The following is a 41,290-nucleotide window of genomic DNA, read 5'->3' as shown; positions in this document are numbered from 1 at the left end:
GCCTCGGAAATCTTGGCTACCGAGGTGGCGTAGGAACAGCGTACATACCCCTCGCCGCACTCGCCGAAGGCGTTGCCCGGCACCAGTGCCACATGCTCCTTCATGAGCAGCTTCTCCGCAAATTCCTCGGAGGTCAGCCCCGTGGAGGTGATGTCAGGGAAGATGTAGAAGGCGCCCTTTGGCTCGAAGCATTTCAGGCCCGCATTGGTAAGCCCGTCATAAATCAGGCGGCGCCGCTTGTCATACTCGGAAACCATCTTTTTCATGTACTTTTCGCCGTGGCGCAGTGCCTCCACAGCGGCAATCTGGGCGGTAATAGGCGCGCACAGCATGGTGTACTGATGGATTTTTGTCATGGCGGCGATGATGTCAGGATTGGACAGGGCATAGCCGATGCGCCAGCCGGTCATGGCATAGGCCTTGGAAAAGCCGTTCAACAGAATGGTGCGGTCCTTCATCTCCGGCAGGCCGGCAAAGCAGATATGCCGCTCGCCGCCGTAGGTCAGGTCGCCGTATATTTCGTCGGAGATCACAATCAGGTCGTGCTTTACGGCAAAGCGGGAAATGGCAATCAGCTGCTCACGGGAGAGAATTGCCCCGGTAGGGTTATTCGGGTAGCCGATGAGCAGGGCCTTGGTCTTGTCGGTGACATGAGCCTCCAGATCCTCCGGCGTGATGCTGAAATTGTTCTCTATTTTTGCCGGCACAGGTACAGGCACGCCGCCGGCAAGGGCGGCACAGGCCTTGTAGGACACATAGCATGGTTCCGGGATGAGAATTTCATCCCCCGGTGCCAGAATGGTGCGCATGGCAATATCCAGTGCCTCGCTGACGCCTACCGTCACCAGTACGTCGGTCTTTGGCTCATAGTCAATATTGAAATTGCGCTTCTGCAGGGCGCAGATTTCCTCGCGCAGCTCCAGAAGTCCCCTGTTGGCGGTGTAGGAGGTGTAGCCCTGCTCAAGGCCGTATACGCAGCTTTCGCGGATGGACCAGGGCGTAATGAAGTCAGGCTCCCCCACACCCAGGGAAATGACATCCTCCATTTCGGCGGCGATGTCAAAAAAACGGCGGATGCCGGATGGCGGAATGGCGTGTACAACAGGAGAAATCCTCTTGTTCCAGTCAATATTTTCTGTCATGGGGTCATCACCAGCCTTCGATCTTGTTCTTTGTCCTCAATAATAATGCCGTCCTTCTTGTACGGCTTCAGCATGAAATGGCTTCTGGTCTGGGTTACGCCCTCAATGGTGGAGAGGCGGGTTGCCACGAAATTTGCCACTTCCTGCAGGGATTTGCCTTCGATGATAACCAGCAGGTCAAAGCTGCCGGACATGAGGTATACGGTGCGGACCTCGTCAAAGCGATAAATGCGCTCCGCGATGGCGTCAAAGCCGGTTTCCCTCTGAGGCGTCAGGTTGACCTCGATGATGGAGGTCACGGTGTTGTCACCGGTCTTTTCCCAGTTAATCAGAGTATTGTAGCTGAGAATTACCTTATCGCGCTCCAGCTGTGCCATCTGCTGCTCTACCTCGTATTCGCTGCGATGCAGCATGGCCGCCAGCTCCCCTGCCGGACGTCGGGCATCGTGTTCCAAAAGCTCTAATAATTCGCGCATATTTATCGCTCCCCTTTTTACATAGTAATAAATTTTATATCACATACAGAGAAATTTTGCAATGAAAAACCAAAAGTATAATTCATTTGACTGAAAATTAATAAAATTTTACGTAGGCAGGAGGAAAGACTGAAAAAGTATTGGGGATAATTTTCCTGTAATATGACATTGCATAAAGTTGGATTTTTGTATAAAATAATCTTGGTGTATTCTTTTGTAATGAAAGTTTTAGGCGGACTGTTTTTTTAAAAGGAGTCGATAGACTTGATTATAGGAAATATCAACGAGGAGGCTTCCGGCTTCAGCAAATATCCGGAGGCTGTCAGGGAAGCGCTGTTTTATCTGTGCAAACAGGATTTTAAGAACATGGAGGATGGCAGGTATCCGATTCATGGGGAGGACAGCTATGCTATTTTGCAGCGCTACAATACCCGTGTGCCGGAAAGCGGCAAGCCGGAGGCCCACCGCCAGTATGTGGATATCCAGTATATAGTGGAAGGCCGTGAGGAGCTGGGCTGGTGCCCTATGAGCCCGGAGCTGAAGGTCTGCGAGCCGTATAATGACGAAAAGGATATTGTTTTCTTTGACAAGCTGATTCCTATTAGCGGCATTACCCTTGAGGCAGGAAGCTTTGCTGTGCTGTATCCGACGGATGTGCATCGTCCCTGCGGTTCAGTAGGGGACGAGTCCGTACCTGTGACAAAAGTGGTAGTGAAGATTGCGGTGGATTATATCGAGTAGCCGCTTTTTCAATTCTTTTGGGTAGCTTGGATAACCATGTTTTTTAATATAAGTGATGGAGGCAAATCAATGAGTGTAAGAAGAATTTTTGTAGAAAAGCGACAGGGCTTTTTCGACATTCCGGCCCAGCAGCTGTGTGACGATCTGGTGGAGAGCTTCCGCCTGACCGGATTGAAGGCAGTCCGCCTGTTCAACCGCTACGATATAGAGGGGCTGAGTGACGAGGAATATGCTCAGGTAAAATCCGTGGTTTTTTCTGAGCCGCCTGTGGACGTTATCTACGAGGAGAAGTTGCCTGACTTCCCGAATTCTACTGTGTTTGCTGCAGAGTATCTGCCGGGACAGTATGATCAGACTGCAGATTCGGCTGCCCAGTGCGTTCAGCTGGTAACCCAGAAGGAGCGCCCTGTGATTGCTACGGCCCGCGTGGTTGTGCTGGTAGGCGATGTGGATGCTGATGCTGTCCGTAAGATAAAGGATTATTATATTAATGCTGTTGAGAGCCGCGAGGCCTCCATGGAAAAGCCTGACACGCTGGATATGAAGTTCGAGGTGCCTGCAGATGTGGAGGTTCTGGAGGGCTTCAACGAGATGGATGAGGCTGCCCTGCAGCAGTTCATGGACAGCCGCGGCTTTGCCATGAGCTTTGAGGATTTGAAGTTCTGCCAGCAGTATTTCCGCGATACCGAGAAGCGCCAGCCTACCATCACCGAAATCCGTGTAATTGATACCTACTGGTCCGACCACTGCCGCCATACCACCTTTACTACGGCTATTGATCTGGTGGATATTGAGAAGGGATATTACAGCAAGCCGATTGAGGCTGCCTACAGGCAGTATCTGGCTGACCGCAAGGAGCTTTATACGGGGCAGAACAGGGATGTTACCCTGATGGATCTGGCTGTTATCGGCATGAAGGCCCTCAGAAAGCAGGGCAAGCTGGAGGATTTGGACAAGTCTGACGAGATTAATGCCTGCAGTATCGTTGTCAATGCCGATATTGACGGCAAGAACGAGGACTGGCTGGTTATGTTCAAGAACGAAACCCATAACCATCCTACCGAGATTGAGCCATTCGGTGGTGCTGCCACCTGTCTGGGCGGTGCAATCCGCGATCCGCTGTCCGGCCGTTCCTATGTGTATCAGGCCATGCGCGTGACCGGTGCGGCCGACCCTAGGCGTCCTGTCAGCGAAACCCTGAAAGGCAAGCTGCCGCAGAAGAAGATTACCCTGGGGGCGGCCGCCGGCTACAGCTCCTACGGCAACCAGATCGGCCTTGCTACCGGACAGGTTTCCGAGGTATACCATGAGGGCTTTTTGGCAAAGCGCATGGAAATCGGCGCCGTGATTGCCGCTGCGCCAAAGGTGAATGTTGTCCGTGAGGTTCCGTCCCCTGATGATGTTATCGTGCTGGTGGGCGGACGTACCGGCCGCGACGGCTGCGGCGGTGCTACCGGTTCCTCCAAGGAGCATACCCTTGAATCCCTGACTGCCTGCGGCGCCGAGGTGCAGAAGGGCAATCCGCCTACGGAGAGAAAGATTCAGCGCCTGTTCAGGAATCCTGAAATCAGCCGCATGATAAAGAGGTGCAACGACTTTGGTGCAGGCGGCGTGTCCGTTGCCATCGGCGAGCTGACCGACGGCCTCGTAATTGATCTGGATGCCGTAAAGAAGAAGTACGAAGGCCTTGATGGCACCGAGCTGGCTATTTCCGAGTCCCAGGAGCGCATGGCTGTGGTTATCACCCGTGACAACGTGGAGAAGTTCGTGGCCGCCGCCGACGAGGAGAACCTTGAGGCCACCGTGGTGGCCGTTGTTACCGACAACCGCCGTCTGGTGATGAACTGGCGCGAGAACACCATTGTCGACCTGAGCCGTGATTTCCTCGATACCAACGGTGTAAAACAGCATATCAGCCTTGTGGTTGAGGCGCCGGAGAAGGACAGGTGCTATCTGGACCAGATTCCTGGCAAGGTGGCCGCGCTGGCTCCTGATTTGGAGAAGGCATGGCTGGAAAATCTGAAGGATCTGAATGTGTGCAGCCAGAAGGGGCTGGCAGAGCGCTTTGACTCTTCCATCGGCGGCAACAGCGTGCTCATGCCGTTTGGCGGCAAGAACCAGCTTACCCCGACCGAGGGCATGGTGGCCAAGCTGCCTGTGCTGGGCGCGGAAACCACTACCGCTACGGCCATGACCTATGGCTACAACCCTTATCTCATGGAGTGGAGCCCGTTCCACGGCGCCATGTACGCGGTTATCGAGTCCGTGGCAAAGATGGTGGCCCTGGGCGGCCGTGCCGACAAGGTGCGCCTGACCTTCCAGGAGTATTTTGAGAGCCTGGGCACTGACAGCAAAAAGTGGGGCAAGCCGTTTGCCGCCCTGCTGGGCGCGCTGTGGGCGCAGCATCAGCTGGAAATCCCTGCCATCGGCGGCAAGGATTCCATGTCCGGCACCTTTATGGATCTGACCGTGCCGCCTACCCTTGCTTCCTTTGCCGTGGATGTCATGAAGGCTGACAATGCTGTTTCCCCTGAGTTCAAGTTCACAGGCAGCAAGGTTTATTATGTGCCTATGGCCAAGGATGAGCTGGCTATGCCGAACTTCCCTAAGCTGAGGGCTGTATATGAAAAGGTAAGCAATTTTATTGCGGCCAGAAAGGTATTTGCCGCTTCCAGCGTCCGCATCGGCGGTATGGCTGCCGCTATTACCAAGATGTGCCTGGGCAACGGCATCGGCTTCAGGTTTGCAGGCAAGCCTGATATGCAGGAGCTGTTCAAGGCAGATTATGGTGCGCTGATTCTTGAGGTCGCTGCCGATTCTGATATAGAGAAGGCACTGGCAGGCACCGGCTGCTATGAGCTGGGCAGGACCACCCAGAACGGCAGTATTGTCATCGGCGATGCAGTGGTTTCCTTCAACGATGCGAAGAAGGCCTACACCTCCCCGCTGGAGAAGATATTCCCGACCAGCGTCAAGACTTCCGACAAGGGTACCAGCGAGTATCTCTACACCGGCGGCAACAGGGTGAAGCCGCAGATTGGCATCGCCAGGCCGAAGATTTTCATTCCTGTATTCCCGGGTACCAACTGCGAGTACGATACGGCAAGGGCATTCAGCCGTGCCGGCGGCGATCCGCAGACGCTGGTTATCCGCAACCTGACGCCGCAGGCTGTTGAGGAATCCGTTGAGGCCATCGTCAGGGGCATCGAGGACTCCCAGATTATCATGCTGCCGGGCGGTTTCAGCGGCGGTGACGAGCCGGACGGCTCCGGCAAGTTCATTGCGGCCATCTTCAGAAATCCTCGCATCAAGGAAGCTGTCCACAAGCTGCTGCAGCAGCGTGACGGCCTGATGCTGGGCATCTGCAACGGCTTCCAGGCGCTGATTAAGCTGGGACTGGTTCCTTACGGCGAAATCCGCGATCTGGATGCGGCATCGCCTACCCTGACCCACAATCAGATTGGCCGCCATGCCTCCTGCATGGTGCGCACAAAGGTGGTGTCCAACCTTTCTCCGTGGTTCAACAACGTGAAGCCGGGCGAAATCTTCACCATTCCTATTTCTCACGGTGAGGGCCGCTTCTTTGCGGACAAGGAGGTAGTGGCAAAGCTGCGCATTAACGGGCAGATTGCCACCCAGTATGTAAACGAGGCCGGTGCGCCTACCCTTGAGATGCCGTTCAATCCGAATGGCTCCGTCAACGCCATCGAGGGCATTACCAGCCCTGACGGCCGTGTGCTGGGCAAGATGGGTCACTCCGAGCGTATCGGTGATTCCGTTGCCATGAACGTGCCTGGCAATCAGGATCAGAAGATTTTTGAGGCGGGCATTGCCTACTACAAGCTCTGATATAAATATGAAGTGCGGCTTCCTGCGGGGAGCCGCTTTTCGTATGTGTAAATTTGTTGGAAAAAAATAAAAAAATTTTTCAAGTTAGCAGGAAAAAACCACTCCTGTGGCGAATAATAACTCGAAAAGAAGTTGCGGGTATCCGGGGGGATTTCCGCTTCTTAGTGGCGTTAGTATTTTGCAGAGGGGGATTTTTGAATGGCAAAAAAATATGTAATGGCACTGGACGCAGGTACTACTTCCAACAGGGCAATTATTTTTGACGAAAACTCCAAGATTATTGGTGTAGCACAGAAGGAGTTTACGCAGCATTTTCCGAAGCCGGGCTGGGTTGAGCACGATGCGGAGGAAATCTGGAGCACCATGTGCGAGGTAATGAAGGGCGCTTTGGAGCAGAGCGGTTTGGAGGCAAGTGACATTGCAGCCATCGGTATTACCAATCAGCGTGAAACTGCTGTGGTATGGGACAAGAATACCGGCCGTCCTGTATATCATGCCATCGTGTGGCAGTCGCGCCAGACCTCCGGCATTGTAGATGACCTGAAGGCGAAGGGACTGCTGGAGGAGTTCAAGGCCAAAACCGGCCTGACCCTCGACGCATATTTCTCCGGCACGAAGATTACCTGGATTCTGGAGAATGTGGAAGGAACCCGTGCCCGTGCCGAGGCCGGTGATCTGATTTTCGGTACGATTGATACCTGGCTTATCTGGAAGCTGACAGGCGGCAAGGCCCATGTAACGGATTATTCCAACGCTTCCCGTACCCTGATGTACAACATCAAGGAGCTGAAGTGGGACGATGCCCTTATCGGTTATCTGAATGTTCCGAAGTCCATGCTGCCGGAGGTTCGTCCGTCCTCCAGCGTCTATGGCTACAGCATTCCTTCTATTCTCGGCTCGTCCATTCCTGTTGCCGGTGCTGCCGGTGACCAGCAGGCTGCCCTGTTCGGCCAGAACTGCTTCAATCCGGGCGAGGCAAAGAACACCTATGGTACCGGCTGCTTCATGCTGATGAATACCGGTACTGATATCTATGATTCAAAGAACGGCCTTGTTACCACCATTGCCTGGGGTCTGGATGGCAAGGTTGAATATGCGCTGGAAGGCTCCATCTTCGTGGCAGGCTCTGCTATCCAGTGGCTCCGCGATGGCGCCCGCATGGTTGATTCTGCGCCGGATTCCGAATGGGTTGCCAAGAAGGTGCGCGATACCGGCGGTGTATATCTGGTTCCTGCCTTTGTGGGCCTGGGCGCTCCGTATTGGGATTCCAATGCCCGCGGCATGATTATCGGTATTACCCGCGGTACTACCAAGGCGCATATTGTGCGTGCCACCCTTGAATCCCTGGCATATCAGACCAAGGATGTTCTGGGGGCAATGGAGGCTGATTCCGGCATCAGGCTGGCTGCCCTGAAGGTAGATGGCGGTGCTGTTGCCAACAACCTGATGATGCAGTTCCAGGCTGATATTCTGGGGGTTCCTGTTGATCGTCCTCAGATTATTGAAACGACGGCTCTCGGTGCCGCCTATCTGGCAGGCCTTGCTGTGGGTGTATGGAACAGCAAGGAAGAGCTGAAGACGGCATGGAAGCTGGATGTGCGCTTCGAGCCTGTAATGGCAGAGCAGGAGGCCGCAAAGCTCTACAAGGGCTGGAGAAAGGCTGTAAAGCATGCTATGCATTGGCTGGATGATGAGGACTGATTTGCAGCCCGGATTGTGATTTATAGTGCAAGCATCCTCGCCTGCACAGCAGATTCGCAGGTGGGGATGCGTTTCCAACGGGTTGGCTATGGAATGTTAGGAGGGTATTATTGTGAAGAAAATTATCAATGCAGTGGAAAATGTGGAAGAGGAAATGATTCTTGGTCTGGTGAAGTCAGCACCTGACAAGCTGCGCAAGCTGGATTGCGGCAACGTGGTTGTGCGCGCCAATAAGAAAGAAGGCAAGGTTGCGCTGGTAAGCGGCGGCGGCAGCGGCCATGAGCCTGCTCACGGCGGCTATGTAGGCGAAGGCATGCTGGATGGCGCAGTTGCCGGTGCGGTATTTACCTCTCCTACCCCGGATCAGATTTATGAGGCCATCAAGGCGATTGCAACAGACAAGGGTGTACTTTGTATCGTAAAGAATTACACCGGTGATATCATGAACTTTGAGATGGCTATCGACATGGCAAAGGACGAGGATATCAAGGCTGATTATGTAGTCGTAAACGACGATGTGGCAGTAAAGGATTCCCTTTATACTACCGGACGCCGCGGCGTAGCAGGCACCGTTCTGGTGCACAAGATTGCAGGCGCCCTGGCAGAGACCGGTGCCAGCCTGGAGGAAGTAAAGGCAGTAGCGGAGAAGGTTATTGCCAACGTGCGCACCATGGGCATGGCTATAACTGCATGCACCATGCCGGCAGCCGGCAAGCCTGGCTTTGAGCTGGCAGATGATGAGATGGAAATCGGCATCGGCATTCATGGCGAGCCGGGCACCAGCCGCGAGACGCTGAAATCTGCCAATGATATCGCAGATGAGCTTTTGAACAGAATTGTTGAGGACATTGACTATACAGGCAAGGAAGTTGCTGTTATAATTAATGGCATGGGCGGAACTCCATTGATGGAGCTGTACATTGTAAATAATTATGTGGCTGATTTCCTGGCAGAAAAGGGTATCAAGGTTTATGACACAATGGTGGGCAACTACATGACCTCCATTGAGATGGCAGGCTTCTCCATTACGCTCCTGCGTCTTGATGATGAGCTGAAGAAGCTGTATGATGCCAAGGCCGATACTCCTGCCTTGAAGAAATAATTTCGAGGGGAGCTGTTTTCTACGATTACGAATGAAAAGATTATTGAGATTTTGAAGGCTGTTGCGGCCCGCATTGAGGAGCAGAAGGACTACCTGACAGAGCTGGACAACGAGATTGCCGACGGCGACCACGGTGTAAATATGGCGAAGGGCTTTAATGCCGTTGTACCAAAGCTGGAGACTATGGCAGGCAAGGATATCGGTTCCCTGCTCAAGACTACCGGCATGACGCTGGTTTCCACTGTCGGCGGCTCAGCAGGGCCTCTTTATGGCACTGCTTTCATGAAGGCAGGCGCCGCCCTGAAAGACAAGATGGAAATAGACAGCAAGGATCTGGTTGTGGCTCTGGAGGCTGCGATTGGCGGCATCAAGATGCGCGGCAAGGCAACTACCGGTGAAAAGACCATGCTGGACGCCATCTGCCCTGCATATGATGCCATGAAGGCGGCTGTTGAGGCCGGTGAGGATATGAAGTCCGCTGTTGGCAAGGCTGTTGAGGCCGCCCGTGCCGGTGTGGAGTATACCAAGACAATCAAGGCAACGAAGGGCCGGGCAAGCTATATCGGGGACAGAAGCATCGGGCATCAGGATCCTGGCGCTACGTCTTCCATGTATATGCTTGAGGTATTGCTGGAGCATATCTAAGCGAGATTTTTGATGGGATGTGAAGTGGGGAAGTTCGCTTCCCTGCTTCATTTGTTGTGTGATGGTGTGAAAGGGTAGATAAAGATAGTTTGCGCTACAGTATAAAAGGAGATGGGACAGATGGTAGGTATCGTAGTTGTATCTCATAGCCAGTGCCTGGCAGAAGGGGCTGTAGAGCTGGCCAAAATGATGGCCAGGGATGCACGGATTGCCGCAGCTGGCGGATTAGAAGACGGTACACCTGGTACCAGCTTTGAAAAGATAATGACGGCTATTGAAAGTGTTTATTCGGAGGATGGCGTTGCAGTGCTTATGGATATGGGGAGTGCTGTGATGACCACGGAGATGGTAATAGAGGCTCTGGGGTATGATAATGTATTCATGCTGGACGGCCCTGTAGTAGAAGGGGCTATTGTGGCGGCACTGGAGGCTTCGCTCGGGACGCCGGCGAAGGCGCTGCAGGCGAAAGTTGATGAGGTCAGAACCGCACGCAAGCTGGACCTGTGAGCTGTTTATGTATTTTCATGGAAGGCAAAGTAAAAATCACATTTTTGAGGAAGTGTGATTTTTATTTTGCCTTTTTTTATCTATATGATATAATCAAAAAGATATGAAAGGGTGATTTTTTGCGAGGATATTTATATCTGCTCATGGCCTCCTTTCTGTGGGGAACGACATTTGTGGCCCAGCTTACGGGCATGGATGAGATTGGTCCCTTTACCTATGGCATGGGCAGGTTCATTATAGGTTTTTTTGTAGTGCTCGCTATCTGGGCGGCTTTCGGGCAGCGGCGGCAGCGTGCCAGGGCTGAGGGGTGCTATCTCTCCGGCTGGAGGTTCGGCATAGGCGCCGGCATGATCATGTTTCTGGCGTCGGCTTTTCAGCAGTTTGCCCTGCTGTTTACCACGGCAGGCAAAACGGCTTTTATCACCTGCCTGTACATTATATTTGTGCCGTTGTTTGCCAGGCTGATAGGCAAGAGGATACGGCCGGAAAACTGGGCCGGGGCCTTTGTGGCGGCCATCGGTCTGTACTGCCTGTCGGTTCAGGGGGAATTTGACCTGAACTACGGTGATGTGCTGGCGTTTATCGGCTCAATTTTCTGGGCATTTCATATTTTATTTATTGACAGATACGCGGAAAGAGCGGACAATATTGAGTTGTCGGCTGCCCAGCTGGCGGTTTGCGCAGTGCTGAACAGCCTGGCATGCTTCTTGCTGGAGCCGTTTACATGGCAGCAGCTGGCAGATGCCGCGATACCTATTCTTTATGCGGCAGTCCTGTCGTCGGGCGTGGCGTTCACGCTGCAGATTATGGGGCAGAGGACGGCAGAGCCGGCACCGGCGGCCGTGATTATGAGCCTTGAGTCGGTGTTTGGCGCATTGGCCGGGTGGCTGATTCTTGGGGAGAAAATGTACAGCGTAGAGCTGGCAGGCTGTGTGCTGATGCTTGCGGGGATGCTGATTACCCAGGCAGGCGTAATCCTGCACAGGCGCTAGGCCGCGGTGCTGACATGCACGGGCGGTCCGGCGGGGAGTGCAGGCTTGATTTGGAATAATGGATATAGAGGATATAGAGGAGGCACAAAAATGGCAGAGGTGCAGAACGGAATCAAGGGAGCAGTAATTACTATAAAGATTGTAGGCATAGGCGGTGGCGGCAATAATGTCCTGCGCCGTCTGGCCCAGGATGGCTTTGACAGGAACCAGCTGCTGGCGATTAATACTGATGTGCGTCAGCTGAAGCTTCTGGAGGCGGAGGGGATTCCCTGCCTGCTGGTGGGGGCTGCTACCACCAGGGGACGCGGTACCGGCGGCAATGTAGAAAAGGCGCAGAATGCCGCTATTGCCGACAAGGAAGAGATTGCCAAGGCCGTTGCCGGTTCTGATCTGGTATTCCTGACTGCCGGCATGGGCAAGGGCGTGGGGACGGGAGCCGCTCCTGTGGTGGCCAAGATTGCCCACGACATGGGGATTCTGACCGTAGGCATGGTGACACTGCCGTTTACCCATGAGGGTTCCCGCAAGATGGATACTGCCAAGGCCGGTGTGGAGCTTTTGCGCCAGAATATGGATGCCCTTGTGGTAGTCAACAACGATAATATCGAAAAGCTGCCTGAATTCCGCCGGATTACGGTGGGAGAAACTTTTTCCATGGTGGATGAGGTACTGCGCCAGTCCATCGGCAGCATCGTGGAAATGATAGAAACCACCGGCGTAGTCAATGTGGATTTCGCAGATGTCAAGACCATCTTCACCCAGGGCAGCACCAGCGAGGCCATCATGGGCACCAGTGTGGGCAGAACCGCGCTGGAAGCCGTACAGAATGCCATCAACAGCCCGCTGATTGAGATTTCCGTCCGTGGTGCCAGAGGCATCATTGTCAATATTACCGGCAATTCTTCCCTGGCGCTGGATGCAGTGCGGGAGGCCAATATCTTCCTGTGCGAGAATACCCACCCTGACGTCAACAATATTTTTGGCCTGGTGGTGGATGAGAGCATGGGCAGTCAGGTGCGGGCGACCATTATTGCGACCGACTTTGATCCGAAGGTGCTGCTGGAGATGAAAAATCAGATTAAGCCGATTGCCTTCACGGGGCAGGAGCCGCCGAAGCCGAGCCTTTATGGTGACAAGCCGCCTGTGACCCGCGGCACCCTCTTTGGCAACACGGCTGAGCGCAAGACCGGTCTGGGAGCAAGGCCGCAGGCCGCATCAAAGCAGGAGGCTGATGATGTGGATGTGCCTGAGTTCATGCGCAGGAAAAACCCTGCCCCGCTGATGTTTGGCAGGCGTGACAAGGATTAAGGACAGCGGCAGGGGTGAGTTTTTATGCTGGATCAGTTTTCGCGCACCAGAATCCTGCTGGGCAACGAGGCCATGGAAAAGCTGGCCGCCAGCAGGGTGGCCGTGTTCGGCGTGGGAGGCGTTGGTTCCTACGCGGCAGAGGCACTGGTACGGTGCGGCATAGGCAATTTTGTGCTGGTGGACAGCGACGAGGTAAGCATCACCAATGTGAACCGCCAGATTCATGCTACCATGCAGACGGTAGGGCAGTGCAAGACAAGGGTTATGGCGGAGCGCATGCGGCTGATTAATCCCGAGGTCAGGATTGAGGAAATTAATGAGTTTTATCTGCCGGAGAATCATGATTTGTTTTTTGAGGGCAGAATTGATTATATTGTGGATGCCATTGACACCGTAAAGAGCAAGATTGATCTGATTCTTGAGGCTGACAGGCGTCAGATTCCCATCATCAGCAGCATGGGGGCAGGCAACAAGCTGAACCCGGCGGCGCTGGAGGTATCTGATATCTACAAGACCAGCGTCTGCCCGCTGGCGAGGGCGCTCCGGCAGAAGCTGAAAAAGCTGGGCATCAGGAAGCTGAAGGTGGTCTACTCACGGGAAGAGCCCTTGAAGCCCATGCTTCTTGAGGGACACACCGAGGAGCCGGCAGGCTCCAGGCACACGGTGCCGGGCAGCGTGTCCTTTGTGCCGTCCGTGGCAGGCCTGATTGCCGCCAGCGAGGTGGTCAGGGATTTGACGGGCAGGGCCGGAAGATTGGCAAACTGAAAGATTGAAACGAAGATTGAAGGTAACGATGAGGTTATATTGCCGCAGTGGCGGCAGTATGGCCTCTTTTTGTGTTTTTGGCGCAGCTTGCAGGAAAGAGGGAAGTGCTATGCTTACATGCGGTGATTTGAGAAATTTGCCAGTGCTGCAAAAAATAAAATATCTGACGGGGAGCAGCGGGCTTGCCAATCCCATCCGTTGGATTTTTGTGCCGGAGATGGAGGATATTGCCCCCTGGATTCACGGGGGCGAGCTCATGATTATCAGCGGCGCCTTGTCACAGCGCAAGGATTTTCGTCCGGGGCAGGTACTGATGGAAGCCATGCGGCTGAAAATGGCAGGCGCTGTGCTGATGGTGGGGGACAGCTATATCCAGAAGGTGCCCAGGGATGTCATAACAAGGGCGATGGAGCAGGATTTTGCGATTATGGCTATTCCTTGGAATGTGCCGCTGGTGGATATTCAGGAGGCTGTGGCAAGGGCAATCGTGATGAGCGACGCCAAGCTGACGCTGGATAATGCCCTTGATTTGCTGCTGCAGGGCAAAATCAGTGCCAGGGAGTACGCAGGCTTTGTGCTGGCACCTTTTTTGGCACAGGAGGAACGGGATTACAGCAGTCTTCTGGATACACTGGAATCGTATTTTGCCTGCAATGGCAATACGCTCAAGGCGGCGGAGCTGCTGTTTATTCATCGCAATACTGTCAAATATCGTCTGGGGCAGGTGGAGGCGCTTCTGGGATGTTCGCTGGAGAATGCCGGTATCAGGCTGAAGCTCCAGCTGGCACTTTATATCCGCAGCATGGAAAAAGGAAAATGCTGAAAGGGACTTTTCCTGTGCAGTCTGCACAACAAAACAGGATTTTTTAAGTCAGGTTGCACAAAAATCAGGCATTTGGTTGACGGCGGTATTTTTGCTGGCTATAATGTGAGCATAACAGCAAAGGAAAAAACAAGGAAAAGCCGGAGGCAGCAGCTGAAAGCAAGACTGATTGTGGACAACGTGGTTCTCGTTTCTGTGACGTATGGGCGCAGGAGCGGGAACTTTTTTATTTTGTGTGTTTTGCAGAAGGAAGGTAATTATTATGGCAGAGAAGAAGATTGACAATGATTTTTCCCTGACTGCGGTAGGGAAGGAAGGCCGGCGCGGGCTGATACCGATGATGGCGATCATGCTGGGATTTACTTTTTATACCGGTACCATGCTGACCGGCGGACGGCTGGGCACGAGCCTGACTTTTTCAGATTTGGCTGCCGCCCTGCTGATTGGTGATTTGATTTTGGGAATTTATACGGCTTTGCTGGCCTATATGGGCGGCAGGACCGGTCTTTCCACTCATCTTTTGGCGCGTTATGCTTTTGGTGAGAAGGGATCCTATCTGGTTTCCGGCATCCTGGGGCTTACCCAGGTGGGCTGGTTCGGCGTCAGTGTCGTGATGCTGGCTTTGCCAATCAGCAAGATTTTTGGCATCGATATTACGCCGGTTATTCTGGTCAGCGGCGCCATGATGGTTGCTACCGCTTATTTCGGCGTAAAGTCCCTGACTATTCTCAGCATTGTGGCAGTGCCTTCTATTGCGGTGCTGGGGTGCTATTCTTCGGCGATTTCCCTGAATGCTATCGGCGGGCTGGGTGAGCTGATGGATTCCACTGCTGTCAGCACTATGAGCCTGACCATGGCACTGAGCCTGGTGGTAGGCTCCTTTATTTCCGGTGGCACGCTGACACCTGATTTTGCCCGTTTTTCCCGCACACCGAGGATTGCCGTGGCTTCTACCGTGGCAGCGTTCTTTATCGGCAATATCCTCATGTTTGCTTTTGGTGCGATTGGCGGCCTTGCTACCGGCATGGCAGATATTTCCGATGTGATGATTGCCCAGGGGCTGGTGCTGTCCGGTATTGTCATTCTGGGCCTGAATATCTGGACGACTAATGACAATACCATTTATGCCGCAAGCCTGGCTTTTTCCAATATTACCAAGATGCCGAAAAAGCAGTGGGTTGTTATTAACGGTGCTCTTTCCACGGTTTTTGCCATGGTGCTGTACAATCATTTTATTCCGCTTTTGAGCTTCCTCAGTGCGATTATTCCGCCTCTGGGCGCTGTGATGATTATGGATTATTTCTTCCTGAACCGCAAGGCGTACGAGGGGGATTTTGCTGAGGCTGAGTTCTCCGTAGTCAACGTGCCGGCCATTCTGGCTGTGGTTGTGGGCGGCCTTTGCGGCCATCTGCCGGTGGGAGTTGGCTGCCTCAATGCAGTGCTGGGCGCAATGGTTTCCTATGGCGCATTTATGGGTGCCAGGAATGTATTGGCCGGCAGGGGCAATGATGATGATTTTGGCAACATGATTCACAATGTATGAGCCGATATGGGCTGAAATGATAAGCGCCGCAGCAGAGGGAGATGCAGAGATGCAGCTTCTGTTGCGGCGCGTGCGTTATAGAGAAGGATGATTTGATGATGAAGAAGAAGCTGTATAGGAATGCCAGGCTGGCTGATTCAAAGGAACCACAGGATTTGCTGGTGGAAAATGGAAGATTTGCCGCGATTGGCGCCAATTTGTCCGCTGATGACGCCCAGGTGGTGGATTTGGGCGGCAGGCTGGTGATTGCGCCGTATGTGGACCCGCATCTGCATCTGGATTATGTTTATACCGCTTTGGGGGAGGGTGCCAGAAACGACAGCGGCACGCTCTTTGAAGGGATTCAGCGCTGGAGCGAGACCAAGGCAGGTGCCACCGTTGATGAGATTAAGGCAAGGGCAAGGCGGGCCGTCCGGGAAGAAATGCTGGCAGGTGTGCAGTATATACGTACTCATGTGGATGTGACGGACAGGAAGCTGACCGCCCTGAAGGCAATTCTTGAGCTGAGGGAAGAGCTTCGGGATGTGGTGACAATCCAGATTGTGGCGTTTCCGCAGGAGGGCATGTATGCTTATCCGGGCGGCGCCAAGCTGGTGGAGGAGGCCCTGCGGATGGGAGCTGACTGCGTGGGCGGCATTCCTCATTTTGAGCTGGCCCGTGAGTTTGGGGAGATGTCTGTGCACAAGGCTGTGGAGCTGGCTGTGCAGTACGATAAGCTGATTGATGTGCATTGTGATGAAACGGATGATGATCAGTCGCGCTTTTTGGAGCTGCTGACGGCGCTGGCCATCATGGAGGATATCGGGGAGCGGACCACAGCAAGCCATACCTGTTCCTTTGGCTCCGCGAATAATGCGTATGCTTTTCGCATGATGTCCAATTTCAAGCGTGCCGGCATTAACTTTATCTCCTGCCCTACTGAGAATATTTACCTGCAGGGGCGGCAGGACAGCTATCCGAAGCGCAGGGGGCTAACCCGCGTCAAGGAGTTCTTTGAGGCCGGGATTAACGTGTGCTTTGCCCAGGATTCTATTTCCGATCCATGGTATCCGCTGGGCAACGGCAACATGATGAATATACTGGATCACGGGATTCATATCTGCCAGATGATGTCCCTTGAGGAAATTGACAGGGCTCTGGAGCTGGTGACTGTAAATGGTGCCAGGACCATGCACCTGCTGGATGAGTATGGCATCTTCCCCGGCAGGCCGGCGAGTTTTCTGGTACTGGATGCGGAATCACCTTTTGAGGCAATCCGCAACAGGGCAGGGGTGCTGCGCTCTGTCCGCAACGGCAAGGAGCTGCTTGTCCGCGTGCCGGCAGCAGTTACCAGCAGCATAGAATTTCTGCAGTAGCAGGTTCAGTTTGTCACTGCCGGGCGGTACGGCATATCTTCGGGTATGCTGTACCGCTTTTTGTGCTATAATAGGCTGTATACCGTTTGATGCAGAAAGGCTGGGATAGATTATGGGCAGGGTGGCTTTGATTACGGGAGGTACGTCGGGCATCGGGCTGGCGGCAGCGGAGCTGTTTTTGCAGGCCGGCTGGCAGGTGGCTGTCATGGGCAGGGATGCTGGCCGCGGGCAGAGGGCAGCTGACGGGCTGGGGCGTGAGGCTATGTATGTGCAGGGGGATGTGATGCGGACGGAGGACTGCCGCCGTGCCGTGGCTGAAACGGCAGGGCGGTTTGGCGGACTGGACGCCCTGATAAACTCGGCCGGTATTTATTTTGAGCGCGCCATCGAGGATATGGAGGAAGCAGAGTTTGACAGGATGATGTCCGTCAACCTCAAGGGAACATATTTCATGACGAAATATGCTGTGGAGGTTATGAAAAAGCAGGGGCGCGGCTGTATTGTCAACGTGTCCTCGGATGCGGGGCTGCATGGCAATCTGCTGTGCAGTGCCTACTGCGCCTCCAAGGGCGCCGTCAATATGTTTACCAAGGCCATGGCGCTGGAGCTGGGGCCCTTTGGCATACGCATCAATGCAGTCTGTCCGGGTGACGTGCTGACACCCCTGACGGAAAGCCAGCTGGCCCAGTATCCGGATCGCCGGCAGGCACTGCAGGAAATGAGCAGCGTCTACCCGCTGGGGCGAATTGCCACGGCAGAAGAGGTGGCGGAGGTTATCAGGTTTCTTTGCTCGGAGGCTGCGGGGTTTGTCAACGGAGCGTTATGGAGCATAGATGGCGGACTGACCTGATAATCTGATATTACAGCATTTTCTGGTTGATGAATTGGCTTGATGTGTGATAAAATTTAGTTTAAAGTAATTGTAATTTTCGTTCAGGCTGTGCCTTGACGGGGCATGGGCAGAGTAGAGGTGCGCTATGGGGAAAAGTTTTTTGCTGGTTACGGCATCCATTGGCTCAGGCCATGAAAAGGCCGCCAGTGCCATTGCCGACGGCATAAAAGCCCATTTCCCTGATGCGGAAATCAACACGGTTGATTTCATGCGCCGGGATACCTCCCTTATCAATGCCTTCATGAAAAGCTGTTACCTGAAGATGCTGGCCATGGTGCCGAACCTGTACGAGTTCATGTACCGGTTTACCGATGGCGAGAAAAAGGGTGGGTTCATCCAGCTTCTGATGGCCGGGGCCATGTCCCGTTCCATCAAGCGCTTGATAAAAAGGTACAGGCCTGATGTGATTATATGTACGCATCCCTTTCCGGCAGAGGCTGTGTCACATCTTGGTGATGGCTGGCGCAGCCGGTTTGTTTCTGCGGCGGTCATAACGGATTATTCGGTGCATCGCATGTGGATTTGCCCCAATATGGATTTGTATTTTGTGGGCTGCGGCTTTATGAAAAAGCAGCTGATTGCCGATGGTATACATGAGGATATTATTCATGTTACGGGCATACCCGTGGGCAGGGACTTTTATCGGAAATGGGATAAGGCAGAATGCCGGCGGGAGGCCGGGCTGTCCCCGGATGAGCCGGTGGTGCTGATGATGGGCGGAGGCCTGGGGCTGGGGCATATTTCCTCCGCGCTGGCGCAGCTGGAAAAGCTGCCTGAAAAGCTGCAGCTTTTGGTGGTTGCAGGCAGGAACCATGAGCTGAAGGTACAGGCGGAGCGGTTTGGAGCCGCTTCCCATCACAGTGTTCATGTGTATGGCTACACGGACAGGATATGCCGGTTGATGGGGGCGGCGGATGTGCTGGTGACGAAGCCGGGGGCCCTGACGCTGACGGAGGCCATGTCCATGCGTCTGCCTATGGTGCTGCACGAGCCGATACCCGGCCCGGAAACGGATAATGCCAGATACATGTCAGGCTGCGGGGCGGCCGTCTGGCTTCACGCAGGTGATAATCTGGCCTGTGTCATAAGGGAGCTGTTTGCAGAGAGGCATGCTCTGCCGGATATGGCACTGGCGGCTGACAGGCATGTGCGGCCGGAGGCGGTGCAGGAGATTACAAGGGAAATTGAGAGGCTGTTGCGTTCTTAGAGGGGTTGTATCAGAGATTTTTCCATGTTATGGAAAGAACAGGCGGAGTGAGGCAGGGTGGCAGTAAGTAAGCTGGAAAAAGGAAATGATGGGAAATTTTCCTGTCCGGAATGCGGGCAGGCGTTGGAATATCTGTCAGGCGGCCAGGTGCGGATCGTAGATGGCAAGGTTGACTATGATAATGTGAAGCCGAAGTATATTTGCCGCAAGTGCGGCAAATATTACAGGGAGCTTTTGAATACCGGGTATTATGATGTTTTTTTCCTGTTGCCGGAGGATCTGGCAGAGCTGGACAGACAGCAGGCAGAGGAGGCCAGGAAGGAAGCTGAGGAGAAGAAGCACAGGAAGAAGTTTTCCGGCAGTCCGGTGACGGCACTTCTGACCAATGCCCAGGGCGGCTATGACTGCCCGGTGTGCGGCAAGGCCATGGTGCATAGCGAGGGGGGCGCTGTGCGGATTGTGAACGGCAAGGTTGACTATGAAAACGTGAAGCCGCGGTATATCTGTTATGACTGCGGCACATTTTACAGGGAGCTGCTGCGTTCCGGGCTGTATGAGGTGTTTGAGCTTCCGGAGGAAGAAAGAACTCCGCCACCGCCTCCGGCATCAAAGCCGAAGCGCAGGATAAAGTCAACGGGGGAACTGGCTCCTATGCAGCTGAAAAGGGATGCCAACGGTCATTGTGAATGTCCGCGCTGTGGTGCGTCCATGAGGTTTTTGGAGCCGGGTGCCGTAAAAATTGTGGACGGCAGGGCGGATATGTCGGATACTGTGGCGAGATTCAAATGTGATGAGTGCGATTCGCTGTATAGAAGGATCGCCACTACCAATTATTTTCAGTGGAGCGAAAAGTAAATGGCGTTTAGTTAGGAGACGTTAAATGTGGAAAGCAATGTAAAGGGAAAGAGCGGCGGCCGGAGCTTCAACTGGTTTGCCCTGCTTCTGGCGGCTATTTTTATATATTCCGGCTGGATTCTGGCGGGACAGCAGATGACGCTGGGAGAGCTGGGCAATGACATGGAGGCGGCTCAGGACAGGCTGCAGAGCGCCAGGGCGGAGAATCAGCAGCTGAAGGACGAGAATGCCATGCTGTATGATGAGGCCTATATTGAAAAGCTGGCACGGGAAGAGCTGGGCATGACGCGCAGGGACGAGATGCCCTATATTTATGCTGACAATAAATAATTGACACTTTGCCTGTTTGAAGGGTATAATGCCATTAAGTTAAAATTTTTAAGGAGGAAATGTTTTGTCCATTGAAGTTGGAAGTATTGTAGAGGGTGTAGTGAGCGGCATTACCAATTTTGGCGCATTTATCAACCTGCCTGAGAACAAAGTGGGTCTGGTGCATATTTCAGAGGTTGCCGATGTCTATGTCAAGGACGTCAAGGATTTTCTGAAAGAGCAGGATAAGGTCAAGGTCAAGGTTTTGTCCATTGATGAAAAGGGGAAGATTGGGCTTTCAGTAAAACAGGCACAGGAAAAAAAGCAGGATGAGCAGCCGCAGCGTGAGCAGAGGGGCTTTGCACCGCGTCAGCAGCATGATGGCGGCAGCGGCTTTCAGCGCAGCGACGGTTTCCGCAGTGCAGGCGGGGATTTTCGCCGCAGCGGCGGCCAGCGTTTTGGCAGTGCAGGAACCAATGCCTCCTTTGAGGACAAGCTGTCAAGGTTCCTGAAGGACAGCGATGAGCGGCTCACGGATCTCAGCCGCAAGACTGACAGCAAGCGTGGCGGCCGGGGCGGCGGACGCAGAAGATAATTTTCGGAATTATATATATTTAGCGGGGAAGCACCTTTTGACGGGGTGCTTCTTTTTAGGTAGTTCCGGCGGCAGAGAGGGAAAAGGCCGGCAGAGGACAGCAAAGGATAAAAGTGGTACGCGATGGACATACTGAAAAGATTTGAGAGAAACTGGCAGGAAAATATAGCCCCGCCGCCGGGGACGCTGGTGCTTGCGGCCTGTTCCGGCGGCATAGATTCACTGGCGCTCCTGGATATGCTGGATGTGCTGAAGGACAGGCTGGGCATACGGGTGGCGGCTGCCCACTTTGAGCATGGCATCAGGGGGCAGGCCTCGCGGGAGGATGCGGATTTCGTGCTGGATTTCTGCAGGCAGAGGGCGATTGACTGTCACATGGATTCTGCCAATGTGCCGGAGGAAGCGGCCGGGGCGGGGGAATCACTGGAAACGGCAGCCAGGCGGCTGAGATATGATTTTCTGCGCCGGACTGCCGCGGGGCTCGCCCGGCAGGAGGGGGCCGGCCCTGTGCTGATTGCCACGGCCCATCATCGTGACGATCAGGCGGAAACCGTTCTGATGCATCTGCTCCGCGGCACCGGCGTCAGGGGGCTGGGCGGCATCAGGGCAGGGCAGGGTGATCTGATACGCCCCCTGCTCTTTGCCAGCAAGAAGGAGCTGGCGGATTACTGCGGGCTGCGTCAGCTGTGCCCACGGCATGATGCCACCAATGACGAGGCGGACTGCTTTAGAAACAAGCTGCGGCTGGAGCTGCTGCCGCTGCTGGCGGAGGAGTACAATCCGGCCATCAGTGATGCGCTGTGCCAGCTGGCACAGCTGGCACAGGCAGATGAGGATTATCTGCAGCAGTCCGTGGAGATGATCTGGCAGGAGCTGGCCGTCGGCAGGCCGCAGGGCTTTAATCTGGTGCTCAGGGACTTTGTGCGCCAGCCCCTTGCCATGCAGAGGCGGCTGGTTCAGCATGCCGCCCTTCTGGCCTCCGGCAGCCAGCTTTCCTATGTGCAGGTACAGGCCGTGCTGCAGCTGGCGAAAAAGGGCAGGACGGGGGCGGAGCTGCAGCTTTCCTTCGGCCTTTTGGCAGGAATTTCCTATGATTTTTTGTATATAATAAAAAAGACCATTCCATTTTCAGAAAATAATGGTAAAATGGATAGCGTGGGGGAGTTTGAGAAAATACCGCTGCAGGTGCCGGGAGTGACCCGCCTGCCGGATGGAAGCAGTATTACGGCAGAGCTGGCAGCTTCAACGGCGGAGCTGGACAGCCTGTGCCGGGCCGCAGGAGCTTCGGCGGGAAAAGGCATCGGCAGCCGGGTTGTTTACGGTGACTGGGACAAGTGTAATCAGCCGTTGATAGTCCGCCACAGAAAGCAGGGCGACCGCGTCAATGTAGGCAGCGGGCACAAAAAGCTCAAGGATTTCCTGATTGACAGCCGCATACCAAGACAGCAGCGTGACCGGCTATGGCTGGTGGCCTGCGGCAGCGGCGGGGATGAGCGTATTTTGTGGATTCCCGGTGTCAGGCGCTTTAACGAGGCGGCGTCAGATGAACAGACAAAAAATTTTTTTGTTTTTCGCATGAATAATGAGGGATAAAGGAGTAGACAAGATGTTAAACGATTTGGCAAGCGTTATGTTCGACGAGGCAGCACTGGCTGCCAAATGCCGTGAGCTGGGACAGGAACTGACAAGGGATTATGCAGGCAAGGATGTGCTGGTTGTGGGCATCCTGAAAGGCTCGGTAATGTTTTTTGCCGACCTGGTGCGTCAGATAAATGTGCCGCTGAATATTGATTTTATGGTGGCTTCCAGCTATGGCAGCGGTACGGAAACCAGCGGCAGGGTCAATATCAAGAAGGATCTGAGCGTGGACATCAGGGGCCGGCATGTGCTTCTGGTGGAGGATATCATTGATTCAGGCATCACCATGAGCCAGCTGATGGCGGAGCTGAAAAGGAGGGAGCCTGCCAGCATCAGGCTGTGTGCCCTTTTGAGCAAGCCGTCCCGCCGTCAGGTGGATGTGAAGATTGATTACTGCGGGTTTGAGGTGCCGGATGAGTTTTTGGTGGGCTATGGCCTGGACTATGCGGAAAGATACCGCAACATGCCGGTGATTGGTGTTTTGAAGCGGGAAATTTATTCTTGATGCTATAACGTTGTAGAATATGGTAATTAATGCTATAATTATTCTCTGTGAGGGCATCGGGGCTTTTGGAGGCCGTGAGCCTTTGCGGAAGGAGGATTGGAATTGGATAAATTCATGAAAAATGTAGCATTGTATTTGCTCATTATATTTGTTGCTATATCTGCTATCGATTATTTTTCCCAGCAACAGCAGCCGAAAACTCAGGAAATGAATTACACTGATTTTATGGCCCAGGTGGACAATGGCGAGGTGTCCAAGGTTGTACTGACTGAGAATGTAGTCAAGGGAACGCTGGCTGATGGTACGGAGTTCAAGGCTGTTATGCCGGGCTTTCCGTATCAGGAGGAAAATCTGGTAGATAAGCTGCAGGCGAAGAATGTTACAGTAAAGGCGGAGAATCCGCCGGAGCCGCCTTGGTGGTCGGCGCTTTTCTCTTCCCTGCTGCCTATACTGCTGCTGGCAGGCATGTGGTTCTTCTTCATGAACCAGACCCAGGGGGGCGGCGGCAAGGTTATGTCCTTTGGCCGCAGCCGTGCCAAGATGAGCGGCGGCGACAAGGTAAAGGTGCATTTTTCCGATGTGGCCGGTGCTGACGAGGCGAAGCAGGAGCTGCAGGAGGTTGTGGAGTTCCTGAAGCAGCCGAAGAAGTTCAACGAGCTGGGAGCAAAGATTCCGAAGGGCGTACTGCTTTTTGGCCCTCCGGGTACAGGCAAGACCCTGCTGGCAAAGGCAGTTGCCGGTGAGGCGGGCGTGCCGTTCTTCTCCATCAGCGGTTCTGACTTCGTGGAGATGTTTGTGGGCGTAGGTGCTTCCCGTGTCCGTGATTTGTTTGATCAGGCGAAGAAGCATGCCCCTTGTATCGTGTTTATCGATGAGATTGATGCCGTAGGCCGCCAGCGCGGTGCAGGTCTCGGCGGCGGCCATGATGAGCGTGAGCAGACCCTGAACCAGATGCTGGTTGAGATGGATGGCTTTGCCGCCAACGAGGGCATCATCATTATTGCGGCCACCAACAGGCCTGATATCCTTGACCCGGCGCTTTTGCGTCCGGGACGCTTTGACAGGCAGATAGTGGTGGACAAGCCTGATGTGAAGGGGCGTCTGGCCATTTTGAAGGTACATATCAAGGGCAAGCCTATTGCCAAGGATGTGGACCTTGATGTGCTGGCCCGCCGTACACCTGGCTTTACCGGTGCGGATCTCAGCAATCTGGTGAATGAGGCGGCTCTTCTGGCGGCCCGCCGCAACAAGAAGAGCATTTTCATGTCCGAGCTGGAGGACTCCATCGAGCGCGTTATTGCCGGGCCGGAGCGCAAGTCAAAGGTCATGAGCGACAAGGAAAAGCGCCTGACGGCGTACCATGAGGGCGGTCATACACTGGTGGGCATGCTGCTGCCGAATGCAGATCCTGTGCACAAGGTGACGATTATCCCTCGCGGCAGGGCAGGCGGCTATACCCTGATGCTGCCGAAGGAGGATCGCTCCTATGCCACCCGCAGCGAGCTGCTGGACAAGCTCAAGACGCTTCTGGCAGGCCGCGTGGCGGAAGAGGTCGTGCTGAAGGAAATCAGTACAGGAGCTCAGAACGATATCCAGCGGGCTACCCAGATGGCCAGAAGCATGATTATGGAATACGGCATGAGCAAGCACCTGGGGCCGATTGCCTTTGGTGAGAGCAGTGACCATCAGGTATTTTTGGGCAGGGATCTGAACAACCAGCGCAACTATTCCGAGGAAATTGCTTCCGATATTGACAGGGAGGTTTACAAGCTGATTACCTCCGCCTATGAGGAATGCCGCATCATCCTGTCAGATAATATTGACAAGCTCCACGCTATTGCCGAGGCTCTGATTGAAAAGGAGACACTGGAGGCGGATGAGCTGAAGGAGATTGTTGGCTTTGGCAATGTGACAAAGAAGGAGTCCGATGATGACAGCGATAAGGCTGATGATGAAGAGGACAATAATACTGCCACGCCTTTGCTGATGCCTCTGGAGGAGGAAGCTCCGGCAGCCGTGCAGGAAAAGGCGCGGGAGAAGGAAGCGGTACCTGTGGATGTCACCAATCCGGAGCCTAATCTGAATACGTCAATGAAGGAATAAAATTTCAAATGAGTGGAATTTAATGCCATCCTATCAAGATGGTTGTGAGATAAAAAGGCGGCATTGGTTTTATCCATGCCGCTTTTTCAGGTTAAAAGGAGAGGGGTAGAGCTTATGAGCGAGATTATTCTGGAGTACACCCGGGCAGGCCATGTGGAGAATATCCATCGTGCCGATGTGGTAGCTGTCAACTGCAAGGGGGATATTCTGAAAGAGGCCGGCAATGGCAGGCTGCCTATGTTCTGGCGCAGTGCCGCCAAGCCTTTTCAGGCATTGGCATTTGTGAAGAACGGCGGTCTGGAGAAATACGGGCTGACGGACAGGGAGCTGGCTTTTCTGGTGTCATCCCACAGCGGTGAGTCCTTCCATGTGGAACTGGTAAAGGGCATTCTCGACAAGCTGGGGCTGTCTGTGGATGTGCTGAACTGCGGGGCGGCCCGCCCGATGAGCGGCAAGGCCAACGTGGAGCTGATAAAGAAGGGAGAGCGCCCGCAGGCTGTGCATAATGCCTGCTCCGGCAAGCACTCCCAGATTCTGGCCCTGTGCCAGATGATGGGGTTGCCTGTGGAGGACTATATCAAGCCTGACCATCCGGCCCAGAAGGTGATTTTCCAGCATGTGGCCATGGCCTCCTGCATGCCGGAGGACAAGCTGGAAATCGGCATTGACGGCTGTGGCGTGCCGGTATTCTACCTGCCGCTTGACCACATGGCAAGGGCATACGCCCGCCTGGGCAGCCCTGACAAGGGCGAATGGGGCGAGTATGAGGCGGCGGCCCGCACCATCCGCGACGCCATGGCCGCCCATCCTGACGCTTTGGCAGGCACCGGCCGCATTGATACGGCCATTTCCCAGATTACCGGGGGCAGGGTGATTGCCAAGATTGGCGCGGATGCGGTGTACTGCATGGCTGTCCGTGACGAGGACATGGGCATTGCCTTCAAGGTGGAGGACGGCGACTATGGCGCTGTAAATCCTGCTGTCATGGCGGTGCTGAAATACATGGATATTCTCACGAAGGACGAGTATGAACAGCTTCTGGCAAAGTATCCGCCGGTGCTGAAAAACCATCGGGGCGACATTATCGGCACCATTGAATACAAGCTGTAAAATTTTTGAGGATGATTGTGATTACAGAGGAGGCGCGTGATGCGTTCCAAAATTCTTGAGCTCCTGCGTTCGCGGCAGGAGGGCTGTATCTCCGGCGAGGAAATAGCCAGCCGGCTGGGTGTGTCCAGGACGGCTGTCTGGAAGCATATCAAGGAGCTGAAAGCGGCGGGCTACCAGATTGAAAGCAGGGCCAGGAGCGGCTACTGCCTGCTGGGGGCCCCTGACAGGCTGCTGCCTGAGCTGATAACCCACAACCTGCAGACCAGGCTGCTGGGGCAGACCGTCATCAGCTTTGAGGACATTCCCTCCACCAATGACGAGGGCAAAAAGGTCGCGGCGGCAGGCGCTGATGAGGGGACGGTAATCGTCAGTGAAATGCAGAGTACCGGCAAGGGGCGATTGGAGCGGAGCTTTTTCTGCCCTCGTGGCGGCGTGTGGTTTTCCGTAATCCTGCGCCCTGACTTTCTTCCCCAGGAGGCTCCGAAGTGCACGCTGCTGGCGGCGGTGGCCGTGGCGAAGGCCATGCGGGAGCAGGGGCTGGAGGCAGGCATCAAATGGCCAAACGATATTTATTGCCGGGGCAGGAAGCTGACGGGGATTCTCACGGAAATGAGTGCCGAGATGGACAGGATAAATTATGTAGTCATCGGCACAGGCATCAATGTGAACATCCCTCAGAGCAGTTTTCCTGCTGACATACGGGATAAGGCCGGCTCCATGTCGGATATGCTGGGGCATGATGTGAACCGCGTGTCTTTTCTGCAGAGCGTCCTGCGGCACATGGAGGAGCTATATGTGGATGTGCTGAAGAACGGTTTTGCCGGGCTTCTTGACCAGTGGCGCCGGTATTCCATCACCCTGGGGCAGGAAATCAATGTGCTGGGAATGCAGGAAGCCTTTGCCGGTACGGCGAAGGACATTGACGATGATGGTGCCCTGCTGGTGGAAACAGATGGCGGTATAAGGCGCGTACTGGCAGGAGATGTGTCGATTCGGCCGAGGAATTAGTATATAAGGGGGACTGCATGAGGGCGGCTGTGCCCGAAAGCAGTCCTTTGCAATGAAAGCAAGATGATTTGGGGGATTTTATGCTCTTAGTAATAGATATTGGCAACAGTAATATTGTCATGGGGACGTACATTGGCAAGAAACTGCAGCACCATTGGCGCATTTCTACTGACCGCCAGAAGACCAGTGATGAGTATGGCCTGCTTTTGGAAAGCATTTTCAGGCATCATAATTTCGGCATGTCCGATATTGACGCAGTGATTATTTCTTCTGTTGTGCCGCCGCTGGTCATTCCGATGGAAAAGATGTGTGAGCGCTATTTTCATCTGAAACCGCTGGTGGTCGGCCCGGGCATCAGGACCGGTATCAAGCTGAAATATGAAAATCCGCGGGAGATTGGCGCTGACCGCATTGTGAATGTAGTAGGAGCATACGAGCAGTATGGCGGCCCGCTGATCGTCATCGATATCGGTACGGCCACTACCTTTGACGTGGTGGATACCAATGGCGATTTTCTGGGGGGCGTTATTTCCCCGGGGCTGGGAACGGCTGCCGAAGGGCTGTTTCAGCGGGCGGCCAAGCTGCCCCGCATCGAGCTGGTGACGCCGAAGAACATCATTTGCCGCAACACCATCAACGGCATGCAGGCAGGACTGATTTTTGGCTTTGCCGGTCATATTGACGCCATCGTCCACCGCATCAAGAAGGAGTATGGCAGGGAGATGGAGGTTGTCGCCACCGGCGGCTTCGCCAAGATGATTGCCAAGGAATCGACGACCATTGACAGGATAGATTACTTTCTGACCCTGACAGGACTGCGCGCCCTGTATGAGAGGAACCACTGATGCGGATAGGTAGTTTTGAGTTTGAGTATCCTGTTTTTCTGGCTCCTATGGCAGGGGTTACGGATACCCCCTACAGAATATTGGCGCGGGAAATGGGCTGTCCGCTGGTGTATTCGGAGATGGTCAGCGACAAGGGGATAAATTACCGCAACGAGCATACCCTGAATATGCTGAAAACGGAGCCGGAGGAACGTCCGATGGCCATGCAGCTTTTCGGAGCGGAGGCTGACAGCGTGGCGCGGGCGGCAGAGTACGTGGCCGGCCTCGGCTGTGCGGATATCCTCGATTTTAACATGGGCTGTCCGGCTCCCAAGGTGGTAAAGAACCATGAGGGATCCGCCATGCTGAAAAATCCGGAGAATGCCTACAGGGTGCTGAAAGCGCTGGTGGGAGCGGTGGATATGCCGGTGACGGTCAAGCTGCGCATCGGCTGGGATGAAAAGAGCATCAACATCATGGAGATGGCGCAGCTGGCCCAGGAGGCCGGGGTGGCCGCCGTTGCCATCCACGGCAGGACGAGGGAGCAGTTTTATCGCGATCAGGCTGACTGGAAAATCATCGGCCGGGTGCGTGAGAGCCTGCGCATTCCGGTGATAGCCAACGGCGATGTGCGCAGTGTGCAGGATTTGGCAAAAATCCGTCAGGTGACAGGCTGTGAGGCTGTCATGGTGGGCAGGGCGGCTCAGGGCAATCCATGGATATTCCGCCAGCTTACCGAGTACCTGAAAACAGGTGCTGTACTGCCGGGGCCGACCATAGAGGAGCGGAAGGAAGTCATCATCCGCCATCTGGACATGCTGCTGAAATTCAAGGGGGACTATATCGGCCCCCGTGAGATGCGCAAGCATGCCACCTGGTACACACGGGGCATCAAGGGCAGTGCGGAGCTGAGGTGCCTTTTTAATCAGGCTGTGTGCCGGGATGATTTTCTGCGCGTGCTGGAAAAGATGAAATAAGCAAAAATGAAATAAGTGTGCATTGATGTAGAGATACAGATGATAGAGGTAAATTGATATGTCTGAGGAAAAAAAGGAAAACAAGGAAAAGAAGGAAGTGGCTGTCTGGAACAGCTACAGTGAGGCGGAGAAGGAAGCCCTTGCCGGCCTGAACGAAAGCTACAAGGAATTTCTCAGCAGCTGCAAGACGGAGCGGGAAAGCACCGAGGAGATTGTCCGTCAGGCAAAGGAAAAGGGGTACCGCGATCTGCAGGAGATTATTGAGGGGGGCGAAAGCCTGAAACCAGGGGACAAGGTGTATGCCGTCTGCATGAAGAAGGCAGTTGCCATGTTCAATATCGGCACCATGTCGCTGGAAAAGGGCATGGCCATTCTGGGGGCCCATATCGATACCTGCCGCCTTGACCTGAAGCAGAAACCCCTCTATGAGGATGGCGGCATGGCTTATTTTGATACCCATTATTACGGCGGCATCAAGAAATACCAGTGGGTGACACTGCCTCTGGCCCTGCATGGGGTGGTGGCAAAGAAGGACGGCAGCGTGGTGAAGGTGATTATCGGTGAAAAGGAGGACGACCCTGTCTTCTGCGTGACCGATCTGCTCATCCACCTTTCCCAGAAGCAGATGGAAAAGAAGGCCACCGTGGTGGTGGAAGGCGAGGATCTGGATGTGCTCATCGGCAGCCATCCGCTGGAAGGCAAGGAAAAGGATGCCGTCAAGGCCGGTATTCTGGAGCTTTTAAAGGCACAGTACGGCATTGAGGAGGATGATTTCGTTTCTGCGGAGCTGACCATGGTTCCTGCCGGCAGGGCGAGGGATCTGGGCATTGACCGCAGCATGGTGCTGGCCTACGGGCATGATGACCGGGTATGCGCCTATACCTCCTTGGCGGCCATGCTGGAGGTGGACAAGGTGGAGCGTACCTCCTGCTGCCTGCTGGTGGACAAGGAGGAAATCGGCAGCGTGGGCGCCAGCGGCATGCAGTCCCGGTTCTTTGAGAATGCGGTGGCGGAAATCCTTCATGCCCTGGGGGGCTACAGCGGCCTTTCTACCCGCCGCTGCCTGGCCAATTCCTATATGCTGTCCTCGGATGTCAGCTCCGCCTTTGACAGCCTCTATGCCAGCGCCTATGACAAGAAGAACTGCGCCTATCTGGGCAAGGGCATGGTGCTGATGAAATTCACCGGCTCACGGGGCAAGTCCGGCTCCAATGATGCCAGCGCGGAATACCTGGGCAGGCTCCGGGGAGTGCTGGACAAGCACAATGTTAAATTCCAGACTGCGGAGCTGGGCAGGGTTGACCTGGGCGGCGGCGGCACTATCGCCTACATCATGTCCCTCTACGGCATGAATGTCATTGACAGCGGCGTGGCGGTGCTGAGCATGCATGCGCCGTGGGAGGCTGTCAGCAAGGTGGATGTGTATGAGGCTTACAAGGGCTACAAGGCCTTCCTGCAGGAAATCTGATTTTAGGGAAGCGTTTTTCAAAGAAGTGTTTTTATGACGGAATTTTTGATACGGAAATTTGTTAAGGATTTTGATAATGTAAACAATTCCGATGTGCGGAAGGAATACGGCCTTTTGAGCGGCGGCGTGGGCATCTGCGTGAACCTGCTGCTCTGCATCATGAAGCTGGCGGCAGGCTTTGCCAGCGGCTCCGTGGGCATCATCGGCGACGGCATCAACAATCTTTCGGATGCAGGAAGCTCCGTCGTGACCATGCTGGGGCTGAAAATGTCAGCCAAGCCTGCGGACGAGGAGCATCCCTATGGCCACGGGCGCATCGAGTATATCGCGGCCCTGATTATTGCCGGGATAATCCTGCTGGTGGGCTTTGAGCTGCTGAAAACCTCCGTGGGCAAGCTGCTGGAGCCGGAGCCGGTGGAGGTTTCGGTTCTGGCTCTGGCAGTCATGGCAGCTTCGGTGGTATTCAAGGTCTGGCTGGGGATTTTTAACAGGCAGCTGGGCAAAAAGACCGATTCCCCTGCCTTCAATGCGGTGGCGCTGGACAGCATGAGCGATTGCGTGGCCACCTCCGTGGTTATCGCCTGCCTTTTGATTTATGAGGCTACCGGCTTCAATCTGGACGGTGCCGCAGGCATTGTGGTGGGCAGCTTCATCATGTACAGCGGCTGGGGGGCGGCCAGTGAAACACTGCAGCCTATTCTGGGCAAGCCGGCGGATCCGGAGATTCTGGGCAGGATTATGGAGATTGCCATCAGGGACAGGCGCGTGCTGGGCGTGCATGATGTTATGGCGCACAGCTACGGGCCGGGCAACGTCTTTGCTTCCGTGCATATCGAGGTAATCTCCACCATGACCCTGATGGAAGCCCATGCCGTTGCCAGCCGTCTGGAGCACGCCATCGACAAGGAGCTGGATATTCAGGCCATAGTGCATGTGGACCCGAAGCTGGTGGGCAATCCTGAGTTTGATGCCCTTGTCAAAAAGCTGTCAGAGGTGCTGAAAGGGATAGATGACAGCCTTAGTATGCACGATGTGCATATCTTCCACGGCAACCGCCTGGTATTTGATGTGGAGGTTCCCTACAGCTACCCTGCGGGGGATGCGGAACTGGAGAAGATGATCGTGTCCGCCATGGAAGCCTGTGAGCCTGATTACAGGGTGGCAGTCAAGCTGGACAGGATGTGAGGGGACAAAAAAAGACTGTCCGCAACTTGTGCAGGACAGTCATACAGGGGAATATGGATTAGCTGCCGCCGCTGTTTGGCTGCTGCCAGATAGCTGGCCAGCGCGGCGGCAGCGGGAGAGCTGTTATTTTACGTCTGCCTTCCAGAGACCGTGCAGATTGCAGTAAGCAAAGATGCTTTCAATGTGCTCACCCTGATTGAGGGTGAAGGTAGCCTCCGGCGAATTGGCAGGGCTGAGAATTTTCCGCTGGATGCCGTGATTGGTCTTGAGAGCAATCCAGCCGATGAAGTGTTCCGGCACCATAGGATGTTCAACAGAACCCACCGTTACCTTTACAATGCTGCCGATGAGATTGTAGACAGGTACGTGCTTTTCCAACGAGGCGTCTACGGAGCCTGGCACGAGCTGCTTCATTTTTTGTTCGCAGCAGGTAAGCGGTGCGCCTGAGTCATGAATCATTTCCACAATGTTTCCACATTGTTCACAATAACAAAATTTCGGTGTCATAGAATATCACTCCTTCTCATATATGCGTATTAATATTTTCATGCTCTAAGTATACTGGCTCAGGCTGAAAAATATCTGTGCCATGCTGAAAATAATCTGTATATAAGAGAATTTTTAAAATTGACAGAATAAAAACGGCAGTACCTTGAAGGTGCTGCCGTTTGTTTTCTATCTGGCTGTTTATGCGTAGATATTGGCCGTTGCTTTGTCGGCAAAGGCTTTCAGCTCACGGAGAGAGCAGCGGGCAGGCGTATTTTCATAGGCCTGCAGGCGTTTTTGGATAAACTGCGTGTCAATGTTGCCGGTACAGAAAAAATCATCCTCAAGAATACGCTGGTGCAGCGGAATGGTGGTCTTTACCCCTTCCACATGGAACTCCTTGAGGGCGCGCTTCATTATCTTGATGGCATCGCCGCGGGTGCGCCCTATGGCTATGACCTTGGCAATCAGGGAGTCGTAGTACGGCTCAATGGAAAGGTCGGCCGTAAAGCCGCTGTCAAAGCGTATGCCAGGCCCGCCCGGCTCGTGCCATTTGGTGATTTTGCCCGGAGAAGGCATGAAGTTGTTTTCCGGGTCCTCGGCATTGATGCGGCATTCGATGGCGTGGCCGTGGGTGCGGATATTCTTCTGAGCTATTTCCAGCGGTTCACCGGCAGCTATTCTTATCTGGGTGCGCACCAGGTCAATATTGGTTACGGCCTCCGTAATGCCGTGCTCCACCTGTACCCGCGGATTGATTTCCATGAAGTAGAACTGATTATTTGATAAGTCCAGCAGGAATTCCACGGTGCCGATGTTGGTATAGTGGACGCTTTTGGCGGCCTTTACCGCTAAAAGCCCCACCTCCTGCCGCATGGCATCCGTCAGGGCGATGGAAGGGGATTCCTCCAGCAGCTTCTGGTTGCGCCGCTGAATGGAGCATTCGCGCTCGCCCAGATGAATGATGGAGCCGTAATTGTCAGCAACAATCTGCACCTCGATATGGCGGGAGCGCTCTATATAATGCTCAAAATAAAATTTTACCTTTTCAATGTCGACGATTTGCAGTATTTCCTTCAATTCGGCAGCATTGTGGGCGACAAACATGCTTTTTCCGCCGCCGCCGGACACCGGCTTCAGGATAACCGGGTAGCCGACCTCCCTGGCTGCCTCCAGTGCCATCTCATGGCTGGTAAGGGGCTCACTGCCTTTGGCCATAGGAATGCCGGATGGCTCCATGGCCGCCCGCGCCACATCCTTGTCACCTACCTGACGGATGGTGACTGCAAGGGGGCCAATCCATGCAAGCCCTGCCTTTGCCACCATTTCGGCAAAATCGGCATTTTCCGAAAGAAAGCCATAACCAGGGTGTATGGCATCGGCGCCTGTTTCTATGGCAGCGTTTATGATGGCCTTCATATTCAGGTAGCTTTCACTGGCATCGGAGGCTCCGATATGGCACGCCAAATCCGCCAGCTGCACATGCATGGCGTTGGCATCAGCATCAGAGTAGACTGCGACAGTTTCTATATCCATTTCCTGACAGGCACGGATGATGCGCACGGCTATTTCACCGCGGTTGGCGATGAGAATTCTCTTGAACATAAAACACTCCCCCTAAGATTTTCTATCATCCTAACGATAACTTAAAGTGATCTTGAAAAGGATTATACGCCTATAGATAAATAAAATCAATATGTCCATAAAAATAATCTATATAATTTACGAATTATAACTATAAGATATGATTAATAATATTTATAGTTTGCAAAAGTTACACAGATAGAAATCACTAATATCAAGGTGTTACGGAGAATTATATGTTTTAAGATATATTCGCTATAATTTTTATTTATACTTGCTTAGCAAGCTGCTGTATACCTGTTGAGAATGAAGCGCTGGAAGATGGCTGCAGAAGGGGACAGGGGAGTAGTGGTATTCCAAGCTATGCCGATGGAGCGTTGACACACGGGGAAGGAAATAGGCAGGAAAGTGATATCAGATGAAAGCAGGGCGGGGATTTTTGGCAGCAGGGCGATACCAAGTCCTGCTTTTACCAGTCCGGCTACTGAGAAGATATCGGCTCCTTCAAAAACGATGTCAGGTGATATGCCTGCCAGCTCAAAAAACTGATCGGAAAGTAGCCGCAGTGTAAATGTGGATTCCAGCACGATGAAAGGCTCCGAGGCTGTTTCCTGGAGATTTATCTGACTTTTGGCAGAGAAGGGATGATTTTTTGGCACGGTCAGATAGAGTTCTTCGGAGCAAAGATATATCCAGCCGACATGTTCTGCTGAAATCATGGCAGAGCATAGGCAGAGATCTACCTTGCCTTCCAGCAGGCTTTGCCCAAGGCTGGCCGGGGTATCTTGTTTGAGCGAAATGGAAATATGTGGATATTGTTCACGAAAGGCGCACAGCAGCTGTGGTACGAAATAGCTGCCAAGGGACTGGATGAAGGAAAGACGGATACTGCCTTTTTCCGGGGAATTGGCAGAAATAAGGCTTCGCCCAAGCTCCAGCTGGCGCAGTCCTTTTTCAACATAGGTCAGAAATTTCCTGCCTTCGGCGGTAAGTTCCAGTTGTTTCTCGCTGCGGTCAAAGAGCTGTACGCCCAATTCTGTTTCAAGCTTGGCGATGGAACGGCTGAGAGCGGGCTGGGAAACGGCAATTGCCCTTGAGGCATTTGTAAAATGTTTGATGCGGGCAAGTGTACAAAAATATTCAAGCTGATGCAGTTCCATGTATAAATCTCCTTTGCAAAAAATGGTGGTTATTTTTTTAGAACAGTACAGGGCTGTTTCAGTAGAAGATTATACGCAGGCATAGCTAAAAAAACAATGGAATTTTATGCAACATTTTTATGGTTTGTCATGCATAAATGTAATAATAATCACAAGCATGAGTAGTGCAGTCCGAAGATTTCCTGCTGTGGAAGGCGATGAGGCGGATTGATTTATGCACATCATGTATGATGATACATGACTTTTGCATATTGGACAAATTGTAGCTACGGGATTATTTTCTTATGCGAAAGGAGAGCGTTAGCTATGCGTTATAATGACATTGGTTTTGTAAGTGAATTATCCAAGGAAATGAATATTTCGGAGAGTGATGTGGAGGATATTCTCGTGCGTCAGGGTATAACAGGCCTGTATCGTAGGAGAGAAGTGACATGTCATGACAGGGCAGATAATATGTCGGGCATGTCCGTCAATGGGCAGGAGCATGTTTTGGATGGCGTTGACAGCAGTGAGGAACACCACAGGGCGTTGACGGGAGAAAAGCTATGGACAGCAGGCTATATTCTTGATATTATAGTCAATTTTCTGGTATATGTTGTCCATTATCAGCTGATGCTTTGGTCTACCAGTTATTCTATCAGCACGTGGCATGTATCCCTTAGCATGGCAGGACTGGCATCTGGAATTTTTGTTGTGGGTTCCCTGGTGATGCGCCTTCCGGCAGGCAGATATATAGATTTGGTAGGGCGACGCAGGATGTTTTTGTGCGGTACAGCGGTGTATTTTTTGCTGATGCTGATGTATGGATTTTGTTCGGGGGTTGCATCCTTTATGCTGGTGCGTTTTTTGCAGGGGATGGCCTTTGGCGCAACATCTACGGCTGCCAGCATTATTGCGGCTTCCCTGATTCCTTTAAAACGGATGGGCAGCGGCATCGGATATTATACGCTTGGTGTAACGATGGCATCGGCTGTTGGGCCGTTTGTGGCATTGGGCTTTATCAATGCAGGCAACTTTGACGCCAGCCTTATGGTTTGTACCGCTATGACGATAGTTATTTTTGTATTATCCTTGTTGGTAAAGGTGCCGGAAAGGGCTTTGACGAAAAAGGAACTGGCAGATTTTCAGGGATTTTCACTATGCGACTTTATTGCCAAAAAGTCAGTGGCTATTTCATTGATAGCCTTGGTAGGTGGTGTCTGCTATTCAACTGTCCTCAGCTATTTGGGGGAATATGCATCCGCTAATGGTATGGCTGATTTTGGTGGCAGATTTTTCTTTTTGTGCTTTGCGGCGGCATCCATTCTTAGCCGCCCGCTGATTGGCTGGCTCCTGGATAACAGAGGCGGCAATGTAGTGATTTATCCGGCTATGATGATGCTGATAATTTCCATGCTGACTGTAGCCTTTGCTGTCAACGACTACGTGCTGCTGGCAGGTGGTGTCTTTCTTGGAATAGGTTATGGAAGTATTACAGCTGCATGTCATGCCCTGGCCCTGCATTGCTCCTTATCCCGTAAGGTAGGGGTGGCTACCTCGACTTATTTTATGCTACTGGATATGGGAACGGGGGTTGGTCCATACTGTCTGGGCAGCGTAGTTCCTCTTCTCGGCTTTTCGGCCTTGTACATATTTGCCGCACTTATTGCTGTGCTGGGATTTTGCGGTTATTTTTTCTCAATGGGGAGGTTTGAGCGGTTTTCCATTGAGCGATTGAACAGGGAACGGGCCATCAAGAAACGGGCGGCCATGCACGCGGCGCATGTCTGAAGGTGTATACAAAATATTTTCAAAGCGGGGTTGACACATTTTCCATTCGGTGCTAAGATAAGGCCATAAGTTGAATTTGTTGAACCTATAGAACTGAATATAGATTGGAACAGGTGCCTATATGCCTTGTGCATAGGCCTAACAAGAGAAGCCGGTTGAAGGCCGGCGCGGTCCCGCCACTGTAGCAGGGAGCGAAGCCACATTTATGTCACTGGAGCAATCTGGGAAGGCGTGGTTGAGCGATGATCTGAAGCCAGGAGAACTGCCTGTTTAGCAATCACCGTTAGACCTGCGAGTGATGGGAAGGGGATTTTTTTACAACTATGTGCATTAATCCTGGCTTTTGGTCAGGATTTTTTTGTGGCATGTTGGCGTTTATTTGTTGTACAATTTTTTGCGCAACAGATGCTGTTTGTGTGCCATAATGCAGTGCAGGAGCCTTTCCTCATTGGCAGTGATGACTTTGACGAAAGGTTTTTCTTTGCGGTTTCAGCGCTGCAAAGAAAGCATTGCTCATACATTTCATTCATGGTTGCGGGTGCAGTGGACTGTACCCTGGCGACAGGGCCTCGGAGCAAGTTTCCGGGGCCTATTTATTTTATAGTTCCATAAATATTGTAAATCACAAGATAAATGACGCATAGGGTTATAGCTATAGGTTATAACGCGATGATAGTGATAAAGAAAATATATCATTTGTTATTGTTGTTAACAAGTGCTAATTAGGTGCTTGACAATTGTTTGGCATGCTGATATTAATATATAAGCCGACAGCTTTTGGGGATTGCCTGCCGGCTGGATGTGTATAATGTGATTATAGGAGGAGTAGGATTTAATGGACACAGCAATAATTTTTGTTGCCCTGATCGGACTGATGGTAATGGCGTACCGGGGGGCATCTATTATTCTGATTGCACCAGTGTTTGCGGTGGTTGCCGCGCTGGGCAGCGAGCATGCCTCACTGCCTGTTTTCAGCGAGCTGTACATGACGAAGGCGGCTGAATATCTGAAAAATTACTATCCGATTTTCCTGTTTGGTGCAGTTTTTGCCCGCCTGATGGAAAAAGGCGGCATGGCCGCTTCCGTTGCAGGCAAAATTATTGAGCTGCTGGGTGAAAAGAGGGCTGTGCTGGCAGTGCTTCTGGGCTGTGGCGCCCTGACCTATGGCGGACTCAGCGTGTTCGTTGTTGCGTTTGTAATGTATCCTTTTGGTGCGGTGGTATTCAAGAAGGCGGATATTCCGAAGCGCCTTCTGCCAGCGGCGCTGTGGATGGGTATTTTTTCCTTTGCCATGGTGGCTATGCCGGGTACGCCGCAGATTCAGAATATTATTCCTTCTTCTTATTTTGGTACTTCCACCTGGTCCGGCATGGGCATCGGCATATTTGCCAGCTTGATATTCCTGCTTATGGGCTGGGGCTGGATTTCCTTCCGCGCCAAGCGCCTGAAGGCTGCCGGTGAGGGCTACGGCCGCCACATTGAGTTCAGCCAGCGCAGGCACAAGATTCCGAATCCGGACTGGAAGGTTTCCGTTATTCCGCTGATTATGGTTATCGGCTTGAACGTTTTCCTGTCCAATCCTTTCAATTGGGACTGGGCCTTCCATTGGGACCAGAGTTCCCTTGAGTCGCTGGTTCCGCTGAAAATCAGCCTGCTGGCTCATTCCGTCGCCAAGATTTCGGCTGGCTGGTCCATTACCATTTCGTTGATTTTGAGCAGTATTGTGGCAGCTATTATCGCCCGCAGGCATCTGCGCATCACCGATGGCATGATGACCACCATCAACGGTTCGGCGATTTCTTCCTGCAGTGCTGTTCTGAATGTGGCCTCCGGCTATGCCTTTGGTTGCGTTGTAGTCAGCCTGGGCGGCTTTGTGGTCATCAAGGATTTGCTTTTGAATCTTGATTTTGGCGGCGGCCCGCTGTTTTCCGCAGTGCTGACCACCAATGTTATGTGCGGCTTTACCGGTTCGGCTTCCGGCGGCCTGACCATTGCCCTTTCCATGCTGGGTGACCAGTGGGCGGCTATGGCGGCACAGGCCGGTATTCCTTTGGAGGTTCTGCATCGCATCGTGGCTATTTCCTCTATCGGCATTGACCCTGTGCCTCACTGCGGCGCGCTGGTGACCATGCTGGCGATTTGCGGCCTGAGCCACAAGGATTCCTACGGCGATATTGCCGTTCTTATGGGCATGAAGTTCCTGGTGCCGTTCCTGTGTGTAATCTTCTATATGGTGACGGGAATCGTTTAATTGAATCATAAAATTATGGTGGCATAGGCGGACTGTGCCACCATTTTAACTTTACGGGATGTTTTGCAGGGATGCTAATCATCTTTGCGTGATTGACATAAGCCGCGGAGTGTGATAAAGTATAAAAGCATAGTTTTGATATATGTTATTAACACATTCAATTGAAAGAAGGTTTTGGTATGTCTGAAAAAAATGAAAGGACTTCTGTGGCGGCAACCGCCAGGGAGGCCATGGCCAGGAATGATGCTGCGGCGCAGAAAAAGCAGCTGTTTCTCTGGTTTGGCGCCCTGATAGCAGGCGGTGTACTGGGCTGGCTGCATATTGAAGCACTGAACGGGCTGTTTAATTTCATTGCGACGGTATTTACAAGGCTGTTTCAGTTCATTGCCGTGCCGACTATTGCGCTGGCAGTAATCACGACACTGGCTGATTTGGGCAGCAAGAAGGAAACCGGCAGGATTTTTGTGCATGCTGTTACCTATACGCTGCTGACTACCTTTTCAGCAGCTCTGGTGGGGCTGATTATGTACAATCTGATTGCTCCGGGCAACCTGCCGGCCGACATTGTCGGGGCCGGAGCCGCCGATGTGCCGCAGAAGCTGGAAAAGCTGTCTTATTATGAGCATTTTCTCTCCGTTATTCCGAACAACATGCTGCAGCCGTTTTTGGCGGGCAATGTGCTTTCCGTATTGCTGATTGCGGCCTTTGCCGGGCTGGGGCTTGCCTTTATGCCGGAGACGGAGAATCGCACGGTGCTTCTTAAGGGGATCAAGGGACTGCAGGAGCTTCTGTTCACCATGATTCGCGGCATTCTCTACGTGTTGCCGCTGGGCATTCTGGCCTTTGCGGCCCAGCTTTCTGCCCAGATTGAGGCGGGAGTGATTGTGGGTTCTTTGGGCAAGTATGTGGCTGTGGTGCTGGGAGGCAATGCCATCCAGTTCTTCATCGTGCTGCCGCTGTTCCTGCTGGCGCGGGGACTGAATCCTCTCCATGTCTTCCGCAAGATGCTGCCGGCTATTGCCGTGGCACTGTTCACCAAGAGCTCTGCCGGTACGCTGCCTGTCACACTGGCCTCGGCTGAAAGCAATTTGAAGGTGAATCCGAAGGTTTCCCGCTTCGTCCTGCCAATCTGCACCACTATCAACATGAATGGCTGTGCGGCGTTTATTCTGGTGACCTCGCTGTTTGTGATGCAGAATGCAGGCATCGAGCTGACCATGGGGACGATGATTACCTGGCTGTTCGTCGCTGTGCTGGCGGCGGTAGGCAATGCAGGCGTGCCGATGGGATGCTATTTCCTTACCCTGTCCCTCATGTCCTCCCTGGGAGTGCCGCTGGGGATTATGGGTATTATCCTGCCTATCTATACGATAATAGATATGATAGAAACTGCTGAAAATGTCTGGTCGGATTCTACTGTGTGCGCTATGACGGATAACGACCTGAGAGGGCAAATTTAAGATTTGGTTAAGGCATGCTTTGGATAGGAGGCCCTGCAGGGCTTCCTATTTTGCTTTGGGGCGGTGCTGAATTTTTTTGCAGTTATTCCATATAAAGGTATTTTATGGCAAGGGCTTTTCAAGTATAATTATCAGGGAGGCAGGGCCGCAGGCTTTGCAGGAGAGAGAAATGGCTGATGCCGGGTGATTGGTGCAGGTGATAGCAGATGATAAAGGTTGAGGGACTGACGAAGGAATTCATCAGGAAGGGCAGGGATGGCAGGACTGTCGGGAAGCTGGCGGTGGACGGGCTGTCCTTTGAGATAAAAAAAGGGGAGATTTTCGGCCTGCTGGGGCCTAATGGCGCCGGCAAGACCACCACCATCAGGATGCTGACCATGCAGACGGAGAAATCCGCCGGCAGGATTTTTTATGATGGCATGCCGCTGGAGGGAAATGAAAAGGCCATCAAGGAAATGATTGGCATCGTGCCCCAGCATATAAATTTCGATAATGATCTGAGTGTTGGCCACAACATGGAGCTGCACGGCAGGCTGCATCACATGGAGGGGGCGGACAGGAAGCGGCGGATTGCGGAGCTTTTGCGGTATATCGAGCTGGAAGATACGGTGAACATGCCGCCCAGACAGCTGTCCGGCGGCATGAAAAGGCGGCTGCTGATTGCCCGTGCCCTGATACACAGGCCGAAAATCCTCTTTATGGATGAGCCGACGGTAGCTCTGGATCCGCAGGTCAGAAGGCGCATCTGGGATTTAATCCGGGAGATGGCTGCCAACGGCGTAACGGTACTGCTGACCACCCATTACATAGAGGAAGCGGAAAATCTCTGCGGCAGGGTGGCCATCATCAACAAGGGCAGGCTGGTGGACATAGATACCCCGGCATCCTTCTGCCAGAGGATGGGCAGGATTGCCGTGGAATGGAATGGCACGGCAGTTAACGGCACGGAAACCG

35 protein-coding genes and 1 riboswitch are annotated in these 41,290 nt (G+C 53.3%); of the genes, 30 read left to right on the top strand and 5 right to left on the bottom strand.

Annotated elements, in window-relative coordinates:
* A partial coding sequence (locus ACI3UA_RS08570) for an aminotransferase class I/II-fold pyridoxal phosphate-dependent enzyme (protein ID WP_439724399.1) occupies positions 1-1,142 on the bottom strand: 1,142 nt, incomplete at its 3' end.
* Complete coding sequence (locus tag ACI3UA_RS08565; protein WP_154408035.1) at positions 1,139-1,618, bottom strand: Lrp/AsnC family transcriptional regulator; 480 nt, start codon at positions 1,616-1,618, stop codon at positions 1,139-1,141. The genes ACI3UA_RS08565 and ACI3UA_RS08570, both read right to left, overlap by 4 nt.
* 264 nt (positions 1,619-1,882) lie before the next feature.
* Between ACI3UA_RS08565 and ACI3UA_RS08560 the strand changes: the two genes are divergently transcribed.
* The 26 genes from ACI3UA_RS08560 to ACI3UA_RS08435 all read left to right on the top strand — a co-directional run bounded on the left by ACI3UA_RS08560 (position 1,883) and on the right by ACI3UA_RS08435 (position 31,625).
* The gene (locus ACI3UA_RS08560; protein WP_439724398.1) at positions 1,883-2,359 is read left to right on the top strand and encodes a YhcH/YjgK/YiaL family protein; all 477 of its coding nucleotides are present in this window, start codon (positions 1,883-1,885) and stop codon (positions 2,357-2,359) included.
* Positions 2,360-2,428: 69 nt separating this feature from the next.
* On the top strand, positions 2,429-6,208 hold the full coding sequence (locus ACI3UA_RS08555; RefSeq protein WP_439724397.1) for a phosphoribosylformylglycinamidine synthase: 3,780 nt from the start codon (positions 2,429-2,431) through the stop codon (positions 6,206-6,208).
* Between the two features lie 198 nt (positions 6,209-6,406).
* Complete coding sequence (glpK, locus tag ACI3UA_RS08550; RefSeq protein WP_439724396.1) at positions 6,407-7,909, top strand: glycerol kinase GlpK; 1,503 nt, start codon at positions 6,407-6,409, stop codon at positions 7,907-7,909.
* Positions 7,910-8,021: 112 nt separating this feature from the next.
* Positions 8,022-9,011, top strand: a complete 990-nt coding sequence (gene dhaK / locus ACI3UA_RS08545; protein ID WP_439724395.1) for a dihydroxyacetone kinase subunit DhaK — start codon at positions 8,022-8,024, stop codon at positions 9,009-9,011.
* 51 nt (positions 9,012-9,062) lie between these two features.
* Entirely contained in the window at positions 9,063-9,656 is a 594-nt protein-coding gene (gene dhaL / locus ACI3UA_RS08540) for a dihydroxyacetone kinase subunit DhaL (RefSeq protein WP_439724394.1), read from the top strand.
* A gap of 120 nt (positions 9,657-9,776) precedes the next feature.
* The gene (gene dhaM / locus ACI3UA_RS08535; RefSeq protein WP_439724393.1) at positions 9,777-10,163 is read left to right on the top strand and encodes a dihydroxyacetone kinase phosphoryl donor subunit DhaM; all 387 of its coding nucleotides are present in this window, start codon (positions 9,777-9,779) and stop codon (positions 10,161-10,163) included.
* 119 nt (positions 10,164-10,282) lie between these two features.
* Positions 10,283-11,155 (top strand): DMT family transporter, encoded by an 873-nt coding sequence (locus ACI3UA_RS08530; RefSeq protein ID WP_439724392.1) that lies wholly within the window; start codon positions 10,283-10,285, stop codon positions 11,153-11,155.
* 90 nt (positions 11,156-11,245) lie between these two features.
* Entirely contained in the window at positions 11,246-12,463 is a 1,218-nt protein-coding gene (locus tag ACI3UA_RS08525) for a cell division protein FtsZ (RefSeq protein WP_439724391.1), read from the top strand.
* A gap of 24 nt (positions 12,464-12,487) precedes the next feature.
* A complete protein-coding gene (locus ACI3UA_RS08520; protein ID WP_439724390.1) occupies positions 12,488-13,228 on the top strand; it encodes a tRNA threonylcarbamoyladenosine dehydratase in 741 nt (246 codons plus the stop codon).
* Between the two features lie 109 nt (positions 13,229-13,337).
* Positions 13,338-14,051 carry a PucR family transcriptional regulator gene (locus ACI3UA_RS08515; protein ID WP_439724389.1) on the top strand — a complete coding sequence of 238 codons (714 nt, stop codon included), beginning with the start codon at positions 13,338-13,340 and terminating at the stop codon, positions 14,049-14,051.
* A 262-nt stretch (positions 14,052-14,313) separates the two neighbouring features.
* Positions 14,314-15,594, top strand: a complete 1,281-nt coding sequence (gene codB, locus ACI3UA_RS08510) for a cytosine permease (RefSeq protein WP_439724388.1) — start codon at positions 14,314-14,316, stop codon at positions 15,592-15,594.
* A gap of 95 nt (positions 15,595-15,689) precedes the next feature.
* The gene (gene codA / locus ACI3UA_RS08505) at positions 15,690-16,949 is read left to right on the top strand and encodes a cytosine deaminase (RefSeq protein ID WP_439724387.1); all 1,260 of its coding nucleotides are present in this window, start codon (positions 15,690-15,692) and stop codon (positions 16,947-16,949) included.
* A 112-nt stretch (positions 16,950-17,061) separates the two neighbouring features.
* Positions 17,062-17,799: an SDR family NAD(P)-dependent oxidoreductase gene (locus ACI3UA_RS08500; protein ID WP_439724386.1), complete on the top strand. Its 738-nt coding sequence runs from the start codon at positions 17,062-17,064 to the stop codon at positions 17,797-17,799.
* A 127-nt stretch (positions 17,800-17,926) separates the two neighbouring features.
* Positions 17,927-19,048: an MGDG synthase family glycosyltransferase gene (locus tag ACI3UA_RS08495; protein ID WP_439724385.1), complete on the top strand. Its 1,122-nt coding sequence runs from the start codon at positions 17,927-17,929 to the stop codon at positions 19,046-19,048.
* 57 nt (positions 19,049-19,105) lie between these two features.
* Positions 19,106-19,903, top strand: a complete 798-nt coding sequence (locus tag ACI3UA_RS08490; RefSeq protein ID WP_439724384.1) for a hypothetical protein — start codon at positions 19,106-19,108, stop codon at positions 19,901-19,903.
* 27 nt (positions 19,904-19,930) lie between these two features.
* Complete coding sequence (locus ACI3UA_RS08485; protein WP_439724383.1) at positions 19,931-20,233, top strand: FtsB family cell division protein; 303 nt, start codon at positions 19,931-19,933, stop codon at positions 20,231-20,233.
* 64 nt (positions 20,234-20,297) lie between these two features.
* Positions 20,298-20,807: a S1 domain-containing RNA-binding protein gene (locus ACI3UA_RS08480; RefSeq protein WP_439724382.1), complete on the top strand. Its 510-nt coding sequence runs from the start codon at positions 20,298-20,300 to the stop codon at positions 20,805-20,807.
* A 123-nt stretch (positions 20,808-20,930) separates the two neighbouring features.
* The gene (gene tilS, locus ACI3UA_RS08475; RefSeq protein ID WP_439724381.1) at positions 20,931-22,400 is read left to right on the top strand and encodes a tRNA lysidine(34) synthetase TilS; all 1,470 of its coding nucleotides are present in this window, start codon (positions 20,931-20,933) and stop codon (positions 22,398-22,400) included.
* A gap of 13 nt (positions 22,401-22,413) precedes the next feature.
* Positions 22,414-22,950, top strand: coding sequence for a hypoxanthine phosphoribosyltransferase (gene hpt / locus ACI3UA_RS08470; protein WP_439724380.1), 537 nt, complete (start codon positions 22,414-22,416; stop codon positions 22,948-22,950).
* Positions 22,951-23,052: 102 nt separating this feature from the next.
* Positions 23,053-25,053, top strand: a complete 2,001-nt coding sequence (ftsH, locus tag ACI3UA_RS08465) for an ATP-dependent zinc metalloprotease FtsH (protein WP_439724379.1) — start codon at positions 23,053-23,055, stop codon at positions 25,051-25,053.
* A gap of 114 nt (positions 25,054-25,167) precedes the next feature.
* Positions 25,168-26,163: an asparaginase gene (locus ACI3UA_RS08460; protein ID WP_439724378.1), complete on the top strand. Its 996-nt coding sequence runs from the start codon at positions 25,168-25,170 to the stop codon at positions 26,161-26,163.
* Between the two features lie 39 nt (positions 26,164-26,202).
* Complete coding sequence (locus ACI3UA_RS08455; RefSeq protein WP_439724377.1) at positions 26,203-27,171, top strand: biotin--[acetyl-CoA-carboxylase] ligase; 969 nt, start codon at positions 26,203-26,205, stop codon at positions 27,169-27,171.
* A gap of 80 nt (positions 27,172-27,251) precedes the next feature.
* On the top strand, positions 27,252-28,016 hold the full coding sequence (locus tag ACI3UA_RS08450; RefSeq protein WP_439724376.1) for a type III pantothenate kinase: 765 nt from the start codon (positions 27,252-27,254) through the stop codon (positions 28,014-28,016).
* Positions 28,016-28,972: a tRNA dihydrouridine synthase DusB gene (dusB, locus tag ACI3UA_RS08445; RefSeq protein ID WP_439724375.1), complete on the top strand. Its 957-nt coding sequence runs from the start codon at positions 28,016-28,018 to the stop codon at positions 28,970-28,972. Before ACI3UA_RS08450 ends, dusB begins: the two co-directional genes overlap by 1 nt.
* A gap of 58 nt (positions 28,973-29,030) precedes the next feature.
* On the top strand, positions 29,031-30,440 hold the full coding sequence (locus ACI3UA_RS08440; protein ID WP_439724374.1) for an aminopeptidase: 1,410 nt from the start codon (positions 29,031-29,033) through the stop codon (positions 30,438-30,440).
* A 33-nt stretch (positions 30,441-30,473) separates the two neighbouring features.
* Positions 30,474-31,625: a cation diffusion facilitator family transporter gene (locus ACI3UA_RS08435; RefSeq protein ID WP_439724373.1), complete on the top strand. Its 1,152-nt coding sequence runs from the start codon at positions 30,474-30,476 to the stop codon at positions 31,623-31,625.
* Positions 31,626-31,748: 123 nt separating this feature from the next.
* Here the strand turns inward: ACI3UA_RS08435 and ACI3UA_RS08430 are convergent, their stop codons facing one another.
* The 3 genes from ACI3UA_RS08430 to ACI3UA_RS08420 form a co-directional block, all read right to left on the bottom strand.
* Positions 31,749-32,132: a desulfoferrodoxin family protein gene (locus tag ACI3UA_RS08430; protein ID WP_439724372.1), complete on the bottom strand. Its 384-nt coding sequence runs from the start codon at positions 32,130-32,132 to the stop codon at positions 31,749-31,751.
* Positions 32,133-32,312: 180 nt separating this feature from the next.
* Positions 32,313-33,716: an acetyl-CoA carboxylase biotin carboxylase subunit gene (locus ACI3UA_RS08425; RefSeq protein WP_439724371.1), complete on the bottom strand. Its 1,404-nt coding sequence runs from the start codon at positions 33,714-33,716 to the stop codon at positions 32,313-32,315.
* 257 nt (positions 33,717-33,973) lie between these two features.
* On the bottom strand, positions 33,974-34,855 hold the full coding sequence (locus tag ACI3UA_RS08420; protein ID WP_439724370.1) for a LysR family transcriptional regulator: 882 nt from the start codon (positions 34,853-34,855) through the stop codon (positions 33,974-33,976).
* 306 nt (positions 34,856-35,161) lie between these two features.
* Between ACI3UA_RS08420 and ACI3UA_RS08415 the strand changes: the two genes are divergently transcribed.
* The 4 genes from ACI3UA_RS08415 to ACI3UA_RS08400 form a co-directional block, all read left to right on the top strand.
* A complete protein-coding gene (locus ACI3UA_RS08415) occupies positions 35,162-36,625 on the top strand; it encodes an MFS transporter (protein WP_439724369.1) in 1,464 nt (487 codons plus the stop codon).
* A 94-nt stretch (positions 36,626-36,719) separates the two neighbouring features.
* A riboswitch (cobalamin riboswitch) is annotated at positions 36,720-36,909 on the top strand.
* 551 nt (positions 36,910-37,460) lie between these two features.
* Complete coding sequence (locus tag ACI3UA_RS08410) at positions 37,461-38,876, top strand: GntP family permease (protein ID WP_439724368.1); 1,416 nt, start codon at positions 37,461-37,463, stop codon at positions 38,874-38,876.
* A 230-nt stretch (positions 38,877-39,106) separates the two neighbouring features.
* The gene (locus ACI3UA_RS08405; protein ID WP_439724400.1) at positions 39,107-40,336 is read left to right on the top strand and encodes a dicarboxylate/amino acid:cation symporter; all 1,230 of its coding nucleotides are present in this window, start codon (positions 39,107-39,109) and stop codon (positions 40,334-40,336) included.
* A 206-nt stretch (positions 40,337-40,542) separates the two neighbouring features.
* Positions 40,543-41,290 (top strand): ABC transporter ATP-binding protein (locus tag ACI3UA_RS08400; protein WP_439724367.1); only part of this gene is annotated, 748 nt, incomplete at its 3' end.

Source organism: Anaerovibrio sp. (genome assembly GCF_051866355.1).
GTDB lineage: Bacteria > Bacillota > Negativicutes > Selenomonadales > Selenomonadaceae > Anaerovibrio.
Note: the sequence above shows the minus strand (reverse complement) of the source record. Positions and strands in the feature narration are given on the sequence as shown.

What these genes read in the sequence shown, in the direction of transcription:
- ACI3UA_RS08435 (WP_439724373.1), top strand. Translation starts at nt 30,474, where the DNA reads ATGACGGAATTTTTGATACGGAAATTTGTTAAGGATTTTGATAATGTA.
- ACI3UA_RS08565 (WP_154408035.1), bottom strand. Translation starts at nt 1,618, where the DNA reads ATGCGCGAATTATTAGAGCTTTTGGAACACGATGCCCGACGTCCGGCA.
- ACI3UA_RS08425 (WP_439724371.1), bottom strand. Translation starts at nt 33,716, where the DNA reads ATGTTCAAGAGAATTCTCATCGCCAACCGCGGTGAAATAGCCGTGCGC.
- ACI3UA_RS08440 (WP_439724374.1), top strand. Translation starts at nt 29,031, where the DNA reads ATGTCTGAGGAAAAAAAGGAAAACAAGGAAAAGAAGGAAGTGGCTGTC.
- ACI3UA_RS08450 (WP_439724376.1), top strand. Translation starts at nt 27,252, where the DNA reads ATGCTCTTAGTAATAGATATTGGCAACAGTAATATTGTCATGGGGACG.
- ACI3UA_RS08430 (WP_439724372.1), bottom strand. Translation starts at nt 32,132, where the DNA reads ATGACACCGAAATTTTGTTATTGTGAACAATGTGGAAACATTGTGGAA.
- ACI3UA_RS08410 (WP_439724368.1), top strand. Translation starts at nt 37,461, where the DNA reads ATGGACACAGCAATAATTTTTGTTGCCCTGATCGGACTGATGGTAATG.
- hpt (WP_439724380.1), top strand. Translation starts at nt 22,414, where the DNA reads ATGTTAAACGATTTGGCAAGCGTTATGTTCGACGAGGCAGCACTGGCT.
- ACI3UA_RS08415 (WP_439724369.1), top strand. Translation starts at nt 35,162, where the DNA reads ATGCGTTATAATGACATTGGTTTTGTAAGTGAATTATCCAAGGAAATG.
- ACI3UA_RS08455 (WP_439724377.1), top strand. Translation starts at nt 26,203, where the DNA reads ATGCGTTCCAAAATTCTTGAGCTCCTGCGTTCGCGGCAGGAGGGCTGT.
- ACI3UA_RS08520 (WP_439724390.1), top strand. Translation starts at nt 12,488, where the DNA reads ATGCTGGATCAGTTTTCGCGCACCAGAATCCTGCTGGGCAACGAGGCC.
- ACI3UA_RS08515 (WP_439724389.1), top strand. Translation starts at nt 13,338, where the DNA reads ATGCTTACATGCGGTGATTTGAGAAATTTGCCAGTGCTGCAAAAAATA.
- ACI3UA_RS08460 (WP_439724378.1), top strand. Translation starts at nt 25,168, where the DNA reads ATGAGCGAGATTATTCTGGAGTACACCCGGGCAGGCCATGTGGAGAAT.
- tilS (WP_439724381.1), top strand. Translation starts at nt 20,931, where the DNA reads ATGGACATACTGAAAAGATTTGAGAGAAACTGGCAGGAAAATATAGCC.
- ACI3UA_RS08405 (WP_439724400.1), top strand. Translation starts at nt 39,107, where the DNA reads ATGGCCAGGAATGATGCTGCGGCGCAGAAAAAGCAGCTGTTTCTCTGG.
- ACI3UA_RS08525 (WP_439724391.1), top strand. Translation starts at nt 11,246, where the DNA reads ATGGCAGAGGTGCAGAACGGAATCAAGGGAGCAGTAATTACTATAAAG.
- glpK (WP_439724396.1), top strand. Translation starts at nt 6,407, where the DNA reads ATGGCAAAAAAATATGTAATGGCACTGGACGCAGGTACTACTTCCAAC.
- ACI3UA_RS08420 (WP_439724370.1), bottom strand. Translation starts at nt 34,855, where the DNA reads ATGGAACTGCATCAGCTTGAATATTTTTGTACACTTGCCCGCATCAAA.
- codA (WP_439724387.1), top strand. Translation starts at nt 15,690, where the DNA reads ATGATGAAGAAGAAGCTGTATAGGAATGCCAGGCTGGCTGATTCAAAG.
- ACI3UA_RS08500 (WP_439724386.1), top strand. Translation starts at nt 17,062, where the DNA reads ATGGGCAGGGTGGCTTTGATTACGGGAGGTACGTCGGGCATCGGGCTG.
- dusB (WP_439724375.1), top strand. Translation starts at nt 28,016, where the DNA reads ATGCGGATAGGTAGTTTTGAGTTTGAGTATCCTGTTTTTCTGGCTCCT.
- dhaM (WP_439724393.1), top strand. Translation starts at nt 9,777, where the DNA reads ATGGTAGGTATCGTAGTTGTATCTCATAGCCAGTGCCTGGCAGAAGGG.
- ACI3UA_RS08495 (WP_439724385.1), top strand. Translation starts at nt 17,927, where the DNA reads ATGGGGAAAAGTTTTTTGCTGGTTACGGCATCCATTGGCTCAGGCCAT.
- ACI3UA_RS08555 (WP_439724397.1), top strand. Translation starts at nt 2,429, where the DNA reads ATGAGTGTAAGAAGAATTTTTGTAGAAAAGCGACAGGGCTTTTTCGAC.
- codB (WP_439724388.1), top strand. Translation starts at nt 14,314, where the DNA reads ATGGCAGAGAAGAAGATTGACAATGATTTTTCCCTGACTGCGGTAGGG.